General features: G+C 71.3%; 52 protein-coding genes, 3 tRNA genes, 1 rRNA gene, 1 other RNA gene and 1 pseudogene (1 of these 58 running past the window's edge). 19 read left to right on the top strand and 39 right to left on the bottom strand.

The window, feature by feature from the left end; translation table 11 throughout:
• The 5 genes from AB0I60_RS15135 to AB0I60_RS15115 all read right to left on the bottom strand — a co-directional run.
• A protein-coding gene (locus AB0I60_RS15135; RefSeq protein ID WP_360729831.1) for a TIGR02678 family protein crosses the window boundary here: on the bottom strand, positions 1-1023 show its 5' portion. Its footprint begins 210 nt before the window's first position; the window shows 1023 of its 1233 coding nt (coding positions 1-1023); its start codon is at positions 1021-1023; the stop codon falls past the left edge of the window.
• Positions 1020-2582 (bottom strand): TIGR02677 family protein, encoded by a 1563-nt coding sequence (locus AB0I60_RS15130; RefSeq protein ID WP_360729828.1) that lies wholly within the window; start codon positions 2580-2582, stop codon positions 1020-1022. The genes AB0I60_RS15135 and AB0I60_RS15130 overlap by 4 nt, the downstream gene beginning before the upstream one ends.
• 29 nt (positions 2583-2611) lie before the next feature.
• The gene (locus AB0I60_RS15125; protein ID WP_360729825.1) at positions 2612-3709 is read right to left on the bottom strand and encodes a TIGR02679 family protein; all 1098 of its coding nucleotides are present in this window, start codon (positions 3707-3709) and stop codon (positions 2612-2614) included.
• A 134-nt stretch (positions 3710-3843) separates the two neighbouring features.
• Positions 3844-5169 carry a helicase-associated domain-containing protein gene (locus AB0I60_RS15120; protein WP_360729823.1) on the bottom strand — a complete coding sequence of 442 codons (1326 nt, stop codon included), beginning with the start codon at positions 5167-5169 and terminating at the stop codon, positions 3844-3846.
• A 5-nt stretch (positions 5170-5174) separates the two neighbouring features.
• Complete coding sequence (locus AB0I60_RS15115; RefSeq protein ID WP_360729821.1) at positions 5175-5492, bottom strand: hypothetical protein; 318 nt, start codon at positions 5490-5492, stop codon at positions 5175-5177.
• An 891-nt stretch (positions 5493-6383) separates the two neighbouring features.
• Here AB0I60_RS15115 and AB0I60_RS15110 point away from each other — a divergent pair.
• On the top strand, positions 6384-7871 hold the full coding sequence (locus AB0I60_RS15110) for a hypothetical protein (RefSeq protein ID WP_360729818.1): 1488 nt from the start codon (positions 6384-6386) through the stop codon (positions 7869-7871).
• Positions 7872-7900: 29 nt separating this feature from the next.
• Entirely contained in the window at positions 7901-10462 is a 2562-nt protein-coding gene (locus AB0I60_RS15105) for a hypothetical protein (protein ID WP_360729816.1), read from the top strand.
• A 273-nt stretch (positions 10463-10735) separates the two neighbouring features.
• On the opposite strand, the pseudogene AB0I60_RS15100 reads toward AB0I60_RS15105, so the two are convergent.
• The 3 genes and pseudogenes from AB0I60_RS15100 to AB0I60_RS15090 form a co-directional block, all read right to left on the bottom strand.
• A pseudogene (locus tag AB0I60_RS15100) lies at positions 10736-10801 on the bottom strand (hypothetical protein); the annotation flags it as partial.
• A 160-nt stretch (positions 10802-10961) separates the two neighbouring features.
• A complete protein-coding gene (locus tag AB0I60_RS15095) occupies positions 10962-11606 on the bottom strand; it encodes an NUDIX hydrolase (protein WP_360729813.1) in 645 nt (214 codons plus the stop codon).
• On the bottom strand, positions 11524-12450 hold the full coding sequence (locus tag AB0I60_RS15090; RefSeq protein ID WP_360729811.1) for a hypothetical protein: 927 nt from the start codon (positions 12448-12450) through the stop codon (positions 11524-11526). The genes AB0I60_RS15095 and AB0I60_RS15090 overlap by 83 nt, the downstream gene beginning before the upstream one ends.
• A 659-nt stretch (positions 12451-13109) precedes the next feature.
• Here AB0I60_RS15090 and AB0I60_RS15085 point away from each other — a divergent pair.
• Positions 13110-13820, top strand: a complete 711-nt coding sequence (locus tag AB0I60_RS15085; RefSeq protein WP_360729810.1) for a DddA-like double-stranded DNA deaminase toxin — start codon at positions 13110-13112, stop codon at positions 13818-13820.
• Positions 13817-14305 carry an Imm1 family immunity protein gene (locus AB0I60_RS15080; protein ID WP_360729808.1) on the top strand — a complete coding sequence of 163 codons (489 nt, stop codon included), beginning with the start codon at positions 13817-13819 and terminating at the stop codon, positions 14303-14305. The genes AB0I60_RS15085 and AB0I60_RS15080 overlap by 4 nt, the downstream gene beginning before the upstream one ends.
• A 292-nt stretch (positions 14306-14597) precedes the next feature.
• Here AB0I60_RS15080 and AB0I60_RS15075 read toward each other — a convergent pair.
• Positions 14598-14670, bottom strand: a tRNA-Ala gene (locus AB0I60_RS15075).
• A gap of 124 nt (positions 14671-14794) precedes the next feature.
• Here AB0I60_RS15075 and AB0I60_RS15070 point away from each other — a divergent pair.
• A complete protein-coding gene (locus AB0I60_RS15070; protein WP_360729806.1) occupies positions 14795-16087 on the top strand; it encodes an AMP-binding protein in 1293 nt (430 codons plus the stop codon).
• 15 nt (positions 16088-16102) lie between these two features.
• Here AB0I60_RS15070 and AB0I60_RS15065 read toward each other — a convergent pair whose 3' ends face one another.
• The 3 genes from AB0I60_RS15065 to AB0I60_RS15055 form a co-directional block, all read right to left on the bottom strand.
• On the bottom strand, positions 16103-16861 hold the full coding sequence (locus tag AB0I60_RS15065; RefSeq protein WP_360729803.1) for a thioredoxin domain-containing protein: 759 nt from the start codon (positions 16859-16861) through the stop codon (positions 16103-16105).
• A gap of 67 nt (positions 16862-16928) precedes the next feature.
• On the bottom strand, positions 16929-18236 hold the full coding sequence (locus AB0I60_RS15060; RefSeq protein WP_360729800.1) for an MFS transporter: 1308 nt from the start codon (positions 18234-18236) through the stop codon (positions 16929-16931).
• A gap of 57 nt (positions 18237-18293) precedes the next feature.
• The gene (locus tag AB0I60_RS15055) at positions 18294-19103 is read right to left on the bottom strand and encodes a GNAT family N-acetyltransferase (RefSeq protein ID WP_360729797.1); all 810 of its coding nucleotides are present in this window, start codon (positions 19101-19103) and stop codon (positions 18294-18296) included.
• Positions 19104-19205: 102 nt separating this feature from the next.
• On the opposite strand from AB0I60_RS15055, the gene hrpB reads away from it, so the two are divergent.
• Positions 19206-21536, top strand: coding sequence for an ATP-dependent helicase HrpB (gene hrpB, locus AB0I60_RS15050; RefSeq protein WP_360730630.1), 2331 nt, complete (start codon positions 19206-19208; stop codon positions 21534-21536).
• Between the two features lie 125 nt (positions 21537-21661).
• On the opposite strand, the gene ssrA is transcribed toward hrpB, so the two are convergent.
• Positions 21662-22036: a transfer-messenger RNA gene (gene ssrA, locus AB0I60_RS15045) on the bottom strand.
• 166 nt (positions 22037-22202) lie between these two features.
• Here ssrA and AB0I60_RS15040 point away from each other — a divergent pair.
• Positions 22203-23450, top strand: a complete 1248-nt coding sequence (locus AB0I60_RS15040) for a sensor domain-containing protein (RefSeq protein WP_360729795.1) — start codon at positions 22203-22205, stop codon at positions 23448-23450.
• On the top strand, positions 23438-24082 hold the full coding sequence (locus AB0I60_RS15035) for a response regulator transcription factor (protein ID WP_360729792.1): 645 nt from the start codon (positions 23438-23440) through the stop codon (positions 24080-24082). The genes AB0I60_RS15040 and AB0I60_RS15035 overlap by 13 nt, the downstream gene beginning before the upstream one ends.
• 42 nt (positions 24083-24124) lie before the next feature.
• Here AB0I60_RS15035 and smpB read toward each other — a convergent pair whose 3' ends face one another.
• The 5 genes from smpB to AB0I60_RS15010 all read right to left on the bottom strand — a co-directional run bounded on the left by smpB (position 24125) and on the right by AB0I60_RS15010 (position 28009).
• Positions 24125-24601 (bottom strand): SsrA-binding protein SmpB, encoded by a 477-nt coding sequence (gene smpB, locus AB0I60_RS15030; protein ID WP_360729789.1) that lies wholly within the window; start codon positions 24599-24601, stop codon positions 24125-24127.
• Positions 24602-24639: 38 nt separating this feature from the next.
• Complete coding sequence (gene ftsX, locus AB0I60_RS15025; protein WP_360729786.1) at positions 24640-25539, bottom strand: permease-like cell division protein FtsX; 900 nt, start codon at positions 25537-25539, stop codon at positions 24640-24642.
• Between the two features lie 41 nt (positions 25540-25580).
• Positions 25581-26270 (bottom strand): cell division ATP-binding protein FtsE, encoded by a 690-nt coding sequence (gene ftsE, locus AB0I60_RS15020; protein ID WP_015098467.1) that lies wholly within the window; start codon positions 26268-26270, stop codon positions 25581-25583.
• Between the two features lie 89 nt (positions 26271-26359).
• The gene (prfB, locus tag AB0I60_RS15015; RefSeq protein ID WP_360729782.1) at positions 26360-27457 is read right to left on the bottom strand and encodes a peptide chain release factor 2; all 1098 of its coding nucleotides are present in this window, start codon (positions 27455-27457) and stop codon (positions 26360-26362) included.
• 51 nt (positions 27458-27508) lie between these two features.
• The gene (locus AB0I60_RS15010; RefSeq protein ID WP_360729779.1) at positions 27509-28009 is read right to left on the bottom strand and encodes a helix-turn-helix transcriptional regulator; all 501 of its coding nucleotides are present in this window, start codon (positions 28007-28009) and stop codon (positions 27509-27511) included.
• A 378-nt stretch (positions 28010-28387) separates the two neighbouring features.
• Here AB0I60_RS15010 and AB0I60_RS15005 point away from each other — a divergent pair, with 378 nt between their 5' ends.
• Positions 28388-28582 carry a hypothetical protein gene (locus tag AB0I60_RS15005; RefSeq protein ID WP_360729776.1) on the top strand — a complete coding sequence of 65 codons (195 nt, stop codon included), beginning with the start codon at positions 28388-28390 and terminating at the stop codon, positions 28580-28582.
• Between the two features lie 54 nt (positions 28583-28636).
• Here the strand turns inward: AB0I60_RS15005 and AB0I60_RS15000 are convergent.
• The 3 genes from AB0I60_RS15000 to AB0I60_RS14990 form a co-directional block, all read right to left on the bottom strand.
• Positions 28637-28710, bottom strand: a tRNA-Met gene (locus tag AB0I60_RS15000).
• A gap of 274 nt (positions 28711-28984) precedes the next feature.
• A tRNA-Met gene (locus AB0I60_RS14995) sits at positions 28985-29058 on the bottom strand.
• A gap of 94 nt (positions 29059-29152) precedes the next feature.
• A complete protein-coding gene (locus tag AB0I60_RS14990; RefSeq protein WP_360729774.1) occupies positions 29153-32140 on the bottom strand; it encodes a UPF0182 family protein in 2988 nt (995 codons plus the stop codon).
• Positions 32141-32246: 106 nt separating this feature from the next.
• Here AB0I60_RS14990 and AB0I60_RS14985 point away from each other — a divergent pair, with 106 nt between their 5' ends.
• Positions 32247-32786, top strand: coding sequence for a PPA1309 family protein (locus tag AB0I60_RS14985; protein ID WP_360729772.1), 540 nt, complete (start codon positions 32247-32249; stop codon positions 32784-32786).
• A 34-nt stretch (positions 32787-32820) separates the two neighbouring features.
• Here AB0I60_RS14985 and AB0I60_RS14980 read toward each other — a convergent pair whose 3' ends face one another.
• Positions 32821-33906: a PDZ domain-containing protein gene (locus AB0I60_RS14980; protein WP_360729769.1), complete on the bottom strand. Its 1086-nt coding sequence runs from the start codon at positions 33904-33906 to the stop codon at positions 32821-32823.
• An 81-nt stretch (positions 33907-33987) separates the two neighbouring features.
• Between AB0I60_RS14980 and AB0I60_RS14975 the strand changes: the two genes are divergently transcribed.
• Positions 33988-35274 (top strand): zinc-dependent metalloprotease, encoded by a 1287-nt coding sequence (locus AB0I60_RS14975; RefSeq protein ID WP_360729766.1) that lies wholly within the window; start codon positions 33988-33990, stop codon positions 35272-35274.
• Between the two features lie 66 nt (positions 35275-35340).
• Here AB0I60_RS14975 and AB0I60_RS14970 read toward each other — a convergent pair whose 3' ends face one another.
• A complete protein-coding gene (locus AB0I60_RS14970; protein ID WP_360729763.1) occupies positions 35341-35868 on the bottom strand; it encodes a M48 family metallopeptidase in 528 nt (175 codons plus the stop codon).
• Positions 35869-36071: 203 nt separating this feature from the next.
• Between AB0I60_RS14970 and AB0I60_RS14965 the strand changes: the two genes are divergently transcribed.
• The 4 genes from AB0I60_RS14965 (at position 36072) to AB0I60_RS14950 (ending at position 39650) form a co-directional block, all read left to right on the top strand.
• Positions 36072-36227: a DUF5679 domain-containing protein gene (locus tag AB0I60_RS14965; protein ID WP_015098458.1), complete on the top strand. Its 156-nt coding sequence runs from the start codon at positions 36072-36074 to the stop codon at positions 36225-36227.
• A gap of 115 nt (positions 36228-36342) precedes the next feature.
• Positions 36343-37359, top strand: coding sequence for a ThiF family adenylyltransferase (locus tag AB0I60_RS14960; RefSeq protein ID WP_360729760.1), 1017 nt, complete (start codon positions 36343-36345; stop codon positions 37357-37359).
• Between the two features lie 84 nt (positions 37360-37443).
• Positions 37444-38754 carry an AarF/ABC1/UbiB kinase family protein gene (locus AB0I60_RS14955; protein ID WP_360729756.1) on the top strand — a complete coding sequence of 437 codons (1311 nt, stop codon included), beginning with the start codon at positions 37444-37446 and terminating at the stop codon, positions 38752-38754.
• Positions 38755-38975: 221 nt separating this feature from the next.
• Positions 38976-39650, top strand: coding sequence for a hypothetical protein (locus AB0I60_RS14950; RefSeq protein WP_360729753.1), 675 nt, complete (start codon positions 38976-38978; stop codon positions 39648-39650).
• A 108-nt stretch (positions 39651-39758) separates the two neighbouring features.
• Here the strand turns inward: AB0I60_RS14950 and AB0I60_RS14945 are convergent, their stop codons facing one another.
• From AB0I60_RS14945 to AB0I60_RS14930, 4 genes are all read right to left on the bottom strand, one after another.
• Positions 39759-39890: a hypothetical protein gene (locus AB0I60_RS14945; protein WP_360730674.1), complete on the bottom strand. Its 132-nt coding sequence runs from the start codon at positions 39888-39890 to the stop codon at positions 39759-39761.
• A 38-nt stretch (positions 39891-39928) separates the two neighbouring features.
• A complete protein-coding gene (locus AB0I60_RS14940) occupies positions 39929-40822 on the bottom strand; it encodes a methyltransferase (RefSeq protein ID WP_360729750.1) in 894 nt (297 codons plus the stop codon).
• Between the two features lie 328 nt (positions 40823-41150).
• Positions 41151-41573, bottom strand: coding sequence for a WhiB family transcriptional regulator (locus tag AB0I60_RS14935; RefSeq protein ID WP_360729749.1), 423 nt, complete (start codon positions 41571-41573; stop codon positions 41151-41153).
• Between the two features lie 498 nt (positions 41574-42071).
• Positions 42072-44129 carry an ATP-dependent DNA helicase UvrD2 gene (locus AB0I60_RS14930; RefSeq protein WP_360730627.1) on the bottom strand — a complete coding sequence of 686 codons (2058 nt, stop codon included), beginning with the start codon at positions 44127-44129 and terminating at the stop codon, positions 42072-42074.
• A gap of 71 nt (positions 44130-44200) precedes the next feature.
• Between AB0I60_RS14930 and AB0I60_RS14925 the strand changes: the two genes are divergently transcribed.
• Complete coding sequence (locus AB0I60_RS14925; protein ID WP_360729746.1) at positions 44201-44929, top strand: DUF4191 domain-containing protein; 729 nt, start codon at positions 44201-44203, stop codon at positions 44927-44929.
• A gap of 392 nt (positions 44930-45321) precedes the next feature.
• On the opposite strand, the gene AB0I60_RS14920 is transcribed toward AB0I60_RS14925, so the two are convergent.
• Complete coding sequence (locus tag AB0I60_RS14920; protein WP_360729744.1) at positions 45322-45795, bottom strand: hypothetical protein; 474 nt, start codon at positions 45793-45795, stop codon at positions 45322-45324.
• A gap of 199 nt (positions 45796-45994) precedes the next feature.
• Between AB0I60_RS14920 and glnA the strand changes: the two genes are divergently transcribed.
• Entirely contained in the window at positions 45995-47419 is a 1425-nt protein-coding gene (glnA, locus tag AB0I60_RS14915; RefSeq protein ID WP_360729741.1) for a type I glutamate--ammonia ligase, read from the top strand.
• 75 nt (positions 47420-47494) lie between these two features.
• On the opposite strand, the gene AB0I60_RS14910 is transcribed toward glnA, so the two are convergent.
• The 3 genes from AB0I60_RS14910 to AB0I60_RS14900 are packed head-to-tail and all read right to left on the bottom strand — an operon-like array spanning position 47495 to position 49140.
• Positions 47495-48250 carry a DUF6338 family protein gene (locus tag AB0I60_RS14910; protein WP_360729739.1) on the bottom strand — a complete coding sequence of 252 codons (756 nt, stop codon included), beginning with the start codon at positions 48248-48250 and terminating at the stop codon, positions 47495-47497.
• On the bottom strand, positions 48250-48486 hold the full coding sequence (locus tag AB0I60_RS14905) for a hypothetical protein (RefSeq protein ID WP_360729736.1): 237 nt from the start codon (positions 48484-48486) through the stop codon (positions 48250-48252). The genes AB0I60_RS14910 and AB0I60_RS14905 overlap by 1 nt, the downstream gene beginning before the upstream one ends.
• A gap of 57 nt (positions 48487-48543) precedes the next feature.
• Complete coding sequence (locus AB0I60_RS14900) at positions 48544-49140, bottom strand: hypothetical protein (RefSeq protein ID WP_360729733.1); 597 nt, start codon at positions 49138-49140, stop codon at positions 48544-48546.
• A gap of 142 nt (positions 49141-49282) precedes the next feature.
• On the opposite strand from AB0I60_RS14900, the gene AB0I60_RS14895 reads away from it, so the two are divergent.
• Positions 49283-49501: a hypothetical protein gene (locus AB0I60_RS14895; protein ID WP_360729732.1), complete on the top strand. Its 219-nt coding sequence runs from the start codon at positions 49283-49285 to the stop codon at positions 49499-49501.
• A gap of 37 nt (positions 49502-49538) precedes the next feature.
• On the opposite strand, the gene AB0I60_RS14890 is transcribed toward AB0I60_RS14895, so the two are convergent.
• The 6 genes from AB0I60_RS14890 to AB0I60_RS14865 form a co-directional block, all read right to left on the bottom strand.
• Positions 49539-50468, bottom strand: coding sequence for an NADP-dependent oxidoreductase (locus AB0I60_RS14890; RefSeq protein WP_360729731.1), 930 nt, complete (start codon positions 50466-50468; stop codon positions 49539-49541).
• A 12-nt stretch (positions 50469-50480) separates the two neighbouring features.
• On the bottom strand, positions 50481-53423 hold the full coding sequence (locus AB0I60_RS14885) for a bifunctional [glutamine synthetase] adenylyltransferase/[glutamine synthetase]-adenylyl-L-tyrosine phosphorylase (RefSeq protein WP_360729729.1): 2943 nt from the start codon (positions 53421-53423) through the stop codon (positions 50481-50483).
• A 39-nt stretch (positions 53424-53462) separates the two neighbouring features.
• Positions 53463-53687, bottom strand: a complete 225-nt coding sequence (locus AB0I60_RS14880; protein ID WP_360729726.1) for a hypothetical protein — start codon at positions 53685-53687, stop codon at positions 53463-53465.
• Complete coding sequence (locus AB0I60_RS14875) at positions 53684-54817, bottom strand: inorganic phosphate transporter (RefSeq protein ID WP_360729723.1); 1134 nt, start codon at positions 54815-54817, stop codon at positions 53684-53686. Before AB0I60_RS14875 ends, AB0I60_RS14880 begins: the two co-directional genes overlap by 4 nt.
• Positions 54818-54900: 83 nt before the next feature.
• On the bottom strand, positions 54901-55638 hold the full coding sequence (locus AB0I60_RS14870) for a type 1 glutamine amidotransferase (RefSeq protein ID WP_360729720.1): 738 nt from the start codon (positions 55636-55638) through the stop codon (positions 54901-54903).
• Between the two features lie 15 nt (positions 55639-55653).
• Positions 55654-56082 carry a rhodanese-like domain-containing protein gene (locus AB0I60_RS14865; RefSeq protein WP_360729717.1) on the bottom strand — a complete coding sequence of 143 codons (429 nt, stop codon included), beginning with the start codon at positions 56080-56082 and terminating at the stop codon, positions 55654-55656.
• An 80-nt stretch (positions 56083-56162) separates the two neighbouring features.
• On the opposite strand from AB0I60_RS14865, the gene AB0I60_RS14860 reads away from it, so the two are divergent.
• Complete coding sequence (locus AB0I60_RS14860; protein WP_360729715.1) at positions 56163-56636, top strand: Lrp/AsnC family transcriptional regulator; 474 nt, start codon at positions 56163-56165, stop codon at positions 56634-56636.
• Positions 56637-56642: 6 nt separating this feature from the next.
• Here AB0I60_RS14860 and AB0I60_RS14855 read toward each other — a convergent pair whose 3' ends face one another.
• Complete coding sequence (locus AB0I60_RS14855; protein ID WP_360729712.1) at positions 56643-57506, bottom strand: GNAT family N-acetyltransferase; 864 nt, start codon at positions 57504-57506, stop codon at positions 56643-56645.
• 68 nt (positions 57507-57574) lie between these two features.
• Positions 57575-57671, bottom strand: a 5S ribosomal RNA gene (gene rrf, locus AB0I60_RS14850); the annotation flags it as partial.

Raw genomic sequence — 57671 nt, 5'->3', positions numbered from 1 at the left:
GGCCCGCAGTTGCTCGACGGCGACCGGTCCGGGCACGGACGTGATCACGTCGAGGAGGAGCAAGGCGGCGACCTTGGCGTTGCCGGAGTCGTCGGGGAACCGGCTGTCCGTGGCCACGCCGTCCGGGTCGATCAGCATGACGCCTTCGGCACGTTCCTCCACCAGCAACCCCGCCTGATCGGCGGCCCGGCGCAGGAGCTGCCCGCCCGTCGGTGACGACAGGTAGGCCAGTTCCGCAGGCGTCAGGTCGTCGCGGTGCACGACCGGGTCGTCGACCAGCTTGCGGAACGCCGAGTGCCGCAGCCACAGGTTGCGCTGGATCTCCGACACCGGCTCGTCGGCATCGCCGTAGCGCCGTTCGCGGGACAACCGCGTCAACAGCTCGGTGAAGCGCAGCGGCACCTCGTCGGCCGGGACCGCGACCTGCGACGCGCCGACCGGGGCCGCCAGCAGGCGCATGAGCAGCGTCGCGTCGACCCGGTAGAGGACTTTCGCCTCAGCGGAGTCGACGAACGACTCGGTGGCACCGTCCACCACTTCGACCGCACCGACCGACTCCAGCAGTCGCAGCGCGTCGACGAACGCCATCCGCTCGGCGCGGCTGGACGTGTCGAACGGCGGCAGCACCGGATCGGCGGCCGACGCCTGGACGACGCGGTCCGCCAGCAGTCCGACCGTGGTGACCGGCACGCTCATCAGCTCGGCGGCGGCCACGCACAGCAGGGTGTACCGGCGGCGGTCGAACGGCGCCCGGCCCGTGCGGTGCCGTCGCGCCGGGCGGGTGGGGTCGGTGGCGACCCGGACCTTGACCAACCGCGCGTACCCCAGGCGAGGTTCGACGATCAGCGACCACCCGCAGTAGTAGTCGAACCACTTCTCGACGGGTTCGCGCCGCCTGCGCACGAGGTCGAAGGCTTCCGGTGCGGTCTTGGCGCCGACCAGCGGTGTCGCCAGCAGCGTGCGGATCGCCCGCGCGACCTCCTCGCGCTCCGCGATGACCAGTTGGTTCGCCAGGTTGCTCATCCGGTCACCGCCCCTCCGGCAGTCCCCCGTGGTCGCCGTGCCGTGCGACCACCCGGCGTGCGGATCTCGACGTCGTAGTCCGGGCCGGTGAACACGCCGAGCGGCGTCCTGAGCACCGCCGGGGCGCGGTGCGCCTCCGGCGGCCTCAACAGGATCTCCACCCGCCCGTCGCCCGTGGTGGCCCGGTGGACGCCGTGTCGGTCCGGTGCCACGGCCAAGGCCCGTCCGAGGAGGTCGAGCAGCCGTTCGAGCACCTCGTGGTCCAACTGGCCGAACTGCGACAACCGCGTGCCGCCGGCGGTGTCCAACCGGTCCCACGCATCCTTCAGCGCGGCCCGCTCCGCACGAGCCGACTCGGCACGCGCCGCTTTGACCTCGGCCACGTCGCGCACCCGCCCGGTGCGGCTGAACCGCTCGGTCCGCCCCGCGCTGCGCAGCAACGCCGACACCTCCACCGGTGGCGCGTCGGCCCACCGGGCGGACGACACCACGAGCTCCGGGTCGGGGTGCGCGAGGTGTGCGTGCCGGGCCGAGCCGAGCCCGAAGGCGGTCGACCACAGCAGGTGCAGGTCCTCCTCCGCAGGCGCGACCGCGAACCAGCGCGCCAGCTCGCGGAAGTCCGCCGCCGCGCTGGTCGACCTGCGCCTGGACTCGGTGATCCGGTCGAGCACCTGCAACAGCGCGATGATCGCGCGCCTGGCGACCACGAACAGCTGCTGAGCCCGGGGCGTGCCGCCGTCCACCGGCAGGAACCACGCGCGCAGCCCTTCCCACCTGGCCCGGCGCAGCTCCAACCACGCCGCCTGCGGATCACCGCCCGAGGTGGGCGGGAGTTCGGCACCCACCAGCGCGCGGTGGTGCAGGAGGGCCACTCCCCGGTCCTCGACCAACTCGACCCGGTTGGCGATCGCGTGCGCCCGCTGCTCCAGGTTCGTGGTGAACTCGTGGAGGTACGCCACGGTCGCCGACTTGACCTCGCGGAACGTCTCCTGGTCGGCTCCCTCCGCCCGCAACAGGCGCTGCAGCTCGCCGTTGAACTGCTTGGTGTTGCCCCGCAGCGCCTCCAGGTGCCCCTCCAGCTCGACCAGAGTGCTGAAGATCCGGCGGTCCGGCACACCGGGATCGCCCAGCTGCGCCACCAACTCCCCGAGCCGGTCGGCGATCGCGTCGAGCACCGCCGTCTGGAGCGCGCCCGTCGCGGCCAGCACGCCCATCGCGTGCACCACACCGGCCAGGGCGGCCTCACCGCGCTTGGTCAACGAGTACTGGAGGTTGCGCCGTTCGTACTCGTCGGCGCTCCGGTAGTCCTCGGCGTGGTTCTGGGTCACGTCGAGCAGCCGCCACTCGCGCAGGCTCCCCAGTGCTCCGGTCAGGTCCTGGTCGCCCAGCGGGTCGAGCCACCCCACCGAGCGGAGCCGCGCCCGCACGTCGTCCAACCCGAGAGCGGTCTCCAACCGCTCGTTGGCCTCACCGAACGCGTGCAGGATCGCCACGTACAGCTCGGCCCGCTCGCCCGTGGTAAACCGGAACATCTCCGGCGGCACGCGCATGGCCTCCACGAGCACCCTCCTCCCACCGGTCGAGCACGCTACGGCAGACGACCGACATCCCGTCCGCAATCGTCGAGCTCGTCCAACAGCCGCGCGGTGACCCGTTCCTCCGGGACTGCGAGCCCGTGCTCGCGCATCGCGTCCGCCAGCCCGCCGTCCCACGGCGCATCGGTAACCCGGCCCACCGGTGTGCCGACGCGTGCGCCGCCCAGCGCCGGCAGGTAGTCGTCGGTGCCCATCCGCCACGGCACGGCGCCGGTGCGCGCCATCACGTGCGCGGCGATCCGCACGCCCTCGCCGTCGAAGTCCCCGTGGTAGTGAAGGGTCGCCCCGGCCGTGGTCATACCACGCAGGAGCACGATCACCGCGCTGTTGGGCCAGCCCGACGTGCACACCACCGGTGGGCACGAAGCCCCGAACCGGGCCACTGCCACCGCGAGCACGCTCGGGTTCTCGAACACCCACACGTCCTCAGGTGTCCCGACGAACGAAGTCGCCCGGACCTGCGCCAACGTCAATGCTGCAACGTGACCGGCATCGGCACACACGCGCAGCACCCCGCCCCCGACACCACCCAACCGCAGGCCGGCGACCAGGACGACCGAGGACAACTCGTCCTCGACCACCCCGGCGCGCTCCCACAGCGCCCGACGCTCCTGCGCGTCTCCCGGCAGGTCGACGCCGTAGAGCGCCGCCAGCGCCCGCAGGACCAGCCCGGCGCACCGCGTTCCCTCGTCCAGGGCGTGCGGGTCGCCGAGGGCGGCCTCCGCCAGCACCGGCAACGGCACACCCGTCGCGGGCAACGCGGCGACGACCCGCAGCGCCCGGTCGAGCTCATCCCGGGTGCGCTCGACCGAACCACCGACGAGCCCGGCCCGCCGAACGACGTCGACCCACTCCCCCAGCACCGGCTGGCCCGTCACCACGGGATGCCCTGCCAGCCACGCCCACAGCTCGGAGCGGGCACCGGCAGCGAGCGCCCGACGCCCGGCCCGGTCGTCCAACGGACCCAACAGGGCCACGACGACCTCGCGCACCCCCGTTCCCACGGACTCCCGCAGCAACTCGTCGAGCCCGGCCACCGACACCGTCACGTACTGGCCAGGCAGTCGATCGGCCCCGAGCAGGTCGGCCACGGCCGATCGCTCCTCCTCACCGAGGGGGCCGACCTTCACCCGGCTGACCGGGCGCCCTGATGACAACCGGTCGTGCACGGCCTGCCACACGGGCCGCAGACCGGCGGAATCGAGCCCGTCCAGAGAACGCCCCGTCAGAGCACACCTCCGGGGCCTCCGGCCGGCATGACGTGGCCCAGCTTGAGCAGGGCCTTGCGAAACCTCAGCTCGTGGTCCGGTCGGACGGCGACGTGGCGGTCGCCGATCGGACAGCACAGCGCGCGAGTCGCGCGGTCGCGGGTGATCAACGCGGCGAGCGCGGGATCAGCGCACTCGATGACGCGGACACGGCCGAGATCGGTCAACTGCGAGGTCCGCCGCTCGACGTCCGCGACCAGCGTGCGCACCACGTCGGGCAGGTCGTGCTCGGTCCGCTCGGCGAGGAAGTCGGCGAACTCACCGAGGTCGCGGCCGTTGTCGAGCGCCACGAGCAGGCTTGCCGCCGACACCGTCCAGACGCGGTCGGCGGTCTGCTCCGCGTGGGCGGACAGGACGAGCCGGTCCGCGACGCCGAGGTCGCCCATGGCGACGACGTCGAGGTTGGGCAGCACCTTCAGCGGCCGGGTCCCGGCGGCTGCGGGCTCAGGCGGTTGATACGTGTCGGTCAGGCCGAGAGCGTATGCGCCGAGCGCGGTGAGCCTGATCGCCACGAGTCCGTCGTAGCGGCTCAACGCGTCCAGGTCGTCACCACCCCAGTTGTCGACGTAGTCGTCGCGCGCACCGCGTGGGTCGACGTAGTCGAGGTCGATCAACCCGAGAGTGCCCGCGTACTCGAACAGCACGGCCAGGGTGTAGCGGCCTTCCAGGAATTCCCAGTCGTGGTGCCCCTCGTAGCCGAGGCTGCCGTACTCCGGGTCGACGAGGTACAGCTTCCACAGCGCCATCTCGGTGCGCGCGACGGTGGGGCTCATGTTGCCGCGCTGCATGGCGGTGAACAGTGAGTCCACGTCGACCCACTTGTCAGGCGGGCAGGTAGCCAGCGCCGCAGCGACCGCTTGTCGACGGGACTTGGCCGCAGTGAGCACGTTGCGGGCTTGCTGGCCCTTGATCTGCTCCACCCGGCTGAACTCATCGATCACCGCGTGGGTGAGCCAACGCCGCCACAGCCCCCGAATGGCCTCGGCGGACGGCTTCCCGAGCCCCTCACGCCCCTTCGTGGTCAACCGGAGGCGGGTGCCGTCGAGTGTGGCGAGGCCACCGGCCCGAAGCAGCAACGGCCACGCGAACGCCGCGATGGGCTCCTCGCGGTAGAAGTCACCGTCCACCAGGTGCGAACCGATGGCCCGCACCGTCGCGGCGGACGGGCGGCCGGTCTTGTCACTGCACCTGACCTCCCCGGCCGCGCACAGTTCGAGCACGATGCGCAAGTTGGCCAGAGCCGCCTCCGCAGTTAACCGCACCTGTTCCGGAGAGGAGTCCATCGGGTTCACGTCCCCCTCGCCCAGCGGCGGTAGGCGTCGACCCACTGCGTACCTTCCAACGGTGGAGCAGGCAACGGCAAGTCAAGAACGGGAATGCGCTGCTTCGACTTCCCGCGCACGCAGACAGCCAAGATCTGCTCGTCACCGGTCAGGTCCACACCCGTCACCGTCACGTCGACACCCAGCACCATCGTCCGGAACGGCACGGCCAGGTGCTCCTCGATCACGGTGTAGAAGGCAGTGACGCACTCGCTGTCGTTGTAGCAGTCGACAGTCGCCTCCGCGATCAGCGCGTCCAGTGCCACCCGGTCCGATCGGCTCACGCCGCGAGGTTCCCACATCCCGTGACACGGCTCGCAGGAGGAGCGACAACCGCTCGGACTGCGAGCACCGCTCACATCATGAAGCTTGTCCGGACCGGGCTTTCCAGACGGTCCAAGCGGCGCAGTCACAGCCGAGATGCACGAACCACACCGTATCGACGAGTTGTGCCAACAACCGCCAATCCACACAGAACCCGCCGCGCGGTATGAACCTCGGTTCGCACCTCGTCGGAAGGGGAAGCAATTCCGCTCCAGTGCCGACCTGCACCGACATGTAGTGGGTCTGGCCACGTACTCAACCTCGAAGATCGGCCGACCCGGCGGTCTGCCCTGGCAGTACCCCGTGTACCGACCCTCCGTAGCGGCACCGTGCACGACCTCGGCGATCTTGTCCTCGGGAATGCCCACTGCAACGAACTCATCCTTGTGCTTCATCACGTGTGCCAGACCGGCCTCCCTACCAGTCCTCGGGTTCACCCCTCCCTCCTCCAAGAAGACGATCTTCTCGTTGGAGTCCTTGCCGATCTCGCGCTCGTCGCACTCGCCGGTGCTCACCCGACCGGTCCCGAAGTCGTCAGCACGACCGAAGCCCACGGTGCCGCGTGACTCATGGTAAGGGCGGTGTTGCGGCAGTACCCGGGCAACGCCGCCCTCATCCACAGCCCTGTGCCTGGCATGCCGCGGTCGTGAACGGGGAGGATCGTCGAGTGTTGATTGGTTCTACCGACTTTTCGCCCCTCCATCTCGGCGACACAGTTCTGGACTATGCATCACTGCGTTGGTCGCACCGGAGGATGTCGCGCCCTCCTGGCCACCATGAAACGAAGCGGTGGCCAGGAGCGATCATCACGAGGTGCGCGGTATCGAGTTCGGATCCGGCGGAGCACTGTGATGCCCGCTGAAGTCGATGGGCCCCGGTGGTGCGAGCCCGGCCTGGACCGGCGCGGTGGCCGCTACCCGCTCTCGGTCGAGGCGCCGGTGACGAGTATGGTGGACACGCTGGTGCCTGGTGTGTCCACGCTGACCAGACTGGTCCGCTATTACTCCTTGTACTGGGCGCTGGCCGACTACGCGGAGGAACACGACCTCGATGCTGCGGCGTGTCAGGTGTTGGTGCGCCGTACCGAAGTCGGTCTGGCTCTCATATCCATAACCCATGACCGGGATCTGCTCGCGCACGGCACCGATACCGTCAAAGCACTGTTACGCAAAGGCTCCGCCAACGGTCTGGCGGAGCCGGGGCGTTCTTCGTACTCGCCTCGTTCCTGGGGTTTCTGGTCGCAGTACAACGGTCCGAGCATGGCCATGGGCACCGTCACCGTCGAGGCCGGTGCGCTTCGTGCCGGCAAGCACCGGTGCCCCGCCTCGGTGCGTCGGATGTTCCGACCGCTCGTCAACCTGGCGACGCGTGAGGAGATGGGCGATGTCGACCGGCTTGCCGCGCTGGCGATGGAGGCTCCGGACACTCCCGACCTACCGCCGTTGCGCGATCTCTTCGCCGCGACTCGCGACGGGCGCCACGTGCCGGAGGAGTGGAGCGGTGACGACCACACGCGGCGCGCCACACTGCGTTTCCTGGCACGAGCGGTGCAGCGCATGCCCGGCAAGGCGCACGTCGGTGCATTCCGTCACTACCTGGCCTACGGCGACACCCTCGACACCGATCCGGTCCTGATCGCCGACGAGCGAGCGCGGGCGTGGCGCGGTGTGCTGCTCCGGCACCACTCGGTCGGCGCGTGGCGCCGCATGTGGGCGGCGCTCGTCCAGCAGGTGCTCGACAAGAGCGGAACGGCGACCAGGGACGACCTCCACGCGTGGATCAGTTCCGAGGTGTCCGACGTGACCGTTCGCGAGTTCGCCCGGTCCCTGCCGCCGGCCGTGGACCGGAAGGGGTACCCCTTGCCCGCGGAGGAGTCTCTTCTCGGTGAGCCGTTCTCCCCGGAGGCCGACCTGGCCGTGCTGCTGCTCGGCGCACGGCGCCTTGAGCACCTGGAGGGTCGCAGCCTCGACGCGTTCCTGGGACGACGCCGCAGCTCATCCGGGCGCGGCCAGTTCCTGGACCCCAACTGGGTCGCTTTCCGCAGGTCCGAGCACGAGGACCGGCCGCTGCCCGAACTCGCCCGTGCTTTCGTGGACGACATGATCGCGCAGTCCCGCAGGGTCGCGCTGCGCAAACTGCGGGTCGGTGACGACGGCCGGATGACCGTGTTCAGCAAGTTGCACGAGCGCAACGGCCGGTACTTCGCCGAGCAGGCGGAGGGCGCGGGCAACGTGGGCCTGCGCATCTACCAGCTCTCGGCGATGGCCGAACAGCTCGGCCTCTTCACCGCGGACGGGATCACCCCGCTCTGCGCCGGACTGCTGGGGTTGGCCGGATGAGCCGGGCGGATCACGAGTTCCACTCCCCCTTGACCCTGCTGCGCGAATGGCGTGACCGGTCGGACGGTGCTCGCTTGCGCGAAGTCCTCATCACCGGCTTCACGCACGACCTGGTCTTCCTTGAACGCCACTGCGTTCCCACCGCGCGTGCCCTGGGCGCTCGCATCACCGTCCTCGGGGACGCGGGGCAGGCCGTGCACGAACCGGTCGACGTCCGGTACGCGGGCAGGACCTACCAGCACGGCCACGCGGCGTGCGTCGGGGCGTTCCACCCCAAGCTCGTCGTCCTGGTCGGCGATGACGATGTGTGGGCGGCGATCGGCTCGGGCAATCCCACGTGGTCCGGGTGGGGGCACAACCAGGAGCTCTGGCTGGTGCTGCGCACGTCGACGCGGCAGGGACCGGCCGCGCAGCGCGACCTCGCCGCCTGGTTGGTCGATCTGCCCGAGGTGGTCGCGATGCCCACCTGGATCGCGGACGCGGTCGTCCGCGTGGGCGGCTACGTGGCCCCCGACGAGGTTGACAACTCGCTCCCTGACCTGCGGATCTTCGGCAACCTGCGACAGCCGATCCTCAGCCGATTGTCGCCAGGGCCCGTGGACGCGCTGCGGGTCAGCTCGCCGTTCTTCGACCCGCGTGGCGCGGCCCTGCGGGCGCTGGTCGACCGATTCTCCCCTGCCGCAATGAGCGTGGCCCTGCAACCGACGTTGTCGCAGTACGACGCCGCTGCCCTGGCACAAGTCGCGGCAACCGTGCCGACGACCGGCTTCCGGTTGCTCGACGAGAGCCGCACCTATCACGGCAAACTCGTGGAGTGGGCTGTCGACGGGGTCACCACGGCGTTGGTGGGCAGCGCGAACTGCACCGCGGCCGCGATGCTGAGCACCACCTCGGCAGGCGGCAACTGCGAACTGGTCGCTCTCGCGCCTGTCCTCGACAGCTTGCTGCCGGAGGGCACCGCGGCGACCAGGATCCCGCCGAGCGAGGCGCACGCGTTGGCAACACAACCTCGCCACGCGGTCAAGCTGGTCCTACTGGGGGCGCGACGCCAAGAACAGGACCTGGTCGTGGAGCTCACGACCACCGCCCGCGAGCCGGTCACCATCGAATCGTCCCCTGACGGAACCCCTGGGACTTGGACGGCGTTTCAAGTCTGGCTCCCCACCGGGGAGACTTCGGCGACCCTGCGGTTCCCGGCACCAGAACAGCTCGGCGGCGCCGTGCGCGCGTGGGTGGAGGTCTCGGGTGAGCGCGTCGTGTCCTCCGCGGTGTATCTGACGGATCCCGTGCGCTGTCTGCCGCGCGAGGACGAACAGGACCGGCCCCGTCTCGTCCGTGACTACGAGCTGGACAAGACCATCACCGACCCCGCGCTGGCCGCCCGCTTCAACGCCGATCTCCTGCGCCTGCTCAGCCAGGTGCAGCGGCCGCCCACCGGCACCTCAGCTCTGCGAACGCAACCGGCCGCTGTCGAAGTCGCCTCCTCCGAAGACCGCTGGGGTGCGTGGCTGCATCACGTGGAGGGGATTCTCGGTCCTTCACTGACGGGCCTCGTCTTCCCCTCCTCTCCGCGGCTGCCCGACGGCACGGTCACGAGATGGACGGTCGGAGCGGACCCGGATGACACCGAACTCGCCGACGGCGAGGACGAGGACGTCGTGGACACCGAGATCGAGCCCGACTCGGAGCACCGGACCATCCCGCCGTCCGAACACCGCAAGCTGCGGACCTGGGCGATACGGTGGGTCAAAGCGGTGTCCCGTCCCGCCCGTCCACCGCTGGAACTGCGGATGACCGTCGTCCTCCTCTATCTGGACCTCCTCGCCGCAGGCGTGTGGGGCACGGAAGAGAGCTGGCGGACGGAGGTCCGGGACCTCGTTCACGCCCTGCTGCCCGATGATGAGGAAACGGATGCGCTCCCTGGACGCACCATCTCCTACCAGTGCTCGTTGACGGCGGTATGCCTCGCCCTGCTCTTCCAGGGCGCCTCGCCGCACGGCGGAGGTGAACACGACATCATCGCCAAAGCCGCCTGGGAGGCTGCACGGGAGTCAGTGGCGTTCGCCGACCGTCGACTCGCGGTGGAATACCTTCACCGCGCCGCGCAACCACACGCCAGGGTGGTGTCCGAATCGGAGGTGGACGAGATCATCCACCTCGCCGAAGCAGTCGTCGACGATCCCCGCGCCGAAGTCCGGGCGGCCTTCGCGCAGGCAGGGCTGCCCGCACGGCTGGTGAACGGTGTGTGGGTGGTGGACGGCGAATTCCGCAACCCGCGACGCACCGCCGCCCAAGCGGCGACCGTGGCGGGGAAGCAGTCCGCCGTCCTCGCCCGCAACACCAGCCGGGCCGCTCTCGTTCTCCGCGATGGCGCCACGCTCTACTTCGCCGAGTCCACCGCACCCAGGTGGCGTGTTTACCGGCTCTCGCCGCTCGGCACCCCGCTGTCGCTGCTCGGCAACCCGGAAGGGCTCCCAGCCGCGGTGAGTCAGCATCCGCTGGACGCCGCTCCACCTCAGGTGAGCCAGCTCGCCGATCGGCTGGAGGTCGACTTGACGCAGCTCGTGGCCGCGGTCCACACGATGTCGTAGCCGCCGGCCCGCTGTGGTGAACTCGAACTCCCAATCCGTCGAGAACAAGTCCGGCTGGGCGCTCTCCTTCGTCGGCTTCTTCGCGGCGGGCGGCACTGGCAGAACATCGGCGTCGGTCAGATCCTCTACCGTGATCAGTGGGCTTCCGAGGACGCGGTGGAGCAAGTCGTCCTGGAGCGGTTCGAGTGCCACGAGTCGTCCGAGCACGTGGATGAGGTCGAGCAGTTCGGTCGTGGTCGACGGCGTCCAGGTGGTCAGGACGATGTCGTCGAGCGGGGACTTGCGGTTGCCGGAGGGGTTTTTCTTGCGGTAGCCGAACCAGTGCTTGAGCACCCGCATGCCGGCGACCTCGTAGTTCCACACCTCGGGGGTGGCCGGGGCAGTTTTCTGAGGCATCTACGGTTCGCAATAGCGATTGAGCGCGCTCCGGTGGTGGCGATGCCCCGGATCACATGGGATCCACTTTTCGGGACGCCGCTGGCGATCATCGACCAGGCGGTTACCCGTACTCCAGGTAGACCGAACCTCCATGCATATATGCACTATCAGCTTGGGTTAGTCTGCGGGCACGCCGAGGAATGACGTAATCGTCGATCTTGCTCACCGGAGCCCATTCACAGCGATCCAATTCTGAGTCATCCAGGATGATCCGCTGTTCGTCGTCGCCGAGCGTTCCGCAGTCGAACAGCCAGAGCACCTTGTCGCCTTCGCCATCGTCGGGTGCCCAATCCACGACGAGCAGGTGTTGCGGCTCTCGGTCGAGGTCGAGTTCCTCGCGTAGTTCCCGGCGGCAGGCCGCTGCTGGCGACTCTCCGATGTCTACGTAACCAACCAGGAATTTCCCAGCCGTTGCTGTAGGTCTTGTGCACCAGCAGGATTCGGTCCTGATCGTCGACGAACAAGGCTCCGGCGGCCATGCGAGGCGTTGCGAAGCGGTCGGCGTCTGTAGCCATGCGTTGAGCCTACGGAGGTCGTCGGACGGCTGCGCTACTCCACGTTCAGGCGTTGGGCCAAGCTGGCAGGGGCGTGGCTGGGCTTGGTGCGTTGTCGGCGCATCCACATCAGCACCAGTTGGCGTTGGCGCCCAGGCGTTGTGCCGTGTCGTTCGCTTCGCGCAGGAAGTCCTGGGTGCACGTGTGGTCATTGGCGCGCGCTGCCGCCGTCGCCCCTGCGAGGAACAAGCTGCCGTAGATCGAGAGCATGGTGCGGTTAGCACGAGGCAGTCCGGGCGGAGCACTGCGGCTGCTGCTTCGGTGAGTTGCATGGCTGGTGCGTAGCGGCCGGTTGAGAGCAGGGCGTGTACAACTGAGCGGAACAGTGAGCCCAGGATGCAGGATGACGGGGTCGCCTGTCTGCTGGGCAGCCGCAAGGCCGCGTTCGGCGGCGATCCAGGCGAGGTCTGCTTCTCCGAGCTTGGTGAGCAGAGACATCGCAGCCTGGTAACTGAGGGCCAGGAGTCGTTGAGCTTGGGGGCCGTGTGTCTGCACCGCTTGGACGGCGTCGGCGAGCAGGAGTGGGACTCGATTAGCAACGAACCCGTACTTGGAGGCTTCGTAGGCGTTGATGACTGCTTCCACTTCACTACGCAGGCCATCGAGGTCGATAGGGCCAGCGTCACCGTTGGGCGTCGCCGCTAGTGGACTGGGTTGGCGGTAGTCCATAAGCGTGGCTCGGAGGGCGGAGACGCTCGCCATCCCGCCCTCGGGAATCCAGTCGAGCAGAGTGGGTTCGCCGATCAGGTCGCCGACCGAGACGCTCAGGGCGTCCGCGAGGCTGCGTATGACCGAGAGGCGGTCGAGATCGATGACATCGAGCACCGGGGCGTCCCCCTCGCCGACCACGGGATGAGCCTCTGCCCAACACTCGTCGGTTCTGGTAGGTGTGCAGGTCAGCACCCATGAGGAGCGTCCAGAACGGACGGCGCGGTAGGTGGTGTCACCTGCCGACAGCCAGGAGGGATGGTCGGTCCTCACCGAGGACACGATCACGGCGAGGCTCCCTACGGTGGGGTTGAGGGTCACCCATGATGCCGATGTGACCTCCTCGGCACACCCACCCCGCCGGCGTGGCGAAGTGGATGCACCGGAATGGACGTTGACGCTCACCGAGTGCATGTAGGCCGCGCCCAGGTACCGGCAGTGCTTGGCCGGACGACAGACCGCAACGTTTAGAGGGCGGCTGCTTTGAACGAGCGCCGGCTCCGTCCCGGAGCCTGTTCGACGCTTTGTCCTCTCTGGCGGAAGTTCCGCTCAGACAGTCGTCTACCAGCCTCGGATCGTGTGTCCATACTCGGTGTCGGGGTCAAGAGTGCGTCTGCGACACGCCCGCCGGAGTCCTTAACGTCCCCGAGATCGCCCAATCGCTCCGACTCGGCCACATCCTCAAAGACCCCGTCCAACGCACCTACTCCCACGTCGCCCCCGAAGTCACCAGCCGCCTGCTCCAGTGCCTCCAAGACCGCTGGGACAAAGCCGTCGTCGACGTCGGTGACAGCACCTGGCGCAGGATGGCGTAGCCGGTGCGCACTCGTCCTCTCAAAGGCCAGCTCGGGCCCTCGGCCCTTCAGGCGATCCTGTTCAGGTACCAGCAGGTGCCACGATGAAGTCGCCGTCAGGGAGGGGACAAGTACGTGGCCTCATTGGGGGACGTGGCCGCCCAGTTCAAGACCACGCTGGCGAAGATCGACCACCTGGCGGCGGCACTGAAGACAGCCGAGGACCTCGTCCAGGAGGCTGCTGACCAGCTCGGAGCTGCTGGTGCCGGTAGTGCCCAGGAGTACGAATTCAGCCAGGTGGTGGGCCGATGGACCGACGTGGCGGAGAGCACGTCCATTCTCCTCGACCTCGTCTCCAACATCCGCACGCAGATCGAGCAGCTCCTGCACGGCTTGGTGGGCGACGGCCCATCGCATAAGCCGACGAAGGACCGACCACCGAAGCCACCGCACGCGGGTGCTGATCCGCCGCCGGACATAACCTGGGCTGAGCGGCAGCGAGAACAACTACCGAAGTACATCACCAGCGGAATCTATGCCGACCCCGACGGCAACACCGAGATCGTCCAGAGCGGCCAGGAGGTCGACGGCACGCACCAGCGGGTCGCCGACCACCTACGCAACCTCGGCTTCCCGGCAGGAACCAGAGAACGCGTGACCATGGGTGAGCACGTCGAGGGCAAGGTGGCCTGGCGACAGCGCAACAGCGGAGTGGGCCACGTCGAACTCGTGGTCAACAACGAGATGTGCCAGGGCATGAACTCCTGCCGCAAACTCGTCCCGTTCATCCTCCGGCCAGGACAAACCTTGGTCGTCCACGACCCGGTAACGTCGCGGGTCTTCCACGGAAGGAGCCCGTCGTGACCCCGCTCGACATCTACTACTTCAGCGGTGACAACCGCGCCGACGAGCCTGTCACCGTGGACGATGACATCGCCTTGGACGATGTCATGACAGACATCCTGGCCAATCCACAGCCGCACCCGACCGTGGTGTACGCCAAGGACCGGCCGACGATCGGACCGGCGGAGTTGCCGGACCACCAACTCAAGTTCGACCTCGACACCGAGCACCAGATCGCCGCCGTCCACCTGTTCGGCCCGAAAGACTTCCTGCCAGCCGACATGACAGGCGAGGCGGACGACGCCACGGCATGGATCGCCCTACCCCGGCAGGCGGACATCCGAGTCCCCAACGGCGTGACGCTCTACATCGACAGGGACACCCGCACCGAGTTCCCCAGGGAAGCCTTCCTGCCGCTAAGCATGCTTCGCAGTCTCCTGCACGAGTTCATGCGGACCGGCAAACGCCCCACATGTGTCGACTGGCAGCGAACCGACATCTTCTAGCGACAACGCGGTCCTACGCGCCCGTTGACGGCCGTCCGGGACCGTTAGGGGTTGGTTACACCGGAGCCGGACGTCGGTAGCCGCTACGGCCGCCGAAAGTCGCTGTACAGAACCACCCGACCGGGTCACCGAGACCTGGAGCACAACGCTGACAACATTTCGTGCGGAGCGACCGCCTGCTCCAGATTTGCTCCAGCTCGGCCACCGCAGCCCACAGTGGACCGAAAAACAAGATCGCCCGCCACCTGCATTACCGCAGGTCAGCGGGCGAATCAGTCAAGCTATTAACTTGTGGAGCTGAGGGGACTCGAACCCCTGACCCTCACACTGCCAGTGTGATGCGCTACCAGCTGCGCCACAGCCCCGTGCTTCGCACGTTTCGCGGTGACCGGGGCCGCCGCTCTCGTGTGGCAATACCGTACAACACCGGGCCCTCCGGATGGAAATCGGGGGTACCGGTGGGGTGTTCGGGCTGCTAGACCGGGGTGCATGGGTGTCTTGACGTTGGTCGAGCCGGATGCCGAGGGGGTTCGTCCCTCGGTTCGTCGGGTGGTGCAGGAGGAGCGGCTGCGGGGGTTGATCGGGCGGTTGTTGGCGGCCGGCGGGGTGCAGGCGGAGCGGTTGCGGGGGGTCGGGGTTTCGGGGGGTGGGGACGTTTCGCTCGACGACCTGGCGCGGTTGCCCTTCGTGACCAAGCACGACCTGTGGGAGCACTACCCCGACGGCTTCCAGGTCGATGACCGGATCGTCTGCATCCACGGCTCCTCGGGGACCGGTGGGCGGCCCACCTTGATCTCCTACACCGCTCACGACGTCGACGTCTGGGCGTCGGTCATGGCTCGGGCGCTCGGCGGGGCCGGGGCGTCTTCGCGCAGTCGGATCCACAACGCCTACGGGTACGGGTTGTTCACCGGTGGGCTCGGGGTCCACCACGGCGGGATGCGGCTCGGGGCCACCGTGGTGCCGTTGTCGGGTGGCATGACCGAGCGGCAGGTTCGGCTGATCGCCGACCTGCGGCCGGATGTGTTGTGCTGCACGCCTTCCTACGCCGTGCACCTCGGCGAGGCCCTGCGGCACAGCGGGGTCGAGTCGCCGTTTCGGGTCGGGGTTTTCGGGGCCGAGCCGTGGACGGACGGGATGCGCGAGCAGCTCCAGGGGCTGCTGGGGCTCACCGCGCTCGACATCTACGGGCTGTCAGAGATCATCGGGCCCGGTGTCGCCTGTGAGTCCCTCGACTCGCAGGGGATGTTGAACGTCGCCGAGGACCACTTCCTGGTCGAGGCGGTCGACCAGGCGGGCGACCCCGTCCCGGACGGCACGCCGGGCGAGCTCGTCTTCACCACGCTCACCAAGACCGGGATGCCGTTGCTGCGCTACCGCTCCGGTGACGTGGCGACGCTGGCCGGCCCGGTCGAGGGCAGCCCGCGCACGTTGCGGCGGATGAGCAAGGTGCTGGGGCGCCGGGACGACATGCTCGTCGTGCGCGGCGTGAACGTCTTCCCCACCGAGATCGAGAGCGTGGTCCTGGCCGACCACCGGGTGGGCCCGCACTACCTGATCGTCGAGGACCGCCGCGCCCGGCCTGAGCTGTGGGTGGTGGTCGAGGGGTCTTCGGACGGGAGCCTCGCGGACGACCTGGTCGGTGCCTTGCGCGCACGGCTCGGCATCACGTGCAAGGTGGTCGTCGCGCCGGACGGGACCGTGCCGCGCACGGAGACCGGGAAAGCACGACGGTTGGCCCGCTGGGTCGAGGGCCAACCGCCGGTCGCCGGGTTGTCGTAGGAGGAGCGGCGAGACCTACTTCAGCAGGTTGGTCAGCCAGTCCTTGTCGCCGAAGTCGACGGGCTGGTCGTTGCGGGCGACGGTGGGCGTGCCCTTGAAGTACGAGGTGGCGCGCGCCTTGTCCAGCTCGGCCTGCGCGTCCGCGACGTGCGTGTCGTTGTCGACGCAGGTCTTGAACGCCCCGTCCGAGATGCCGAGGTCGTTGCCCAGCTGCACGAGCTGCTGCTTGGTGTAGCCGGGGCCGCCCTCCTCGGGCTGCTTGGCGAACAGCGACTCGTGGTACTGCCAGAACTTGCCCTGGTCGACGGCGCACAGTGCGGCGTTGGCGGCGTCCTTCGAGTAGCCCTCGGGGCTGGACATGCGGATCAGGAACGGCAAAGCGTGGTAGCGAACCCGCAGCGCGCCCTTCTCGACCTCCTGCTTGATCTGCTCGCCGTAGATCTTCTTGAACTGCCCGCACGCCGGGCAGAGGAAGTCCTCGTAGAGGTCGATGGTGACCTTGGCGCTCTCCTCGCCGACCACCACGACGCCGCCCTCGCGCTTGATCGGCGCGGAGACGCCGGCGACGTTGTCGGGCGGGGTGAGGGTGTCGGTGGTGGAGTCCGACTTGGACCAGATGACACCGCCGACCACGGCCAGCGCGAGGACGATGACGACCACGACGCCGATGATCACCTTGGTCTGGTCGCCCTTGGCACCCCGGGCCGCGGCCACCGCCTTCGCGGCCTGCTGCTCCTGCTTCTTCTTCCGAGCGTTGCGCTCCGCGCCACCCACGTCGCAATCCTCTCCGCCTCGCCTGCCGCCGCAGGCTACCGAGAGATGCTGAGCGGAACCTGAGTGCTCACGCGTCCGGTTGGCGCGGGCGGCCCGCGAGCCGTTCGCCGGTGGGCACCTCGGGGCCCTCGTCCAGGCATCCGGCCTCGTTGGCGACGACCTCGGCGACGTGCGACGACGGTTCGCGCGGCAGGGTCTCCGGCGCGAACACCCAGACCGCCAGGGCGATGATCATCATTACGCCCGTAAGTGTGAAGGCCGCGCTGTACGACACGTGGTCGACCAGCACGCCGGCCAGCAGCGGCCCGATGATGGCACCGCAGTCGGTGACCATCTGGAACGCCGCGAGCACCGGCCCGCCCTTGGCCTTGGCGCCGATCACGTCGGCGACGACGGCGTTCTGCGGCGGGTTGAGCAGGCCGGCCCCGATGCCCGAGACCAGCGACGCGGCCATGAACCACGGCACGCCGGTGGTGAAGCCGAGCCAGATGGTGCCGACCGCCGACACCGCGAGCCCGGCCATGGCCATCGGCTTGCGCCCGATGGTGTCGGACAGCTTGCCGGAGATCATCAGCACGGCCGCGTTGCCGGCCGCGAAGACCGACAGCGAGATGCCGGCCAGCGCCGGGCTGCCGTTCAGGGCCTCCACGACGAACAGCGGCACGAGCGAGATGCGGACGCCGAACACGGCCCAGCCGTTGGCGAACCCGGACGCCAGCGCCGCGCGGTAGGCGGGCGAGCCGAGGGCCTGGCCCACGCTGAGCGTGGTCTGCTGCGCGTTGGGGTCGAGGGCGGCGAGCGTGGAGCGGCGCAGGAACCACCAGACGACGAGCGCGGCGAGCACGAGCGCGGCGGCGTAGGTGACGAACGGCACGCGGATGGAGATCTCGGCGAGGGCCGCGCCGATGATCGGACCGGCGATGTTGCCGAGCAGGAAGCCGGTGGCCCACAGTCCGGAGGCCCGGCCGCGCATCGGCGCGGGGGTGATCCGGATGAGCAGGCCGACCGCCGCGACGGTGAACATGGTGGAGCCCACGCCGGCCACGGACCGGAAGACGATCAGCTGCCAGTAGGCGGTGGCGAACCCGCAGGCGGCGGTGCCCAGGGCGACGATGAGGATGCCGACGACGTAGGTCCGGGTTTCCCCGAACCGGCTGACCAGCCGCCCGCTGACCGGCGCGAACAGCAGCCTGACCAGCGCGAACGCGCTGACGATCGCGGAGACGGCGAAGGTGCCGACGTCGAAGCTCTTGGCGTAGGCGGGCAGCACCGGGGCGACGATCCCGAACCCGACGGCGATGATGAAGCTGGCGACGACCAGCACCCACACCTCGCCGGGGAGCCGGGGTTTGGACCGCACGTCGTTCCCCAGCACAGTGCCCTCCGCTCTCTGTTAGCTGTGCTAAGGATATGCCGAAGGACCCTCGAAAACTCAATCCAACAGTTCGTCAACTCTGCGTGCATAGGCGGTCACGGGGTATCCGGTCTCGAATCCGCACGCGTCCGCGAACCGCTCGCCGCCCCCGCCCTCGGCGACGTGCGCGGCCACCAGGAGCGCCCCGAGATCACGCAACGCGGCCACTGCACCGTGCACCAGAGCCGTGCCGACGCCGCGCCGCCGGCGCGCGGGCCGCACCACGACGTGCTCGACCAGACCCACCCGGTGCTCGGCGAAGCCGGACGCGAACCCGGCGAGCCGCTCCCCGTCGTCCACCACGACGAACACGCACCTCGGGTCGTCCAGCCGCTGGCCCAGGTGCCGCGCGAGCCGACGGGGCTCCGCGCCCAGGTCGTCGGCGAGCAGCGCGGCCACTTCGGGCAGGTCGGCGTCCACGGCCGCGCGCACGCCCCTGCCGGACGCCGCGCCCCGGTGCACGACCGCCAGCGCCTCCTCCACGGCGTACCAGCCGGCGTCGTCGGCGATGCCCTCGATCTCGGCGACGGTGGTCGGTGAGGCGTACACCACGGCCTCGGCCCGCCCCACGTCGGCAAACGTTTGCTCCAGCCGCATCAGCGTGCCGGCGACCTCGGCGGACGAGCCGTAGACCGCGCACGCGTGGTTGCCCAGCGGCAGCGGGTTGTCCCGGTTCACCACGACCTGGGCGCACCCGACCCGGCCGACCTTGCCGTAGCGGACCGCGCCGGAGGCCAGCCGCGCCGCCTCGACCAGGGTGGCCAGCTCACGGGCCCGGTACGGGTCGAGCAGTTCGGGGTCGTCGGGGTCGCGCAGCGGGTCAACCACCCGACCAGCCTCGCACGTGCCGGCCACGCCGGCGTGCCTCGCGCACCGCGCCGGCCACGCCGGCGTGCCTCGCGCACCGCGCCGGCCACGCCGGGAGGCACACTGGCCCCCGTGGAACTGCCGATCACCGGGGTCTTGGACGAGCTGGTCCGGACGCTGTCCGAGCACGGGTCGACGGTCCTGGTCGCCCCGCCCGGCACCGGCAAGACGACCCTCGTGCCGCTCGCGCTGGAGGGCCGGGTGGTGGTCGCCGAACCCCGCCGCATCGCCGCGCGCGCCGCCGCCGCGCGGATGGCGAGCCTGCTGGGCGAACCGGTCGGCCGGACCGTGGGGTACGCGGTGCGCGGCGACCGCCGCACGTCGAAGGACACCCGGATCGAGGTGGTCACCTCGGGCCTGCTGGTGCGCCGGTTGCAGCACGACCCCGAGCTGGCCGGCGTGGGCACGGTCCTGCTGGACGAGTGCCACGAGCGGCACCTCGACGCCGACCTCCTGCTGGCGCTGCTGCTCGACGCGCGCGAGGTGCTGCGCCCGGACCTGCGCCTGCTGGCGACCTCGGCGACGGTCGCCGCCGACCGCCTGGCCTCCCTCCTGGGCGACGCGCCCGTCCTGCGCGTCGAGGCGCGCACGCACCCGGTGGACGTCGCCCACGTGCCGGCGCTGCGCACCGAGCGCCTCGAAGCGCAGGTGGCCAGAGCGGTCCGCCGGGCGCTGTCCGAGGGGGACGGCGACGTGCTGGCGTTCCTGCCCGGTGTCGCGGAGATCCGCCGCTGCGCCGCGCTGCTCGCGGACGCGGACGTCGACGTGGTGCCGTTGCACGGCCGGCTGGCCTCCGCGACCCAGGACGCCGCGCTGCGGCCCGGCTCGCGCCGCCGGGTCGTGCTGGCGACCTCGATCGCGGAGTCGAGCCTGACCGTGCCGGGCGTGCGCGCGGTGGTCGACTCGGGCCTGTCCCGGGTGCCGCGCGTGGACCACCGGCGCGGTCTGGCGGGCCTGGCCACGGTCCGGGTGAGCGCCGCCGTGGCCGACCAGCGCGCCGGGCGGGCCGGCCGGGAGGCTCCCGGGCGCGTCTACCGCTGCTGGCCCGAGCACGAGCACAGCACGCTCCCCCGCTACCCGGAACCCGAGATCCGCACCTCCGACCTGACCCGCCTGGCGCTGGAGCTGGCCTGCTGGGGCACCCCGTCCGGCGAGGGCCTGGGCTGGTGGGACGCCCCGCCGCCGGGAGCCCTGGAGGTCGCGCACACCACCTTGCGGGCGCTCGGCGCACTGGACGACAGGGGGATCACCGATCGCGGCCGGAAGATGGCCGACCTGGGCCTGCACCCGCGCCTGGCCCGCGCGCTCCTGGACGGCGCGCGGCTCGTCGGCCCCCGGACCGCGGCCGAGGTCGTGGTCCTGCTCGACAACGACCGCGCCGCCGACGGCGTGGAACTCGACGCGGCGCGAGCCGATCCCCGGGAGGTGCGCCGGCTGGCCGCGCTCGTGGAGGGCCGGGAGCGCCCGTCCCCGGACGCGCGGGCGCTCGTCGTCGCCCTCGCCCACCCCGAACGCCTGGCCCGCCGGCGCTCCCCCGGGTCGTCGCTCTACCTGATGGCCGGCGGCACGGCGGCCGAGCTGCCGCACGGCGCGCTGTCCGACGCGGAGTGGCTGGCCGTGGCGGCGGCCGACCGGGAGCCGGGCCGCGCGCACGGCCGCATCCGGCTGGCCGCGCGCGCGTCGGAGGAGCTGGCCCGCCAGGCCGCGCCGGCCCTGCTCACCGAGGAGGACGACGTGCGCTGGGACGGTGACGTGGTCGCCGAGCGCCGGGTCCGGCTGGGCGCGATCACGCTGTCGGCCAAGCCGCTGCGCACGCCGGAGGCGACCCGGGCCGCGCTGCTCGCCGGTCTGCGCGCCGAGGGCACGGGCCTGCTGGGCTGGGACCAGGACGGGCTGCGCACCCGCGAGCGGGTGGCGTTCCTGCACCGCGTGCTCGGTGCGCCGTGGCCCGAGCCGGACGACGGGGCGCTGATCGCCGTCGTGGACCTGGGCGGCGCGCGCCGGCGGGCGGACCTGGCGAAGATCAGCGGCGAGAAGGTCGTGCGCCTGCTGCTGCCGTGGCCGGCGGCGGCCAGGTTCGACGAGCTGGCCCCGGACCGCCTGCAGGTGCCGTCCGGCTCGCGGATCAGGGTGGACTACTCCGGCCACGACCCGGTGCTGGCGGTCAAGGTCCAGGAGGTGTTCGGCTGGACGGCGACGCCGCGCGTCGCCGACGGCCGCGTGCCGGTCGTGCTGCACCTGCTGTCCCCGGCGGGCCGCCCGACGGCCGTGACCGGCGACCTGGCGTCGTTCTGGCGGACCGGCTACCCGCAGGTGCGGTCCGAGCTGCGGGGCCGCTACCCGAAGCACCGGTGGCCCGAGGACCCGCTCACCGCGCCACCCGCACGCCGCTAGACCCCGAAGAACGATCTTCCACGCCTGGGACTCCCCCGGTGGGTCGGCCCCCGTCGCCGACTCACGCGCCCACCACGGGCACAACGACAGCGGGCGCCCACCGTGTCGGTGGGCGCCCGCTGTCACTGTGGAGGTGCCGGGAATCGAACCCGGGTCCTCTGCCGGCTCATCAAGGCTTCTCCGTGCGCAGTCAGCTAGGTCTCTGCTCGGCCCCCGCGATCACGCTGACAAGTCGCTGTGACGGGCCCAGTCACTGTGGGTGTCCCTGCCGTTCCCCGTGACCGGGAACGGAGGTGAGCCTCCTTGCTGATGCCAGCATCCGGAGCGGAGGCTCCTCCGGGCTGACAGCTCACTCTCCTGGCTGCTAGGCAGCGAGGGAGTAAGCGGCCTGGTCGTTAGACTCGGCGCTTATTGGTTTGCGATGACGCTTGCGGTGGTCTCTCGCCTGCACCGGCACGCTTCCCTTGAATCAACGCACAAAGTCGAAACCGTTCACCCCCTGGTCGGGTACCTCGTCCGCACAGCATAACGTGCCCGGGGCCGGACCTCATTCCCAATTCGCCCGGTAGGGCTGGCCCCACCCTCCGGACGCCGGCCGACACGATGGTCCGGGGGCCCGCCGACGGGCGATGCTGGTCGGGTACATCTGGCGTGAAGGTGGGGAACATGACTGCGCGGGCCAACCCGGACATCGCACGGACCAGCGGGTACTTCCTGCTGAACCTGTTCACCGGACTGTTCTGGTTCGGTCTGCTGGTGCCGCTGCTGGCCGTCAGCGTCAGCACCATGGTGGTGTGGGTCGGGTTCCCGCTGCTGGCGCTCACGCTCGTGCTGGCACGCGGCGCGGCGAGCCTGGAGCGGTCCTGGCTGCGGGTGGCGCTGGGCGTCGACATCCCCCCGCCGTACCGGCGGCTCCCCGAGGGCAGCCTCTACACCCGGACCAAGGCGATGCTGACCGACCCGGCCACGTGGCGGGACTTCGCCTACTGGATGGTCATGCTGCCGCTGGGCATCGTGGAGTTCGCCGTGGTCGTCGCGCTGTGGCCGGCCGTGCTGGCGCTGACCTTCTTCCCGCTGGTCTGGCACTGGCTGCCGGGCACCCTGGAGGTCAGCATCGGCGACGCGACGTGGCTGGTCGACTCGCTCGGCAAGGCGCTCCCCCTCAGCGTCCTCGGCCTGCTGCTGGGCGTCCTGGTCCTGCCGGTGGTCAAGGCCCTCGGCCGGGCGCACGCCGCGCTGGCGCAGGGCCTGCTGGGCCCGTCGCGCACCCGCTTCCTGGAAGCCGAGACCGACCGGCTGTCCGCGAGCCGCGCCCGGGGCGTGGAGGCGGCGGAGGCCGAGCGCCGGCGCATCGAGCGCGACCTGCACGACGGCGCGCAGCAGCGGCTGGTGGCCGTCGCCATGGGCCTGGGCCGGGCGCGCGGCAAGATGGAGTCCGACCCGCAGGCCGCCGCCGAGCTGATCGCCGAGGCGCACGCCGACGCCAAGCTGGCCATCTCCGAGCTGCGCGACCTGGCCCGGGGCATCTACCCCAGCGTCCTGGGCGACCGGGGCCTGGACGCAGCCCTGTCGTCGCTGGCCGCGAAGTGCCCCATCCCGGTGGACGTGTCGGTCGACGTCGAGCCGCGCCCGCCGACAGCCGTGGAGAGCGCCGCGTACTTCACCGTCGCCGAGGCGCTGACCAACATCGCCAAGCACGCCGGCGCCACCCGAGCCGCCGTCAAGGTCACCCGCACCGAGAACTCCGTCGTCGTCGAGGTGACCGACAACGGTCACGGCGGCGCGCAGATCCGCCCGGGAGGAGGGCTGGCGGGCTTGGCCGACCGGGCTGCGACCATTGACGGCGTGGTCGTGGTGGTCAGCCCCGTCGGGGGGCCGACCGTGATCCGGACGGAGCTGCCGTGCGCGTGGTGATCGCCGAGGACTCGGTGCTGCTCAGGGTGGGCGTGGAACGCCTCCTCGCGGACGAGGGCATCGAGACGGTCGCGGCCGTGGAGGACGGTGACGCCCTGCTCGTCGCCGTCGAGGAGCACCGCCCCGACCTGGCGATCGTGGACGTCCGGATGCCCCCGAGCTTCACCGACGAGGGGCTGCGCGCGGCCATCGAGGCCCGCAAGCGGGTGCCGAACCTGCCCGTCCTGGTCCTGTCGCAGTACGTGGAGGAGCGCTACGCCGTCGAGCTGCTCGCGGGCGGCGCGAACGGCGTCGGCTACCTGCTCAAGGAGCGGGTGGCCGACGTCTCCGAGTTCGTGGCGGCGGTGCGCCGGGTGGCCGAGGGCGGCACCAGCATCGACCACGAGGTCATCACGCAGCTCATGGTGCGCAGCAAGCGCAACCCGGTCGACTCGCTGACCCAGCGCGAGCGCGAGGTGCTGGGCCTCATGGCGGAGGGCCTGTCCAACGCCGCGATCGCCAAGTCCCTGGTCGTCTCGGACGGCGCGGTGGAGAAGCACGTGGGCAACATCTTCGCCAAGCTGGGCCTGGAGCCCAGCACCTCCGAGCACCGCCGGGTGCGCGCCGTCCTGGCGTTCCTCAACCTCGGCTGACGACCGGCGGGCGGCCCGGTCCGGAACCCGGCCGCCCCCGCGTCAGCGACGGCCCTTCAGCGCACGCCCGTACGCCTTCTGGATGTCCCGCTGGGCGTCCCGCTTGGCGATGTCCTGCCGCTTGTCGTACGCCTTCTTGCCCCGTGCGAGCGCCAGCTCGACCTTGACGTACCCGTCCTTGAAGTACATCTGCAGCGGCACCAGCGACAGGCCGCTCTCCTTGGTCTTGCCGATCAGCCGCTCGATCTCCTTGCGGTGCAGCAGCAGCTTGCGCTTGCGCCGGACCTCGTGGTTGGTCCACGTGCCCGCCACGTACTCCGGGATGTGCAGGGCGTGCAGCCACACCTCGCCGTCGTCGACCTGGCCGAAGGCGTCCACGAGGGACGCCCGGCCCATCCGCAGGCTCTTGACCTCCGTGCCGACGAGCACGACACCCGCTTCGAAGGTGTCGAGGATGGTGTAGTCGTGCCGAGCCTTGCGGTTCGACGCGATCACCTTCTGACCGCGTTCCTTGACCATGCCGAGAACCTTACGTGAGCCGGCCAACCATTATCGGGTCACAACCGCACGTACAGGCGCAGTGTCACGTAGCCGGTCAACGCCGAGATGAGGACCGCCACGCCCAGCAGCACCGGCGAGATGATCACCACGTCCAGCAGGCCCATCGGTGGCAGGATCTGCGAGCTGAACAGGTCGCCGGACACCCTCGTCGCGCCCCACACCATCAGCGCCAGCCCGCCCACGCCGACGATCGCGCCGATGACGCCGGCGACCACCGCCTCGATGAGGAACGGCAGCTGCGTGTACCACCGCGTCGCGCCCACCAGGCGCATGATGCCGACCTCCGTGCGCCGGGTGAACGCCGACACCTGGATGGTGTTGGAGATCAGCAGCAACGCCGCCAACGCCTGCACCAGCGCGAGCCCCAGCACGATGTTGCGCAGCCCGTTGAACACGTCCAGCAGCCGGCTGAGGAACTCGCCCTGGTCGTTGACCGCCTTCACGCCCGCCTTGCCGGTGAACGCCTGCACGATCACGCCCGCCCGCGCCGGGTCCTCCAGCTTCACCCGGAACGTGGCCGGGATGGCCTCCGGGCGGGCCAGCTTCACCAGCTCGGGCTGCGCCTCGAAGATCTGCCGGAACCGCTCGTAGCCCTTCTCGCGGTTCTCGTAGACGACCGAGTCCACGCCGGACGTGGTCTCCAACTGGCTGCGCAGGCCGGCGCACGGCTGCTGCGCGCAGTCCTTGTCGTTCGCGCTGACGTCGTTGGTCAGCAGGACCGACACTTCCAGCTTGCTCTGGTAGTTGTCCTGCATCTTGTCGACCATGCGGACGATGAGCAGTGCACCGCCGAGCAGGCCGAGCGAGATCGCGGTCGTGAGGATCATCGCGATGGTCATCGTGACGTTCCGGCGCAGGCCGGTGACGACCTCGCTGAACACGAAGCTGGTACGCATCGGGGGGAACGTTCCTCAGGGTCGGGGGATGTGGAGGTGTCTCAGCGGCCCACGCCGTAGACACCCCGCGCGTCGTCGCGGATGATGCGGCCGTGGTCGAGCTCGACCACGCGGCGGCGCATGGAGTCGACGATGTTGTGGTCGTGGGTGGCCATCAGCACGGTCGTGCCGGTGCGGTTGATCCGCTCCAGCAGCAGCATGATGTCCTGGCTGGTGTCGGGGTCCAGGTTGCCGGTCGGCTCGTCGGCCAGCAGCACCAGCGGCCGGTTCACGAACGCGCGGGCGATCGCCACCCGCTGCTGCTCGCCGCCGGAGAGTTCGTGCGGCATCCGGTCCGCCTTGCCGTCGAGGCCCACGAGCTGGAGCACCTCGGGCACCACCTTGACGATGGTGTTGCGCGGCTTGCCGATGACCTCCAGCGCGAACGCCACGTTCTCGGCCACCGTCTTGTTCGTCAGCAGCCGGAAGTCCTGGAACACGCAGCCGATGGACTGGCGCAGGCGCGGGACCCTGCGGCGGGACATCTTGGCCACGTCGAAGTTCGACACGTAGACGCGGCCCTTGCTGGGCACTTCCTCCCGGAGCAGGAGCCGCAGGAACGTGGATTTGCCGGACCCGGAAGGTCCGATCAGGAACACGAACTCACCCTTGTCCATCTCGACCGAGACGTTGTCGAGCGCGGGGCGCGTGGAGGTCTTGTAGACCTTGGACACGTGTTCGAGTCGAATCACGACGGGTGAGTCTACCCGTGGCCTGGGTAAAGCCTTCGTCTCGCCCGTCGAAACGCGGCGTGGCGAAGGCTTGACCGATCACGAACGGGCTACGCCTGCTGCTTGCGCCACCGGATGCCGGCTTCCAGGAAGTCGTCGATCTCGCCGTCGAGCACGGCGGACGGGTTGCCGACCTCGTGCTCCGTGCGCAGGTCCTTGACCATCTGGTACGGGTGCAGCACGTAGGAGCGCATCTGGTTGCCCCAGCTCGACCCGGAGTCCTTGAGAGCGTCCATCTTGGCCTGCTCCTCCTGCCGCTGGCGCTCCAGGAGCTTCGCCTGCAGGACGGCCATCGCGGTCGCCTTGTTCTGCAACTGGGAGCGCTCGTTCTGGCAGGACACCACGATCCCGGTCGGGATGTGCGTGAGGCGCACCGCCGAGTCCGTCGTGTTGACGCCCTGCCCGCCCGGCCCGGACGAGCGGTAGACGTCGACCCGCAGGTCCTTCTCGTCGATGTCGACGTGGTCGGTCTGCTCGACCACCGGCACCACCTCGACGCCCGCGAACGACGTCTGCCGGCGGCCCTGGTTGTCGAACGGCGAGATGCGCACCAGCCGGTGCGTGCCCTGCTCGACGCTGAGCGTGCCGTACGCGTAGGGCGCGGTGACGCGGAACGTCGCGGACTTGATACCCGCCTCTTCGGCGTAAGAGGTGTCGAACACGTCGACGGAGTAGCCGTGGCGTTCGGCCCACCGCGAGTACATCCGCAGCAGCATCTCGGCGAAGTCCGCCGCGTCGACGCCGCCTGCCTCGGCCCGGATGGTCACCAGCGCGTTGCGCTCGTCGTACTCGCCGGACAGCAGCGTGCGGACCTCCAGCGAGGAGATCTCGTCGCGCAGCTTGACGCGCTCGGCGTCCGCCTCGGCGATGCTGCCCTCGTCGCCCTCGTCCTCGGCGAGCTCGTAGAGCACCCCGAGGTCGTCCAGGCGGTCGCGCAGCGCGACCACGCGGCGCAGCTCGCCCTGCTTGTGCGACAGCTGGCTGGTGACCCGCTGTGCCTGCTCCTGGTCGTCCCACAGGTCCGGGCGGGCCGCGGCCTCCTCCAGCTCCGCGACCTGGGCGCGCAGCGCAGCGAGGTCCATCACCGCCTCGATGCTCGCCAGCGTGGCGGAGAGGTCCTTGATGTCTGCTTCGACGTCCGGGTTCACGGCAGAAGATTACGCCAGGACCGGTCGCGGAGTGCGACCGGTCGGCGCTCGTCAGGCCGTGGGGATGGCGTCCAGCAGCTTCAGCACCGCCTTGGCGTGCGCGAGCGCGAACTCGGCGACCGCCTTGGCGTAGGCGTCCTCCGCGGTCTTCACCGCGGTCCTGGCGGCCTCCTGGTCGGCGCCGTAGTTGGCCCGTGCCGCGTCCACCAGCGTCTGGCGCTGCTTGGCGGTCAGCGAGCCGGCGTGCACCAGCCGGAGGATCAGCGGGCTGCGCAGGTGGTCGGGGCCCGGCTCGGACAGCAGCCAGTTCTTGAAGGCCCTCTTCCCGGCGGCCGTCAGGACGTACTGCTGGCTGGAGCGTGGGCCCTGCTTTCCGAGGCGCAGCAGACCCGCGTCAGCCAACGCGGGCAGCTCGCGGTAGACCTGGCTGCGGGTGACGCTGAAGAACGCTCCGAAGCGCTCCCCGGCCTCAGCCACCAGCTGGCCACCGGTCTTGGGTCCGTCGTGCAGCAGCCCGAGCAGGGCGGCGGCAGTCGCGTTCAGGTCCGACACGACACCAACGGTGCCACTTCCGGGTGCGGCTGTCCACAATGGTCAGCCGTTCTGTCCACTGTGGCTGATCACGGGCTAGCGGAGTTGGGCCAAGCGGAGCAACGCAAAGCTCCGTTCCGTGACCGCCCGCTGATCAACGCCACGCTTTCGGCCGCTTGACCGGAAGTGTCCACCCGGACTGGAAACGCATTGCCCCGCAAGGGAAACCGCACTTTTGCGTTCACCCGAACGGCCACCCCACGTGACAGCCCGCTCTGTTGCTCTTGTTCCGGGCCCTGCCGCTTAGCACAACACGGTGATATGCACCCTCTGGTCTGGCGGATACCACCAGTGCTGGGATCATCACTCCACGTAGGCGGCTTCTCTGGGAGGTGTGTGGTGGGCATCAAGTGGATGGACGCCAAGGTGGTCAAGAGTGCCAGGGCGTGGGCCAGCGGCTCACTTCCCGACCAGGCCGGCAAGGACGAGTGCATGGTGTGCGGCAAGCAGATCCGCCGCCACCGCACCGTGGCCGGCGAGGGCAGGGTCTGCTCCCTGGTCTGCGCCCAGTACTGGGCGGAGAACATGACCTGAGCGCCGAAATGACGAAGACCCTCTCTCCACCAGGAGAGAGGGCCTTCGCCGTAGTAGCGGGGACAGGATTTGAACCTGCGACCTCTGGGTTATGAGCCCAGCGAGCTACCGAGCTGCTCCACCCCGCGTCGCTGAAACCAACAGTACACCCCCGCCCCTCCACAACCAAATCGCCCCCCACAACCCACCCGAACAATCCCCACACCAGCCAAAACACCCAAGCCACCCCCCGGATAGCTCGACAACCAGATGCGGACCACCAGATACGAACAACGATTCGCGCCCCCGGGATGGGGGTGCAGGGGGCGAAGCCCCCCTGCGCGGGGCCCGGGGGCTGCGCCCCCGGTGAAATGCGAAAAAGTCCCGTCTGCGAACTCCGCAGACAGGACTTTCCCAGCTTTGTAGCGGGGACAGGATTTGAACCTGCGACCTCTGGGTTATGAGCCCAGCGAGCTACCGAGCTGCTCCACCCCGCGTCGGTAATACGAACTCTACGCCGGGGTTGCCCGGAAGTGCAAATCGGGTGGCCCGGACGTGTCCGAGGCCACCCGATTCACGACTCGCGACCGGTCAGCCGGTCGGCGTGGGCGACGGGGCCACCGACGAGGGCTGGCCGGTAGGCGGTGCCGCCGCCGAGGCCGCCTCGAACTTCTTGGTGGCGTCGTCCAGCGCCTTGTAGGCGCTGCCCAGCGCCGCGAAGTCACCGCTGCCCTGCGCCGCCTTGATGGCCGCCAAGGCGCTCTGGATGTCCTTCACGGCCTGCTGCACCTCCGTGCTCTGCCCGTTGCCGTTGCCCGGAGGCGTGGTGCTGGTGGGCGGCGTGGAGGTGCCCGGCGTCTGCCCCGGCACGTCGGGCAGCTGCGCCGACGCGCCGGTGAGCACCTTCTCCAGGGCTTCCTTCAGGGTCGAGGCGTAGCCGACCTTGTCCCCGAAGCTCACCAGGACCTTGAACAGCTGCGGGAACTGGGTGTTCTGGCTGGCCCGTTCGATGTAGATGGGCTCCACGTAGAGCAGCCCGCCGCCCACCGGGAGGGTGAGCAGGTTGCCGTAGACCACCTTCGTCTGCCGCTGGGTCAGCAGGTTCAGCTCGCTGCTGACCTCGCCGGAGGTGAGGAACTGGGTCTGGATCTGCTGCGGGCCCTTGGCCTCGTTGTTCAGCGTGAGCACGCTGATCTTCCCGTAGTTGTCCGGGTCGGAGCGCACGCTCACGTACGACGCCATGAACTCCCGGTTCTGCCTGACCAGCGCGCTGGTCAGCTGGAAGCTCACCTTGTTCGGGTCACCGGTCGGGTCGCCCGCCAGCACGTAGAACGGCGGCTGCTGGTCGCGTTGCTGCTGGCTGTTCTGCTGCTGCTGCTCGGGCGTGGTGACGTTGTCCATGGTCGGGTCGGACGGCACGCCCCAGAACGAGACGCCGGAGTAGAAGTCCTGCGGCTGGTCGACGTGGTACTGCGCGAGCGTCTCGCGCTGCACCTTGAACAGGTCCTCCGGGTAGCGCAGGTGGTCGCGCAGCGACTGGCTCATCTCGCTGCTCGCCTTCACCGTGCCGGGGAAGACGCCCATCCACGCCCGCAGGACCGGGTCCTGCTCGTCCATCGCGTACAGGGTCACCGTGCCGTCGTAGGCGTCCACAGTGGCCTTGACGGAGTTGCGGATGTAGCTGACGTCCTTGTTCGGCTGCTGCGCGACGCCGGGCAGCGAGTCGTTCGTGGCCGACGCCAGGGACGTGCGGCGCGCGTACGGGTAGTTCTCCAGCGTCGTGTAGCCGTCGACGATCCAGGTGATCTTGCCGTCGACCACGGCGGGGTACGGGTCAGCGTCCACGGTCAGCCACGGGGCCACCTTCTCCACCCGGTCGCGCGGGTGGCGGTTGAAGATGATCCGCGAGTCGTCGCCGATGGCCGAGTTGAACAGGATGTTCCGCTCGCCGTAGGCGGCGGCGAAGACCAGCTTGTTGAACAGGCCGCCGATCCGCACGCCGCCCTTGCCGTCGTAGGTGTACTGCGAGCGGTCGGTGTCGTACTCGCCCGGCGAGCCGCTGTCGCGCCCGCCGACGATCGAGTAGTCCGCCGCGCTGCCCAGCTCGCCGAAGTAGGTGCGGGGCTGCTGGACGCCGAACGGGCCGGGCCTGACCTTGCCCTCCTGGTCGACCTCGGCCGCCTCGAACACCGGGTAGCCGCCGTTGCCGCCCTGGTCGGCCGGGGAGTTGATCTTGCTGGCCTCGGCGAACACCATGCCGTTGCCGTGCGTGTAGATCAGGTGCTGGTTGATCCAGTCGCGCTGGCCCTGCGGGATGCCGGCGGTGTTCAGCTCGCGGACCGCGACGATGTAGTCCTGGAGCTGGTTGTCCACTTTGTACCGGTCGACGTCGAGCTTCTCCGGGAACGCGTAGAACGGCCGGAGCTGCTGGAACTGGGTGAACGTCTTGGAGACGACGGCCGGGTCGAGCAGCCGGATGTTGCCCAGCGTCGCCTGGTCGTTCTTCAGCTCGTCCAGCGAGACGTTCTGCTTGCCCTCGTACGGTTTGGTCTCGACCTTGTCGTCGGTGAGGCCGAACGCCTCCTTGGTCGCCGCGATGTTCCGGCTGATCGAGTCGGCTTCCTTCTCGATCGCGTTCGGGCGCACCGAGAACTGCTCCAGCACCGCCGGCCACGCCGCGCCGACCAGGATGCTGCTCAGCACCAGCAGGACGGTGGCGATGGCGGGGAGCTGGAGGTTGCGCAGCACCGCGCCCACGAAGAACGCGATCGCGCAGAACACCGCGATGCACAGCAGGATCAGCTTGGCCGGCAGCACCGCGTTGAGGTCGGTGTAGGTCGCGCCGGTGAACTTGTCGTTCCGGTCGGAGAACAGCAGTTGGTACCGGTCGAAGAAGTACGCCACCGCCTTGAGCAGCACGAACACGCCCGCGACGATGGACAGGTGGGTGCGCGCGGGCCCGGAGAGCTGGCCACCGCGACCGGCCAGCCGGATGCCGCCGAACAGGTAGTGGGCCACCACCGCGCCGACGAACGACACCGCCGTGGCGATGAACAGCCAGGACAGCAGCCAGGTGTAGAACGGCAGCTGGAAGGCGTAGAAGCCGATGTCGTGGTTGAACTCGGCGTCGGTCTGGTTGAACGTCGTGGCGTTGAAGAAGAGCTGGATCTTCTGCCAGTCGCCCTGCGCCGAGCCGCCCGCGATGACGCCGACGACCACCGGCAGCCCGATGGCGAACAGCTTCATCCGGCGGGTCACCACGGAGCGGTACCGGGCGACCGGGTCGTCGGGGCCGGACACCGGCACGAACACCGGCCGGCTCCGGTAGGCGAGGACCAGGTTGAGCGCGACGAGGCCGCCCACCAGCAGGCCCACGGCGAAGAACAACCCGAACCGGGTCGCCAGCTGGATGCCGTAGACGCTGCGGAAGCCGACCTCGTCGAACCACAGCCAGTTGACGTAGGTGCCGAGCAACCTGGAGCCGGTGATCAGACCGACCAGGACCACCGCACCGACGATGAGCAGAATCCGGCTTCGACGGGACAGCCTGGGCAGTCCGACCGGGGGCCGAGTGGCCACTGGGCACGCTCCAAGATCGCGGTAATGGCTTTCGTACGTTCTGTCCAACTGTACGGAGGCCGCCCGGGGTTCCCCGTCCGGTCGCCCGATTCGGGTGGATGCGACCATGGCGCACGTGTCAGCGACTGAGAAGCCGCCCGTGGTGCTGCCCGCCGTGGCCCGCGAGGTCGAGGAGTTCGTGTCCACCGCCGGCTGGAACCAGGCACCCCAGCTGTTCGCCCTGGTGCCGACCGCCGACCTGCTCGCGCAGCAGCCCGAGCTGGCCGGTCAGCTCGACCCGTCGGCGTCGCCGCTGACCCCGATCGCGCAGGACGAGCTGCCGGACTCGGAGCTGGACAAGGCGCTGGCCGGGATCGTCTGGCCGGAGGTCGTGCGCGGCTGCGCGCTGGCCCAGGAGATCGTCGTGCTGCCCCCGGAGGCCGAGGCGTCGCTGTCCGAGGACCTGGACGACGAGGCCGCCCGCCGGTTCGCCGCCGAGCACCCGCAGCGCCGCGAGGCGCGTCTGGTCGCGGCGGTGCTGCGGGACGGCTCGGTGGCGTGCGTGCTGCGGCTGCGCGGCGGCGTGGAGGCCCCCGACGAGGTCGTGGAGCACCCCGAGCTGGCCCCGAACCTGACCGACGCGCTGCTGGAGACCCTGCGCCCCTGAGCCGCGCGCCCCTGAACCGCCGGCCGGGACGGCGTCAGCAGTGCGGCGCGTCCTTGCCCGCGTTGATCGCCTTGAGCGACTCGACGGCGTCGGCGAGCTTCTCGACCTTGACCAGCCGCAGGCCCTCCGGGGCGTGCTGCTTGGCCTCGTCGCAGTTGCCCGCCGGCACCAGGAAGGTCGTCGCGCCGCCCTCGCGCGCGGCGACCATCTTGAAGTTGATGCCGCCGATCCGGCCGACCTCGCCCTTGTCGTTGATCTCGCCGGTGCCCGCGACCGACTGGCCGCCGTTCAGCTCGCCGGGCGTCAGCTTGTCCACGATGGACAGCGCGAACAGCAGCCCGGCGGACGGGCCGCCCACGTCGCTGAGGCTGATCTTGATGTCGAACGGCACGTCGGCGCGGTCCACCGGCCGGATGCCGAGGAACCCGCTGGTCCGGTCCTCGGAGGCGCCCAGGGTGACGGTGGCGGTCTGGCGGGCCGACTGGCGCTGGAAGGTGATCTCCACCCGGTCGCCCGGCTTGGTGTTCTCCAGGGCGGCCCGCACGTCCTCGAAGCCGGCGACCTCCTTGCCGTTGACGGCCACCAGGCGGTCGTCGGGCTGGAGCACGTTGTCGGCGGCGCTGCCCCGGGTGATGTCGCCGGCGACGACCTTCACCGGGTAGGACAGGTACCGCAGCGCGGCCACCTCGGCGCTGGTCTGCGAGTCCTGGAACGCCTTCACGTTCTGGTCGCGGACCTGCTGCTCGGACTCGCCGGGCCGGAAGAACTCCTCGCGCGGCGCGAGCGCGTACCGGCCGGTCACCCACAGGCCCAGCGCGCCGAACAGCGAGATGTCGTCGGTGAGCGACACCGTGGTCATGGTGAGGGCACCGTTGGTCGGAAACGTCTCCTGACCTTCGATGTGCACCACGTCGGTCCCGTTGACCTGGCCCAGCGTGTTGTACGTCGGGCCGGGGCCCAACGCGACGTAAGGCACCCTGGCGAACCCTCCGAGCAGGCCCAGCACCAAGACCACCGTCAGGCTGATCACCAGCGTCCACGTGCGCCTCGTAAGGCCCCGGCGAGGCCGGGTCGGGCGCTTCGTCGGCTGCTCCACGACGGTGTCGGTGCCTTCGCTCACGCCCGACAGGGTACGACCACCCCCTCACGCCGTGGGCGAACCGGTCCCGCGCACCACCCCCGGCCCGCGTACCGTGGTGGCATGAGTGACGTGCCCTTCGGGTTCAGCCCGCAGGACCCCGACGACCGAGGCCGCAAACCGGAGGAGCCGGGCAACCCGTTCGACTTCACCCAGCTCGGCGCCATGCTGAGCCAGCTCGGCGCGATGTTCAGCAACGCGGGCACGTCCGCCGGGCCGGTCAACTACGACCTGGCGAAGCAGATCGCGTTGCAGCAGCTGGCCGGTCAGGGCGGCCTGGGGTTCACCCCCGACCAGGACAAGGCGGTGGCCGACGCGGTCCACCTGGCGGAGATGTGGCTCGACCCGGCGACGGCGCTGCCCGCTGGCACCTCCAAGTCCGAGGGCTGGACCGCGCGCGACTGGGTGGAGCGCACGCTGCCGACGTGGCAGCGGCTGTGCGACCCGGTGGCGCAGCGCATGTCCGGCGCGTGGGTCGAGGCGATGCCCGCCGAGGCCAAGGAGGCGGCCGGGCCGCTGCTGTCGATGCTCGGCCAGATGGGCGGCATGGCGTTCGGCTCCCAGCTCGGCGGCGCGCTCGCCCAGCTCGGCTCCGAGGTGCTGACCTCGTCCGAGGTCGGCCTGCCGCTCGGCCCCGAGGGCACGGCGGCGCTGCTGCCCGCCAACATCGAGAAGTTCACCGAGGGCCTGGAGCGGCCCGCCGGCGAGGTGCTGGTCTTCCTGGCCGCCCGCGAGGCGGCGCACCAGCGGCTGTTCAGCCACGTGCCGTGGCTGCGGCAGCGCCTGCTGGACACCGTCGAGGCGTACGCGCAGGGCATCAAGGTCGACACCTCGGCGCTGGAGCAGCTCGCGGGCCAGGTGGACCCGTCGAACCCGGCCTCCATCGAGGAGGCCATGAAGTCCGGGATGCTGGAGCCGCAGACCACGCCCGAGCAGAAGGCCGCGCTGGCCCGCCTGGAGACGCTCCTGGCGCTGGTCGAGGGCTGGGTCGACGTCGTGGTGGCCGAGGCCGTGGGCGACCGGCTGCCGGGCGCGGAGGCGCTGCGCGAGACCCTGCGCAGGCGGCGGGCGTCCGGCGGCCCGGCCGAGCAGACCTTCGCCACGCTGGTCGGCTTGGAGCTGCGCCCGCGCCGGCACCGCGCGGCGGCGGCGCTGTGGAAGCTGCTGGGCGACCAGTACGGGATCGAGCAGCGCGACGGCGTCTGGGAGCACCCCGACCTGGTGCCGACCGCCGAGGACCTGGACGACCCGATGGAGTTCGCGGAGCGGTTCGGCCGGACCCGCAAGGCCCTGGAGGACCCGATGGCGGAGCTGGAGCGGACGCTGCGGGAAGAGAAGGACGAAGACTGATCCCCGTGCCCGGGAGGGGTCGAGCCGGTCGGGCGGCTGACGCCCGGCCACCGGCCCGCCCCGGGGTCAGTCCTCCTCGGTGATGCCCAGGCCGGCCGCCGCCGACAAGCCCTCCAGGAAGCCGATGGCCCGCTCCGACCTCGGGTAGCGGTGGACGAGCTCCCAGAAGTCCTTCCCGTGGCCGGGCACCGTCAGGTGGGCCAACTCGTGCACCAGCACGTAGTCGAGCACCCACGCGGGCACGTCGCGGAGCCGTTCGCTGATCCGGATGGTGCCCTCGCTGGGCGTGCAGGACGCCCACCTCGTGCGCATCGGCGGCACCCACCGGACGCTGGTGGGCTGGACGCCGTCCAGGTGCCGGTCGGCCAGCTCGGCGCAGCGGGCCAGCAGGGCGGCGTCCGACGTGCGGGTGGGCGAGCGCCGGCGGGTCTCGCTGCGCTGCAGGCGGCTGAGCATCTCCGCCACCCAGTGCTTCTCCTCGCTCTTGCTCATGCGCGCCGGCAGCAGGACGACGACGGTGTCCCCCTCGCGGTACGCGCTCACCATGCGACGGCGCCGAGCGCTGCGCCGTACCTCCACCTGCGGTTCGGGCATGGCGTTCACGGTAAGGCCCCGCACCGACAATCCGCGGCGGCCAAGCGGCGGTGCGCACGGCATCGGCCGCACAGATTCCCCCGAACGACGGCTGGACACGCGGCACGCCACGTGCAGCGGTAGCCCGTCCGCAGAGGTAGCGTGCTGCGCAGCCCCCGAGTGTGGTGCAGATCGCCCCTCACTCTCGAAGCAAGGAGGAAGCCGTGGCCGAGACCTACAACGGCTACTGCGTCAAGTGCCGTGAGAAGCGCGACTTCACGGGCGAGGTGCACGAGAGCAACAACCGCAGGATGGCCAAGGGCAAGTGCCCGGTCTGCGGGACCACGGTGACCCGGATCCTCGGCAAGGCGAAGGTCTGAGCCGGTGGGTGGCCGGGTCAGCTCCCGGCCACCCGACCGGGTTCCCGGCGCGCGACTCGCCGGAGGACCCGCGTCCTTGCGCGGCCCGGTCCCGGCGCCCCGGCACGCTGCGCCCGTGACCACGTTCCACCGCCCCCGCGTCCTGCCCGGCCTGCCCGTGCTGCGCCGCCGGGCCGACGCGATCCAGATCGGCCTCGACCCCCGGCACTCCGTCCTGGTCGAGGACGTGCCCCCGGCCACGGCCGCCGCCCTGTTCGCCCTCACCGGTGCCCACACCCTCCCCGACCTGCTGCGACAGCTCGCCGGGCGGGACCACGAGGACGAGGACTTCGCCCGCCTGGTGCACGCCCTGGCCGACCTCGGCCTGGTCGAGGAAGCACGTCCGGAGCCGCACGGCCGGCTCGTCACCGAGGCCACCGAGTGGGCCCTGCGCACCGGCCGGCCCGCGCCCGGCCTGGCCGGCGACCGCGCCGCCCGCTCGGTCGTCGTGCACGGCGACGGCCGGCTCGCGGTGGCCGTCGCCGGGTCGCTCGCGTCTGCCGGCGTCGGCCACGTCCGGGTGATCGCGCGCGGCCGGGTGAACCCCGAGGACACCGGATCGGGTTACCTCGACGCCGACGTCGGCCGGACCCGCCAGGAGGCCGCCGACGAGGCGGTGCGCCGCGCGTCGCCGGACGTGCGGACCGAGGTGCTGGTGCGACCGCCGGACCTGGTCGTGCTGGCGGACGCCGAGGTGCCGCCGCCGGAGCTGTCCAGGACGCTGCTGCTGGACGGCACGCCGCACCTGGCCGTGCGCGCGGCCGAGGGGCTGGGCGTGGTCGGGCCGCTGGTGGTGCCCGGCCGGAGCAGTTGCCTGCGGTGCTTCGACCTGCACCGGGCCGACCTGGACCGGGGGTGGTCGGCGCTGGCCGTGCAGTTGGTGGACCGGCCCCGGCACGCCGACCTGCCGACCGTGACGACCACCGGCGGGCTGGCCGCCGGGCAGGCGCTGCTCGCGCTGGACCACTCGTCCGGCGCGCGGACCCGGCCGCCGGCGTGGGACGCGGTGCTGGAGGTGAACGCCTTCGCGGGTCTCGTGGAGCACCGGCTGGCCCCGGTGCACCCCCGCTGCGACTGCCGCTCGCTCGTGTGAGCCGGTCCTCAGCCGGGGCTGTGTAGGTTCGAGGAGGCATGAACCACTGCGACCGTGTTCCACGGGCGGGGGGAGAATCGTCGGGTGAGTGAGATCCCGCGCAAGGCCGTGCAGCGCACCGCCAAGCTGGCCAGCCTGCCCATCGGGGTGGCCGGCCGGGTGGTGGGCGGATGGGGGAAACGGCTGGTCGGCCGCAGTTCCGAGGAGGTCAGCGCCGAGGTGTCGGCGAAGACCGCGGAACAGGTCTTCGCGGTGTTGGGGCAGCTCAAGGGCGGTGCCATGAAGTTCGGGCAGGCCCTGAGCGTGTTCGAGGCCGCGGTGCCGGACGAGCTGGCCGAGCCGTACCGGGAGGCGTTGACCAAGCTCCAGGCAGCGGCCCCGCCGATGCCCGCGCGCACCACGCACCGGGTGCTGGCCGAGCAGCTCGGGTCGGGCTGGGCGAAGCGCTTCGCGTCGTTCGACGACGAGCCGGCGGCGTCGGCGTCGATCGGCCAGGTGCACCGGGCGGTGTGGCACGACGGCCGCGACGTCGCGGTCAAGGTGCAGTACCCGGGCGCGGACGAGGCGTTGCAGTCCGACCTCAAGCAGTTGCTCAGGTTCAGCCGCGTGCTCCAGGCGATCATGCCCGGTGCCGAGGTGAAACCGCTGCTGGAGGAGCTGCGCGACCGCTACCTGGAGGAGCTGGACTACCGGACCGAGGCGGGCAACCAGCGGCTGTTCGCCAAGGCGTTCGACGGCGACGAGCACGTCCTCGTGCCGCGCGTGGTGGCCAGCGCGCCGAAGGTGATGGTCAGCGAGTGGATCGACGGCACACCGCTGTCCAAGATCATCCGATCGGGGGAGCGCGAGGAGCGCGACCTGGCGGGCAGGCTGCTGTCGGAGTTCCACTTCTCCGCGCCGAGCCGGTCCGGCCTGCTGCACGCCGACCCCCACCCGGGCAACTTCATGCTCGGCGCGGACGGCCGGCTGCGGGTGCTGGACTTCGGCGCGGTCGCCCGGCTGCCCGACGGCCTGCCGCCGACGTTGGGCCGGATGACGCGGCTGGCGCTGGAGGGCCGGTCGCGCGACCTGCTGGAGCTGCTGCGCTCGGAGCACTTCATCCGGCCCGGGACGGAACTGGCGGAGGAGGACGTCCTCAACTACCTGGCCCCGTTCGTGGAGCCGCTGCGCGAGGAGACGTTCCACTTCACCCGCAGGTGGCTGCGGAAGCAGGCGGAGCGGGTGGGCGACCTCCGCAGCCCGGACTCGCAGACGGGCCGCTCCCTCAACCTGCCGCCGCAGTACCTGCTGATCCACCGGGTGACGCTGGGCGCGACGGGCATCCTGTGCCAACTGGACGCGAACGTCCCGGCCCACGCCATCGTCGCCCGCTGGCAACCCGGTTTCGCGGACTGACCCCGCCCCCGGCCCGGTGCTGTGCGTCCGGGCCAGGGGCGCGCGTCTTATCCAGGGGCCGCGCGTCTTGCCAGGAGTCGCACGTCTCGCCAGGGCTGCGTCCTGGGACGCGGGCACTGCGCTCGAGTTCGGGGCAGGAGTTGTCCACAGCCCAATTTCCCCATCCACAGATCGCGGACCGGTCCTCGCGCTCCCCCGCCATCCGGCCCAAGATCGACGTCATGACAAACCTGATCACCACCGCCACCCCTGCCAGCACCGACCCGGTCAAGTCCACCCGCGCCAGGACCCGCCCGATCACGCTCGACGTCATCGGCCTCGAAGCAGTCACCAAGCTCGAGGTGATCAAGACCTCGGACCTGCGGGCCGCCGGCGTCTCCCGGTACGCGATCAACCTCCGCTGCCGTCCGGGCGGGCCGTGGCAGCGGGTCCTGCCCGGCGTGCTGCTGCTCGCCGCCGCGCCGCCGACGAGGGCGCAGCAGGTGCGCGCGGCCCTGGCGTACGCGGGGCCGGAGGCGGTGCTGACCGGCGTGGACGCCCTGCGCGAGCAGGGCTTCCCCGACCTGCCGCTCCCGCCGCTGATCCACATCCTGCAACCGGTGGCCTGCCGCAGGACGGGCCGGGGCGACTTCTTCCTGGAGCGCACGACCCGCCTGCCGAAACCCGTGCTCAAGGACGGCCTGCCCCTGGCACCGCCCCTGCGCGCGCTGCTGGACGCCGCCCGCCAGGAGCGCCACCCGGAGCGCCGTGAGGCGGTGCTCACCTCGGCCGTCCGCGCCGGCTACCACCCGGCCGCGCTCCTGGCCGAGCTGGACGCGGGCAGCCAGCGGGGCGCGGCCGTCCCCCGCACCACCCTGCGCGGGCTGGCCCACGCCCACCACGCGGCCTTCACCTGACCCGGTCCCCGCACCACCCACCACCAGCGGAAAGGAGCCCTTCGACCAGACCCGGCACAGCGCTCCGGCGCTCCACGATCCCGGCCGCCAGCAGCGCCCGGTACATGCTCACCAGTACTCGGCGGGGAGCTTGCCCTCGATGTCGCGCACGTGGGCGCGCGCGCACTCGTGGCACAGCCAGCGGTCCGCGCCGTTCTCGCGTTCCCGCGCCCAGGCGAGCAGTTGCGCGGCGTCGGTCACCGAGTCGCGGGTCCGGCCGCACCTCGTGCACGCCGGGTTCACGGCTTGCGCCCCACGTGCACCGTCCCGGCGGACAGCAGGAACACGTCGTCCCGCCGGCCGACGTACGCGGGGTCGTCCGGGTCGAGCAGCCGGGTGAGGGTGTGGCGGTCGGCGGCGTGCAGGCGGTCGGCACCGACCTCGGCCATCCACCGGACCTGCTGCACGACCCACTCGCGCACGGCGGGTCCGGCGGGCGCGGGGTGGTCGACCAGGTAGCTGAACGCGGTCACGTCGACCAGGCCGACGTCGGTGAGTGCCGTGTTCCACCCCGTGGGGAGGCGGACGGCGTCGGGCATCGACTCGCGCATCCGCACGAACCACTCGGCGCGGGCGTGGGCGAGCCGGTCCTGGAGGCCGGGTTCGCCCAGCCCGACGTCCCAGGGCAGGAAGCGGCTCTCCAAGCCGCCTTCGCCCAGGGCCAGCAGCCCTCCGGGGGCGAGCGCCTCGGCCAGGTCGGCGACGGCGCGGCGCTGGTCGGGCAGGTGGTGGACGACCCGGGACGCCCACACCAGGTGGGCGGGGTCGGCGAAGGTCGCGGGCTGTTCGGCGGCCAGGTCGGCGAGCACGGGGCGGACGCGGACCGTCGGCGTGGGGGTGTCGTTCTCGTAGGTCGCGGCGGCGCGGGCGGCGGTCACCGCGGCGTCGAGCACCTCCGGCACGGCGTCGACCAGGACGACGGTGCCGCCGCCGCGCGCGGTCAGCGCTTCGACGAGGGCGACGGCCATGCCGCCCCCGCCGCAGCCGACGTCGACCACGGTCGGGCGGTCGGGCAGGGTGCGGGTGAGCCTGCGGGCGATGACGCGGACGGCGTCGGCGTCGAGCTCGGCGGCCCGGCGCAGCGAGGCCACGCGCGATGTCCAGTCGATTCCGTCGTGAGTGTGAGCGGCCACACGGCAGACCGTACCGATGACGGGGCCCGCCCTCCCCTCGAGATCCGAGGGGAGGGCGGGCCGGGTGTCACGGCGTCGGTTCGCGTCGGCCCGCCTCGGGCCGGCGGTCAGACCGCGCGGGCCTTGAGCTGGGCCCTGCGCTGGGCCCAACCGGCCAGGCGTCCCCACCTGCGGGCGGCGACGAGGCGGTGGGCCGTTCGTTGGCGTTGAGCGAATACCTCGGCTTCGTGCATTCGGGATCTCGCCAGATTTTCTTCGAGCAACATGGGGTTACCTCGCGGGTCGAGTTCGATCACAGTGGTCTGGTCGCTGGTGGTTCGGTACGTGGTCACGCGGCGGCCTCCTGGCTGGTAGCCCCCCGGACAACGGTCGCGGCGGGTGCCGCGGGAACAACGGTCGCGGCGGGAGCCGCAGGAACGACGGGTGCCGCGTCCTTGCGCGGACGCCCACGGGGGCGCTTGCGCGCGATGACGGCTCCGCGCTCGAAGATCTCGCCGCCCCAGACCCCCCAGGGCTCGTGCCGGGCGAGCGCGCCCGCCAGGCACTCGGCGATCACCGGGCAGCCGGCGCAGAAGCGCTTGGCCTGCTCCAGCTCGGCCGGCGCGTCGGCGAACCACAGGTCGGGGTTGTTGGTGCGGCAAGGAAGCTCCAGGCCGGCGTCGGGCGCGGTGTCGATCAGGTTGGCGACACCCGCTCCCGCGAACTCCGGTCCGGTGGACGTCCCGGTTATGGGGACGGTCGCGGTCAACATCTGGTGGACTCCTGTCACAGGTCTTGCGATGGGGTTTGTCCTGCTCAAACGGGTCGAACAAACACAAAGGCCGCGGATCCGGTTACGGGTCCGCGGCCTTGGTGAGCCTCAGGTGTGCCTGACGGGTGGTCAGGTACCTCGCTCGTGCGCGGACGGCGCAACGTTCTGAGTCGGGACGGTGGCGGGCGCGTAGGCGGCCGGCACCTGGATCAGCTGAACTCGCTCGACGCCCCGAGTCGAGGCGTGGCGATCGCGGGCAGACTTCTCCCCCACGACGTGAGCAGTGCCGGACACGGTGCTACCCGTCAACGAGGGGCGAGCCGGCATCTGGAAGATCGTCTGAGTCTTCACACCGGTCACCTCCTCGGGCAGCTAGTCTCGGAACATCGCTCTGTCAAAATCCCCAGCGGGCGCTCCGCGCCCGGCCTCAGCAGGTTATGACCCTGTCCCGGGGCGATGCAACCGCTTTTTCCAAATACCTGTCGATCGTGTGATGTTTCAGCGTTTGCCCTGGACAAGGGCCAGCACGTCGGCCCCGTAGCGGTCCAGCTTGGCCGCGCCGATGCCCGCGATGGCGACCAGGCCCGGGATGTCCTCGGGGCGCTGCTCGGCGATCGCCACCAGGGTCGAGTCGGTGAACACCACGTAGGCGGGCACCTTCAGCTCCTTGGCGCGGCCCGCCCGCCACGCGCGCAACTTGGCCAGCAGCTCCTCGTCCACGTCCGACGGGCAGCTCTCGCAGCGGCTGAGCTTGACCGACCGCGCGTCGGTCAGCGCCGAACCGCACACCCGGCACAGCGGCTTGGGCCGGCGTTGCAGCGGCTCGCGCTTCGCGGCGGTGCGCGACGCGGGGTGGTCCTCGGGGATCAGCCCGTAGAGGAACCGGCTGCGCCGGCGGTAGCGGCGACCGCCGACCGCGCGGGCCAGCGCCCACGACAGCCACAGGTGCTCGCGGGCGCGGGTCACCCCCACGTACAGCAGCCGGCGCTCTTCCTCGATGGCCGCCTCGTCGCCGTCGGCGTGCACGATCGGCACGGTGCCCTCGACCAGGCCGACCAGGAAGACCGCGTCCCACTCCAAACCCTTGGCCGCGTGCAGCGACGCCAGCGTGATGCCCTCGACGGTCGGCGGGTGCTGCGCCTCGGCGCGCACGTCCAGCTCGGTGACGAACTTCGGCAGGTCCGCGCCCTCGACCGAGGCCGCCAGTTCCTCGGCCAGCTCGACCAGGGCGAGCAGCGACTCCCACTTCTCCCGCGCCGCGCCGCCGGCGGGCGGCTCGTCGGTGAGCCCGATGCCGGTCAGCACCTCGCGCACGACCTTCGGCAGCTCGCCGGACGGGTCCTGCGCGGCGGCCGACCGCAGCGCGATCACCGCCTGGCGCACCTCGGGCCGCTGGAAGAACCGCTCGCCGCCGCGCACCTGGTAGGGGATGCCGAGTTCGGCGAGCGCCTGCTCGAAGATCTCGGACTGCGCGTTGACCCGGTAGAGGATGGCGACCTCGCTGGCCGCCACGCCCTCGTCCAGCAGCGCCTTGACGCGCTGCGCGACGGCCGCCGCCTCGGCGGACTCGTCGTCGAACTCGGTGAACTTGGGCGTCGGGCCCTCCGGGCGCTGCCCGATCAGCCGCAGCCGGGAGCCGGCGGGGCGCCCGCGCGCCCACTTGATCACCTCGTTGGCCAGGCCGACGACCTGCGGCGTGGACCGGTAGTCGCGCTCCAGCCGCACGACCGCCGCCTCGGGGAAGCGGCGCGGGAAGTCGAGCAGCGGGCGCGGCGAGGCCCCGGCGAACGAGTAGATGGTCTGGTTGGCGTCGCCGACCACGGTCAGGTCGTCACGCGGGCCCAGCCACGCGTCGAGCACGCGTTGCTGGAGCGGTGTGACGTCCTGGTACTCGTCCACCACGAAGCAGCGGTAGCGGTCGCGGAACTCCTCGGCGACCTCGCTGTGCTCCTCCAGCGCGGCGGCGGTGTGCAGGAGGAGGTCGTCGAAGTCGAGCAGCTGCGCCTCGTTCTTGAGCTGCTCGTAGGTCCGGTAGACCTGCACGACCTGCTCTGGCGGCGCGGGCGTGTCCCGCTGCGTGCGCCCGGCGGCGGCCGGGTAGTCCTCGGGCGCGACCAGTGACGCCTTGGCCCACTCGATCTCGCCGGCGAGGTCGCGCAGCGAGTCGGACTCGGTGGACAACCCGGCGCGGTTGGCGGCCTGGGCGACGAACCTCAGCTTGTTCCGGTCGATCAGGTCCCACTGCGGCCCGCCGACCACGCGCGGCCAGAAGTAGCGCAACTGCCGGAGCGACGCCGCGTGGAACGTGCGGGCCTGCGCGCCGTGCACGCCGAGCGCCCGCAGCCGGGTCCGCATCTCGCCGGCGGCACGCGCGGTGAACGTGACGGCGAGCACCTGCCCGGCGGCGACGTGACCGCGTTGCACCAGGTAGGCGATCCGGTGGGTGATGGTGCGGGTCTTGCCGGTGCCCGCCCCCGCGAGCACGCAGACCGGGCCGCGCGGTGCCTCCACCGCGGCGCGCTGTTCCGGGTCGAGTCCCTCCAGCAGCCGCTCCATGCGCTGCATCCTCGCACTGCACACGGACAGCGCTGTGATGGGGCGACACGACGCGCCGTATCCTGGGGGGTATGGCTGGAAAGCAGGACAAGGCCGCCGCCAAGGAAGCGGCGAAGGCGCGGCGCGCGGCTTCGAAGGCGCGGCGCGGACAGATCTTCGAGGCGTTCAAGGTCCAGCGCCGCGAGGACAAGGCGCTGGTGCCCCTGATGCTGCTGTGCCTGGTGGGCGGCGCGGCAGCGGCGTTCCTGCTGGGGCTCATCTGGGACATGCAGTGGGTCCTGCTGCCCCTCGGCATCGCCGTGGGCGCGCTCGTGGCGGTCATCGTCTTCGGCCGCCGGGTGCAGCGCAACGTCTACGCCAAGGCCGACGGCCAGCCCGGCGCGGCCGGCTGGGCGCTGGACAACCTGCGCGGCCGGTGGCGGGTGACGCAGGCCGTGGCCGGCACGACGAGCGGCGACATGGTGCACCGCGTGATCGGCCGCCCCGGCGTGGTCCTGGTCGCCGAAGGCGCACCGCACCGGGTCAAGGGCCTGCTCGCGCAGGAGAAGAAGCGCGTGGCCCGGGTCATCGGCGAAACCCCGATCTACGACGTGATCGTGGGCAGCGAGGACTCCCAGGTCCCGCTCCGCAAGTTGCAGGGCCACCTGATGAAGCTCCCCCGCAACATCTCGACCGCCCAGGTCGACACCCTGGAGAACCGCCTGGCCGCCCTGGCCAGCCGAGGCACCGCGATGCCCAAGGGCCCGCTCCCCCAGGGCGCGAAGATGCGCAACGTCCAACGCGCCATGCGCCGCCGCTGACCAGCCGAAACCCGACTGAACAGCCGAAACCCGACTGACCGGCCGTTTGCTGAGAGCCTCCCCGGAGGGCTCTCAGCATGTAGCGCCCCTTCTGTCGCCCCCTCCTGGGACAATGGAACCGGGGGCCGGAGGCCACGACCGGGAGCGGACCCCACCGGAGGCCGGAAACCGCGCGGAGGCAGAGCCGCTTGGCCGGGGGACACGCCACCTTCTCGCGCCGCACAAAATCACGCCGCCTAGGTTCACGCCGCCCAAGATGTCGCCGACCGGGGAAGCCGCAAGCCGCGCTGCGCGAGTCACCAGCGGCGCCGACCGCGCGCAGTCGCCACGCCGGCACCGCCCGCCGCTCACCACCGAACACGGCCCTCGCCACGCGCCGGCGCTGCCGGCGGTCAGCGGACGCGGATGACCACCGTTCCGGCGGCCTTGTCGTGCAGGCCGCGGCCGTCCGCGTCCCACACCACCGCCGGGATGATCGGGAAGATCAGCACCGTGCGCAGCGCCGCCCGGGGCAGCCCCACCACGCCCGCGCCGTCCAGCCGCGCCACGCGCAGCCCGAACAGCGCGTGACCGGGGGTGAAGCCGAAGAAGCCGACCGCGACCACCGTGATCGCGAACCAGGCCAGCAGGCTCCAGTTGCGCGGCAGGTCGGGGTAGGTGAACACGCCGGCCACGCCCATCGACAGGGCGAAGTCGACCAGGATGGCGAACGTGCGGCGCCCGGTGCCGGCCACCGCGCCCGGTCCGGAGCGCGGCAGGCCGAGGCGTTCGCCCTTCCACCTCTGGGCGGTGCCGTCGCCCGAGTCGGCACCCGGCTCCAAGGCCGAGCGGGGTCCAGACAGCCACGAACCGGTCCACTTGCTCACCCCACCAGAGTAAGGCCGTGCTCAGCGGGTGAGGATCGCCAGGTCGGGTTGCCCACCTCCGGGTGCCCGTTAACACTGGCGAAACACGAGGGTGACTGCTGGGCAACACCGCCGCCCTAGCGTCGACCCCAGACGGCAGGCCGCGCTCGACCCAGCGGCGCACCACCACGCCCCCACCGCAGTGAAGGAGTCGACGAGGGTGTTCAAGAATCCCGACGAGGTCCTCAAGTTCATCTCCGACGAGGGCGTGAAGTTCATCGACGTCCGGTTCAGCGACCTGCCCGGTGTGATGCAGCACTTCACGCTGCCGGCTGCGGCGTTCGACGCGGACGCCATCGCCGAGGGCCTCGCGTTCGACGGCTCGTCGGTGCGCGGCTTCCAGTCGATCCACGAGTCGGACATGCTGCTGCTGCCCGACCTGTACACCGCGCGCCTCGACCTGTTCCGGATCGCGAAGACGCTGATCATCAACTTCTTCGTGCACGACCCGTTCACCCGCGAGGCGTACAGCCGCGACCCGCGCAACATCGCGCGCAAGGCGGAGCAGTACATCACCGAGTCGGGCATCGCGGACACCGCCTACTTCGGCGCCGAGGCGGAGTTCTACATCTTCGACTCGATCCGGTTCGACACCACCGCGAACGCCTCCTTCCACGAGATCGACGCGGTGTCCGGCTGGTGGAACTCCGGCCGTGAGGAAGAGGGCGGCAACCGGGGCTACAAGGTCAAGTACAAGGGCGGCTACTTCCCGGTCACGCCGAACGACCACTACGCCGACCTGCGCGACAAGATGGCCCTGAACATGGAGGCCAACGGCTTCACCGTCGAGCGCGCGCACCACGAGGTGGGCACCGGCGGCCAGGCCGAGATCAACTACAAGTTCAACACGCTGCTGCACGCCGCCGATGACCTGATGCTGTTCAAGTACATCATCAAGAACACGGCGTGGCAGGCGGGCAAGACGGTCACCTTCATGCCGAAGCCGCTGTTCGGCGACAACGGCTCGGGTATGCACGCCCACCAGTCGCTGTGGAAGGACGGCGTGCCGCTGTTCCACGACGAGTCCGGCTACGCGGGCCTGTCCGACACCGCGCGCCACTACATCGGCGGCATCCTGCACCACGCCCCGTCGCTGCTGGCGTTCACCAACCCGACGGTGAACTCCTACCACCGCCTGGTGCCGGGCTACGAGGCCCCGGTCAGCCTGGTCTACAGCCAGCGCAACCGGTCGGCGTGCGTGCGCATCCCGATCACCGGCAACAACCCGAAGGCCAAGCGCATCGAGTTCCGCTGCCCCGACTCGTCGGGCAACCCGTACCTGGCGTTCTCGGCGATGGTGATGGCCGGCCTGGACGGCGTGAAGAACAAGATCGAGCCGCCGGCCCCGATCGACAAGGACCTCTACGAGCTGCCGCCCGAGGAGGCCCTGAACGTCAAGCAGGTCCCCGCGACCCTCGACGCCGTCCTGGACAACCTGGAGGCGGACCACGAGTTCCTGCTGGAGGGTGGCGTGTTCACCCCGGACGTGATCGACACCTGGATCTCGTACAAGCGCAACGAGGAGATCAACCCGCTGCGCCTGCGCCCGAACCCGTACGAGTTCGCGCTCTACTACGACGTGTGATCGGAACGGACGCCGTCAGGCGTTCACCGAGGGCCGGGTGACTGCACAGTCGCCCGGCCCTCGGCCGTTCCGGCGTCACGTCGGTGCGCGGTCCGCCGGGTCGTCCGCGCCGTCGACGGGACGGGCGCGTTCGCGGGCCGGGACGCGTTCGGCGGTGGTCAGGGAGCGGTACTGGATGCGGAGGTACCTGATCTGGGTCGCCGGGACCACCACTCGGGACCAGACGTCGCCGATGCGGCGTTGTTCCGGGGTGTCGCCGCCGGTCAGCGGGAGACCCAGGTAGGTGAGCTGGGCGCCTTCGAGCACGATCTCGCGCTCCTCCGGCGTGCCCGACGCGGTGTGGGAGCGCAGGTAGCCGAAGAACGACGTCCCGTCCACGAGCTGCACGTGCACCCACGGCACGGCCTGCTCCGGCCGGTCGGTGCGGAACACCTGGTGCCACGCCGTCTGCTGGCGCACCGCCACGACCTCGCGCCCGCGCCGGGCCAGCACGTGGTCCAGCGCCGCCGCCGAGGCGCACGCGACGACCAGCACGGCCGACCCGACGCCGACCACCGCCCACACCCGGCCCTTCGGGTACGCGTCGTCGGTCACCACCCGCGCCACGTCGAGCAGTTCGACGCCCGCCGCCCCGAGCACCGCCAGCGTCCCCACGACCAGCACCAGCGCCAGCGCGGTGAACCCGAGGCTGCCCAGCGCCACCCGGCCGGCCTCGCGGAACGCCGACTCCTTCAGCCCCGCCCGGCGGCGTTCGCGCAGCAGCTCGAACACGATCCCGGGCGCGGCGAGGCCCAGGAACGCGAGCAGCGCGCCCAGGGTCTGCGGCACCATCAGGCGATGTCGCCGCCCTCGTCCGGCGGCGAGTTCCGCTCCGAGTCGAGGTACGCACCCGGCTCGGAAGCGGAGCTGTACGGCCCGCCCACGGGCTCGACCGGTGGGCCCGCTGCCGAGCACAACGGCCCGCCGTCCTCGCCTTCGTACACGTGGACGTGCTCGTCCGGTTCCGCGCTGCTCGGCTGCACGTCGACCGGATCGGGATCGGTTCGCTCGGTGCCCCTGTGCTCCATCGGACCTCCTGCGGCTTCTCCGTCCTATCCGGAAAGTCGCGGCCCGGACACCCGGCGTTACCTGGGCACCGGCACGTCGGCGACCGCCACCGCGCCGCCGGTCGGGGCGAGCTGCCCGCCGATCCCGCCGAACGTCACCGTCAGCACCGTCGCCGAGCCGGTCACCTCGGGATCCAGCTCCACGTAACCGGAGGTGGCGGCGTTCTTCGCCACGGTCACCGGCCACCTGCTCGTCGCCAGCGACGCGCTGTAGTTCCGCTTCCCGTCGTCCACCGCCGAGATCGACGCCGTCGGCAGGTCCATCTTCGCGGTGCTCGCGTTCACCACGGTCACGTGCAGCCGCAGCCGGCCGCCGGCGTTCTCCACCCGGGTGACCTCGACCGTGAGCAGGCCCCGGGTCTGCTTCCACGTCCCCACGGCCACCTTCGTCTCCACCGCCACGGGCGGCGGCTGCAACGAGGTGGTGGACGTGACCACGCCGTCGACCGGCGGGGTGGTGGTGGGCGCGCTGGAGCGGAACGTCACGCTGAGCGAGCCGACGCCCACCGCCCCGGTCGTGAGGGCCTGCACCGCGCCCAGCAGCACCAGCACGCCGAGCACGACGAGGCCGATCTTCGGCACCGCGTTCTTCTTCCTGCGGGTCTCGTCGTCCATGACGTCCTTCGTCCGGGCGCGCGCGTGCGAACGCGGGGGTCCCCATCAGCCCCGCCAGTCTCGGCACACCACCACGGATAGTCAATGACACCGGCGGGAGCCCGGCCGCTCCACCATCGTGGCGTGCGGTTAGGGTCGCGCCGTGTCTGATGACGTCGCAACCACCGCGCAGGTGCTGTCCACCAACATCTTCGACTCCGCCGCCGAGGCGATCGAGGCGATCGGCGCAGCCGACGTGCTCGGCCTGGGCATCAAGGTCTCCAACCGGCTGGTGCCGGACGAGGACTCCGACGACACCCTGGTCGAGGAGTGGATCGTGGAGCTGCTGACCTCGGTCCCCACGGTGGACGACGAGGAGTGAGGCGTGCGGGGGCCTCCCGCGCGGGCGGCCCCCGTCCTCACACCGTCAGCACGATCTTGCCGCGCACGTGCCTGCCCTCCAGCAGCCGGTGCGCCTCCGCCGCCTCGGCCAGCGGGAACGTCTGCTGCACCACGACCCTCAGCTCACCGGACGCGGCGTGCTCGGCCAGCCACCTCAGGTCCGCCTGGACGGGTTTCGCGTACGCGAAGCGCCCGCCCAGCTCCAGCACGTTGGTGTCCACGATGGACACGATCCGGGACGGGTCGCGCACCAGCGCGGGCGAGTCGTTGAGCGCGGCACCGCCGGCGCAGTCGAACGCGACGTCGACCAGCCCGTCCCCGCCGACCAGCTCGGCCACGTTGTCCACCAGCGCATCCCCGTACGCGACGGGCTCGACCCCGAGCGAGCGCAGGAACGCGTGGTTGCGCGGTGACGCCGTCCCGATCACCCGGGACGCGCCGAGGATGCGCGCCACCTGCACCGCGAGGTGCCCGACGCCACCGGCGGCGGCGTGCACGAGCACCGCGTCCCCGGCGGACACGTGCACCTTGCGCAACGCCTGCACCGCGGTCAGGCCGGTCAGCGCCAGCCCGCCCGCCTCCGCGAACGACAGGGTGGCGGGTTTGTGCCACAGCCCCCGCTCGGTGGCCGCGACCAGCTCCGCGTAGGTGCCGTGCTGCACGTGGTCCTTGCGCTGGTAGCCGAACACCTCGTCACCGGGCGCGAAGCCCTCGACGGCGGGCCCGACCGCGCGCACCACGCCCGCCACGTCCCAGCCGGGGACGAGCGGGAAGTGGTGCGGCACCGAGTCCTTCAGGTACCCCATGCGCACCAGCCGGTCGACCGGGTTGACCCCGGCCGCCCGCACCTCCACCAGCACCTGGTCGGAGCTGATCGGCGGGTCGGGCAGCTCCCGCAGGTCGAGCACCTCGACGTCGCCGAACCGGTCCTGTGCAATCGCCTTCACGCACCCCAGTGTTCACGAGCCGTAGAAGACCCGCTCGATCACGGCGCGTGCGCGCCGCGTCGTGCGCCGGTAGGCGTCGAGGAACTCGCCCGGGTCGCGCGGGTGCCCCATCACGCCCGCCACGGCCGCCAGGTCGCGCCCGGCGGTGGGCAGCTGGTCCCCGGGCTTGCCCCGGACCAGCACGATCGCGTTGCGCGCCCGCGTCGCGGTGATCCACGACTCCTTCAGCGCGGTCATGTCGTCCTCGGCCACCAACCCCGCTTCGCACGCCGCGCGGAGCCCGCGCACGGTCGACGGCGTCCGCAGCTCCGGCACCTCGTGGGCGTGCTGCAACTGCAACAGCTGCACCGTCCACTCCACGTCGGCCAGGCCGCCCCGCCCCAGCTTGGTGTGCAGGGACGGGTCCGCGCCGCGCGGCAGCCGTTCCGCCTCGACCCGCGCTTTGATCCGCCGGATCTCCCGCACGGACGCCGCGTCCAACCCGCCCTCCGGGTACCGCACGGGGTCGACGAGCTGCGCGAACCGCGCGCCGAGGTCGGCGTCCCCGGCGATGAACCGGGCCCGCAGCAGCGCCTGCGCCTCCCACAGCTCGGACCACTGCGCGTAGTACGCCCGGTAGGACTCGAACGTGCGCACCAGCGGCCCCTGCCGCCCCTCGGGCCGCAGGTCGGCGTCCACCTGCAACGCCGGGTCCTGGCTGGGCGCGCTGAGCAGCCGCCGCACCTTCTCGACCACGGCGCTCGCGTACCGGACGGCGTCGGAGTCGGTCACGCCCGGCGCGGCCTCGCACACGAACATCACGTCCGCGTCCGACCCGTACCCCAGCTCGCGCCCGCCGAGCCGGCCCATCCCGATGACGGCGACGGTGGCGAGCCGGTCGCCGGTCGTGCGCACGACCGCGTCCAGCGCGGCCTGGAGCACCGCGACCCACACCTCGGACAGCGACACGCACACCGCCCGCAGCGGCGCCAGCCCGAGCAGGTCGGCGGACGCGATCCGCAACAGCTCCCGGCGGCGCAGCGACCGGGCGGCGGTGACCGCGCGGCCGAGGTCGTTGTAGCGGGACACCGTGCTGCGCAGCGGGTTGCCGATGGTCATCGGGTCCAGGCCGACCAGCGAGTCGGTGTCGGCGAGCAGCCGCAGCACCTCCGGCGCGCGCACCAGCAGGTCCGGCACCAGGCGGGACGTGCCCAGCAGCGCGGCGAGCCGGTCGACGACCGTGCCCTCGTCGCGCAGCAGCCGCAGGTACCAGGGCGTCTCGGCGAGCGCCTCGGACACCCGCCGGTAGGCCAGCAGCCCGCCGTCCGGGTCAGGCGTCTCGGCCAGCAGGTCCAGCAGCACCGGCAGCAGCGCCGACTGGATGCGCGCCCGCCGCGACACGCCCCTGGTCAGCGCCTCGATGTGCTTCAACGCCCCGTCCGGCGCGGCGTAGCCGAGCGCGGCGAGCCGGTTCTCGGCCTCGGTCGTGGTCAGCCGCAGCGCCTCGGTCGGCACGTTCGCCACGGCCTGTAGCAGCGGCTGGTAGAACAGCTTCTCGTGCAGCCGCCGCACGTGGTTGGCCCGCTTGCGGAACTCGGCCAGCAGCACCTGCGCCTCGGACAGCCCGCCCTCGGCCGCCAGCCCGGACGCCCGCGCCAGCCACCGCAGCCCGGCGGCGTCGTCGTCGGCCGGGAACAGGTGGGTGCGCAACAGCTTCTGCAACTGCAACCGGTGTTCCAGCGTGCGCAGGAACCGGTACGCGCGACCGAAGTCGGCGGCGTCGGTGCGCCCCACGTACCCGCCGCGCCCCAGCGCCGCGAGCGCCGCCGTGGTGGCCGGGATGCGCAGCTCCTCGTCACCGCGCCCGTGCACGAGCTGGAGCAGCTGCACCGCGAACTCGACGTCCCGCAGGCCGCCGCGCCCCAGCTTCAGCTCCCGGTCGGCCAACCCGACCGGCACGTTGTCCTCGACCCGGCGGCGCATCGCCTGCACGTCGGGCACGAAGTCCTCGCGCTCGGCCGCCGTCCACACCATCGGCCCGACCGCGTCCAGGTACCGGTGCCCCAGCTCCTCGTCACCGGCCACCGGGCGGGCCTTGAGCAGCGCCTGGAACTCCCACGTCCGCGCCCACCGCCGGTAGTAGGACACGTGCCCGTCCAGCGTCCGCACCAGCGCGCCGGCCTTGCCCTCGGGCCGCAGCGCCGCGTCCACCTCGAAGCACGCCTGCCCGGCGACCCGCATCATCGTGCTGGCCAGCCGGGTCGCCACCCCCACGTCGCCCTCGCCGACGAACACCACGTCCACGTCGCTGACGTAGTTGAGCTCCCGCGCGCCGCACTTGCCCATCGCCACCACGGCCAGGCTGCACCCATCCGCCCCGGGCACCTCCCGCCGCGCCACGTCCAACGCGGCCCGCAACGCCGCGACCGCCAGGTCCGACAGCAGCCCGGCCACGTCGTCGTAGCCCACCTGCGGCAGCTCGGGTTCGACGAGGTGCGCCAGGTCCTCGGCGGCGATCCGGCACAGCAGCGCCCGGTACTCGACCTTCAGCGCCCGCACCGCCGCCGCACCGACCAGCCCGTCGACCGAGGCGAGCAGGGCGGGCGCGAACGACTCGGCCGACACCGGTTCCGCGCCGGCGAGCTGCGCCCAGCGGTCGGGGTTGGCGGCCAGGAAGTCCGACAGCGCCGTGGACGACCCGAGCACCGCCAGCAGCCGGCCGCGCAGCACGTCGTCGGTCCGCAGCACGTCGTCCAGCGCGGACCGGCGGTCACCGAGCGCTTCGCGCAGCCGGTCGACGCCGAACAGCGCCAGGTCCGGGTCGGGGCTGCGGGACAGCGCCCACAGGATCGGGTCGTTGCCCGCCGAGGGCCGTCGGCCGTCCCACCACCCGGCCGCGCGCAGCAACTCGCCGCTGCGCGCCTCGGTCAGGCCGAACCGAGCGGGGGACGTCGGGGTGCGCGCTGGATCGGTCATCGGGGAACACGGTAGTACCGCGAACCGGGCGGGGAGCGGTCAGTGCGCCACGATCAAGTAGATGCCGAACAGCACCACGGCCACGCACGCCACCAGGCACGTGCTCGCGGCCACGGTGGGCAGCGCGGCCGAGCCGCCCCGCTCCCGCGCGTCCTCCCGCACCGACAGCGCCCGCAGCCCCGCCGAGAACAGCACCACCAGCCCCAGCACCACGCCCAAGCTCACCCCGAACACGGTGCCCAGCGCCGCCCAGTCGACCTTCATGCCGCCACCTTGTGCGTCTCGGCCTGCGCCGCGATCTCATCCACCACGTGCTCCGGCCGCACCGGCTCCCGCCGCGACAGCAGCCAGATCACCAGCGACACCACCACGGCCACCGCCGCCACCACGACCACGCCGACCGTCCCGGTCGACGCCACCTTGCCCGCCAGCGCGCCGACGATCCCGGCCGCCGGCAGCGTCAGCACCCAGGCCGCCGCCATCCGCCCGGCCACGCCCCACCGCACGCCGTCGCGCTGCCGCCCCAGACCGGAGCCCATGATCCCGCCGGACGCGACGTGCGTCGTGGACAGCGCGAACCCGAGGTGCGAGGACGCCATGATCACCGTCGCCGCGCTGGTCTGCGCCGCGAAGCCCTGCGGTGCCTCGATCGTGGTCAGCCCCTTGCCCAGGGTCTGGGTGATCCGCCAGCCGCCCAGGTAGGTGCCCAGCGCGATGGCGACCGCCGCGCTCAGGATCACCCACATCGGCGGCTCCGAGCCCGGCGCGAGCGTGCCGGCGGTGATCAGGGTCAGCGTGATGATGCCCATCGTCTTCTGCGCGTCGTTCGTGCCGTGCGCGAGCGACATCAGCGCCGCCGACGCGATCTGCCCGGTCTTGAAGCCCTTGTGCGACACCGACTCACGAGCCCGGCGGGTCAGCCGGTAGGTGAGCACGGTCGCCAGCAGCGCCACGATCCCGGCGACCAGCGGCGCGGCGATCGACGGCACGACCACCTTGTCGACCACCTTGGCGAAGTGCACGGCGTCCGCACCCGACGCGATCCAGGTCGCCCCGATCAGACCGCCGAACAGGGCGTGCGACGAACTCGACGGCAACCCCACGTACCAGGTGACGAGGTTCCACACGATCGCCCCGACCAGGCCGCCGAACACGACGGCGGGCGTGATGCGGGCGTCGTCCACGATGCCGCCGGAGATGGTCTTGGCCACCTCGACCGACAGCAGCGCCCCGACGAGGTTCAGCACCGCCGAGAAGGCGACGGCGGTCCGGGGCCTCAACGCGCCGGTGGCGATGGACGTCGCCATCGAGTTCGCGGTGTCGTGGAAGCCGTTCGTGAAATCGAACGCCAACGCCGTGACGACCACGATGATGACGAGGAGCGAGGCGTCCACGCTGATTCCTCCGGCTGGAACGACACAGTCGTGGGTGAACGCTACCTGTCCTGCCGATGAACGCTCACATCACCGGAGGTTCGTCACACCAGCGGGAGATCCCTCGACACCGGGAACCCGCCCTCCGCCAACCGGACAAACCGCTCGGCGAAGGGCTGCCACGCCTCCCGGATGTCCTCGTGCCCGCGCACCAGCCGCTCCGGATCGAGCCTGGCCGGCGGCACCGAGGCGACCATCTCGGGAGCCCCCTGCGCCCACCGCGCCACCATCTCGGGCGTCGTCTCGACGTGGAACTGCACCCCGTAGGCGCGGTCACCGACCCGGAACGCCTGGTTCGGGTACTTCGGGGAGGACGCGAGCAGCTCGGCGGTCGGCGGCAGCAGCGCGATGTCGTCCTGGTGGAACTGGAGCACGTCCGGCGTCCACGGCAGGTCGGCGAACAGCGGGTCCCGACCCGCCACGTCCCGCTTCGCCACCAGCGCCATCCCCACCTCGGGCCCGTGCGGCCCGCGCCGCACCTGCCCGCCGGTCGCCGCCGCGAGCAACTGCGCCCCCAGGCACACCGCCAGCGTCGGCACCCGCGTCGCCACCGCGTGCGAGAGCAGCCGGCGCACGTCGGCCAGCCACGGGTGGTCGACGTCGTCCAGTGCTCCCATCGCCCCACCCAGCACCACCAGGCCCCGGTGGTCGGCGAGCTGGTCGGGCACCGGCTGCCCGTGCGCCCGGACCACGTCGAGCACCGCCCCGGCACCGGTCAGCCAGTCACCCAGACGGGCGATGGGGTCGTTGTCGTCGAGCTGGAGCACGAGCAGGCGCGTCACCTGTCCGAGGGTAGATCAGCAGGCGCACGCCACCCCGTGCAGGTTCTCCTCGCCGCCCTCGACCGGGTACCCGGCGGCCAGCCACGCCCTGATCCCGCCGGACAGCCGCTTCACCCGGAACCCGAGCGCCGCCAGCGCCGCCGCGCCCTTCGTGGCGGCGTTGCACTCGGAGCTCTCGCAGTAGCAGACGTAGACCAGGTCGCGGTCCCACCCGGCCGTGGTGACCTCGTCCACCTCCCAGTGCGGCAGGTGCACCGCGCCGGGGATGCGGACCCGCGCGAACGCCTCCGCGCCGCGCGTCTCGACCAGCCGGAAACCACCGGTGTCCCCCGCGCGCAGGTCCCGGACGACGTCGTCCGGGTCGGCCTCGAAGGCCAGTTCGGCGGCGAAGAAGGCCGCCGCGACGGAGGGCTCGGCGGGCGGGAAGCGCAGCGTGTTCGTCATGGGGAGATCGTGCGCGAGCCGCCCGCCGGCGGGACAGGGAGAAGTCCAGGCGTACCCGGCGGAGTGCCTACGATTCCACGGTGGAACTGGACGACGTGGACTGGAAGCTGCTCGACCTGCTCCAGCGGGACGGCCGGATGACGTTCACCGACCTGGCGAAGCGGGTCGCGCTGTCCGCACCCGCGACGACTGAACGCGTGCGCCGGCTGGAACAGGCCGGCGTCATCACCGGCTACGCGGCCGTCGTGTCCCCGGGCAGGGTCGGCCTGCCGATCGAGGCGATCGTCCGGGTCCGGGTGCGCAGCCTCGACACACCCCGCTTCCGGGACCGGGTGGTGACCCTGGCGCAGGTCCGCGACGCCGACCACGTCACGGGCGACGACTGCTGGCTGCTGCGCGTGGTGTGCCGGTCCACGGCGGAGCTGGAGGAGTTCGTCGAGCAGGCCCAGCGGTACGGCGACACCACCACGTCCCTGGTGTTCTCCTCGGCCGTCCGCAACCGGCCGGTGACCCGCGACGTGGTCGGGGGCAGCACACCCCCGCCACGCCGGTGACCCCGCTCAGCCGCCGCTCGGGACGGGCCTGGTGAAGACGACCTCGGCGGCGTCGCACACCGGCACGAACCCGATCCGCCGGTAGATCGAGTTCGACGTCGGGTTGCCCAGGTCGGTGAACAGCACCACGTGCTCGGCACCGGCCTCGATCGCCCACTGCGCGCACGCGGCCGTGACCGCCTCGGCGTAGCCGTTGCGCCGGTGGCTCTTCGGCGTGAACACCGGGCCGATCCGGGACGTGCCGGCGGCCGGCCGCCCGACACCCGCCCACGAGACCGGTTCGCCGTCGCGCAGCCACAGGAGCTGCCCCGCGCCGATGGCGAGGGTGCCCCGGACGTAGGTCCACGCGAGTTCCTCGTCCGGCTCGTGCGCCGTGGACTCGTCCACGAACTCCAGGTACCAGCGGACCAGCAGCTCGGCGTCGTCCTCGGCGGCCGGGCGCCACGTCCCCGCGACACCCGTCGGCGGGACGAGCTGCGCCAGGCGGAACAGCCGCATCGCCATGACCTCTCGCGCCGCCACCCCGGCGTGGGCGCTCCACGCCGCAGAGAACGCCTCGACCCGGTCCCTCGGCCCGTTGGCACCGGGCACCTCGGAACCGACCAGCGCTTCGGCGACCGTGTCGGCCCACTCCACCGGGACACCGCTCAGCGTCAACGGCCACGGCGGTGTCCGGAGCGCCGCAGCCACCAGCTCGCCGTCGTCGGTCACGGTCACCAGGAGCGGCGGCCGGTCGGCCGGGTCGGGGTTGGTCAGCCGCCGGTCGACGGCGGCGACCGGGATGGTGTGGAACACCGGGTCGGCGGTGAAGAAGTCCTTCGTCAGCGCCCAGAACCCAGCCAGGTCGTCGTGCCTCGCCACATCTGCCACGCCCGGACGTTAACGCAGAAAAGCCCTCAGGGGCACCCGGATAACCGGGTGCCCCTGAGGGGAAGATTGCTCGGCGGCGTCCTACTCTCCCACACCCTCACGAGTGCAGTACCATCGGCGCTGGAAGGCTTAACTACCGGGTTCGGAATGGGACCGGGTGTTCCC

Origin of the sequence: Actinosynnema sp. NPDC050436, from assembly GCF_040655415.1 — a bacterium.
Classification (GTDB): Bacteria; Actinomycetota; Actinomycetes; order Mycobacteriales; family Pseudonocardiaceae; genus Actinosynnema.
This window is presented reverse-complemented; position numbering and strand designations above follow the sequence as displayed.

Coding starts and splice junctions, on each gene's coding strand:
- AB0I60_RS15120 (WP_360729823.1), bottom strand. CDS start 5,169: ATGGACTCCTCTCCGGAACAGGTGCGGTTAACTGCGGAGGCGGCTCTG.
- AB0I60_RS14925 (WP_360729746.1), top strand. CDS start 44,201: ATGGCTGGAAAGCAGGACAAGGCCGCCGCCAAGGAAGCGGCGAAGGCG.
- AB0I60_RS14970 (WP_360729763.1), bottom strand. CDS start 35,868: ATGCCCGAACCGCAGGTGGAGGTACGGCGCAGCGCTCGGCGCCGTCGC.
- AB0I60_RS15040 (WP_360729795.1), top strand. CDS start 22,203: ATGACTGCGCGGGCCAACCCGGACATCGCACGGACCAGCGGGTACTTC.
- smpB (WP_360729789.1), bottom strand. CDS start 24,601: ATGGTCAAGGAACGCGGTCAGAAGGTGATCGCGTCGAACCGCAAGGCT.
- AB0I60_RS14930 (WP_360730627.1), bottom strand. CDS start 44,129: ATGGAGCGGCTGCTGGAGGGACTCGACCCGGAACAGCGCGCCGCGGTG.
- AB0I60_RS14865 (WP_360729717.1), bottom strand. CDS start 56,082: ATGACGAACACGCTGCGCTTCCCGCCCGCCGAGCCCTCCGTCGCGGCG.
- AB0I60_RS15070 (WP_360729806.1), top strand. CDS start 14,795: ATGGGTGTCTTGACGTTGGTCGAGCCGGATGCCGAGGGGGTTCGTCCC.
- AB0I60_RS14910 (WP_360729739.1), bottom strand. CDS start 48,250: ATGGTGCCGCAGACCCTGGGCGCGCTGCTCGCGTTCCTGGGCCTCGCC.
- AB0I60_RS14900 (WP_360729733.1), bottom strand. CDS start 49,140: ATGGACGACGAGACCCGCAGGAAGAAGAACGCGGTGCCGAAGATCGGC.
- AB0I60_RS14935 (WP_360729749.1), bottom strand. CDS start 41,573: ATGTTGACCGCGACCGTCCCCATAACCGGGACGTCCACCGGACCGGAG.
- AB0I60_RS14985 (WP_360729772.1), top strand. CDS start 32,247: ATGGCGCACGTGTCAGCGACTGAGAAGCCGCCCGTGGTGCTGCCCGCC.
- AB0I60_RS15110 (WP_360729818.1), top strand. CDS start 6,384: ATGCCCGCTGAAGTCGATGGGCCCCGGTGGTGCGAGCCCGGCCTGGAC.
- AB0I60_RS14885 (WP_360729729.1), bottom strand. CDS start 53,423: ATGACCGATCCAGCGCGCACCCCGACGTCCCCCGCTCGGTTCGGCCTG.
- AB0I60_RS14975 (WP_360729766.1), top strand. CDS start 33,988: ATGAGTGACGTGCCCTTCGGGTTCAGCCCGCAGGACCCCGACGACCGA.
- AB0I60_RS14880 (WP_360729726.1), bottom strand. CDS start 53,687: ATGAAGGTCGACTGGGCGGCGCTGGGCACCGTGTTCGGGGTGAGCTTG.
- ftsX (WP_360729786.1), bottom strand. CDS start 25,539: ATGCGTACCAGCTTCGTGTTCAGCGAGGTCGTCACCGGCCTGCGCCGG.
- AB0I60_RS15095 (WP_360729813.1), bottom strand. CDS start 11,606: ATGACCACACGTGCACCCAGGACTTCCTGCGCGAAGCGAACGACACGG.
- AB0I60_RS14905 (WP_360729736.1), bottom strand. CDS start 48,486: ATGGAGCACAGGGGCACCGAGCGAACCGATCCCGATCCGGTCGACGTG.
- AB0I60_RS14950 (WP_360729753.1), top strand. CDS start 38,976: ATGACAAACCTGATCACCACCGCCACCCCTGCCAGCACCGACCCGGTC.